Genomic DNA, 57,671 nt, shown 5'->3' on the forward strand with positions numbered 1-57,671 from the left:
GATATGTCCTCATTGTGAAAATTATTATGAATATAAGGGTGAAGTATGCCTTGAAGATGGTATACTAGTAATAAAATTTGCAATAGATCAAATGACAAAGAAATATTTGGAGGGAGAGATTCGTTATATCACCAGTTTCCAAACATCGGCGAAAAGGGAAAAAACGAAAGAAAGTAAACAATTTGACTCAAATAAAAAAGCAGCAAATGGTCATTTACCATTGCTTGCAGTGTGAATTAGTAGAAGAAATACCTTTAAGAGTTGTGCAAGATTTTGACGCAATGGATGATGGAGACCTTTCGGTTCCACCTATGTTTACTTGTGAAGAGTGTGGGGGAGAAATGTACCCTGAATATTATAAAGGGTTACAAGGTAAAGAATATCGACTAAGTGATATTAAATCACCAAAATAAAAAGGACCGGGCTATGCCCGGTTTTTCTTACTTTATCAAAAATCTTTCAAGTTGATAATCTATTAAGTCCATTTTTCGAACCGGAAAAAATAGTAATTTATATAGGTTCTAAAAAAGTAAAAGAATTATTGGAAAAATTGTTTTTAGAAGATGTTCCATTTCCAACTCTATTTCCTACAAAATATTATACCGAACCGGAAAATGGAATGAATTTGATTAATGATATATTTCAAAGAGAACCTATTTTAAAACTCACACCTTACTTGGAAAACGTTCTTACAATGAAAAAGCAAAACAAAATTCATACATTAATAATTGATCAGATTAAAACTATTGAAGGCCAACAATCCTTATTTGAGCGACTTTTATCTGATGAAAAAGTGGGAAATATTCTTTTTCTAGATTGGTTAGAGAACCAGGAAAAAGTTAATTTATTGAAAAATTATGATTTTAAAGTAAAAAAATTTTATCCAGATATAATAAATATTAGAAATAGACAATCAAGTAGTACAACATCATATTCGTCACAAAATGAATACTCCTATCATAAGATTTACATATCTAATCTTCAAAATCTAAAACACTTTATCTTAACGCCATCAATCAATGAAATAACTTTTTTAAAAGAATACATTTATTATGAAGAAAAAATTAAGTTGAACTTAGAATATTTAGGTAAAAGTATTTATGAAAATAAGTTTTTATCAGATCTTAACAACCTAACTTATTCTATTCTTTTTCATCTAAGATCTGCACCTGATTTTTATGATGAAGAATTTATAGATTCTTATTTTGATTCTTTATTTTTAAGCATTAAGGCTACATATGAAAAATTAAAAGACTACTGTAATAAAAAGCAACAAGTAAGTTTAGAAAAGATTCTGGAACTTATTGTGAAACTCATTTATTCAGAGGCCTTTAGAGAATTATCTTTAATAAAAAGAATGAAAATTTTGGATATTTGTAATCTTTATGTAAATAAAGATAAAAGAATAGCTATAGTTACAAAGAGAAAAAAAGAAGTTTTAATAATTCAAAATTTATGTTCAAGGACTAAACATAGAATTTCTTTTTTTACATTTAAAGAATATGTACGTGATAATAATAATATTTTTGATGCCATACTTTTAACTTTTTATCCTAGAAAATCGATTGAAGATTTATGGGTTAATGGCAAAACAGATACAATTTATTATTTTCTTTATCCTGATGAGATAAAATTATTTAAAAATGTATACTTAAGTGAATTAAATAAACATAGTTATATAGAAAAACAAGAATTTAAATTTCCTGAGTTAATTGAAGATTTTAAAACACCAATAGATTATGATTATGAACAAACAAAGGATTACTCTAAAGAATCGTCAGTTAATTCAATTTTAAATGAACAAATTAAGAAAAATTACAATGAAGAAGAAGCAAAGAGACATAAAGCATTATATGTTGAGTTTATAGAAGGCTATTATGCTTTCTTAACTGAAAAATATCATTGTCATTTAATCAATAGAAATGAAGAAAAAATTGAAAATAGAACAATAGAATTATTAGAAATCGGTGACGAGATCGGTTTCTTAAATGATCCCGATGATCATTTACTTGAAAAATATTTATCATTGAAATTTGAATCAGATAATTCATGGGCAGAAAATTATAAAAAGATAAGTAATAGAGCTGATTATTGGAGAAAAAAACTATTAATATATCAGAAAAAGAATGGGATTTCTTTAGAAAATCTTAGAAAAGAATTGAAAGCATTCGGATGTAAAAGAACAATACATACGATAAAACGTTGGTTTAATGATAAAAAAATGTATGCTCCTAGACAGGATGCCATTATTGCAATTGGAAAATTGCTTCAGGACGAAAAAATATTAAATAATGTAGATAAAATTATTGCAAGTGCAGAGAAAAAGAAAAAATTACACCAAAAAATTAGATCCCGAATTGAGGATTTTGCAGTCAACTCAGTATTTAATTCTAATTATGTTGGGAATACAATAATACGAAAAATGACTGATGATATTAAAAAAAGGTTCTTTCAAGTTGAAATATCTTATATTTCAAGTGACTATAGAGATGTTCCTAGTTATTTAATAAATAAATTAATTTCAAATTGAATTGATATCGTAAATCAAAGTCTTTAAGGCATGAGCAAAAATTTCAAGATTTAAGGGTGATTTTTCTATGGAGTTATATATTGATTTTCGAAATAGATTATTAGAAGAGATAGAAAAAGAACTGGTTGGACCTGGTTCTGAAGAAATATCAGGTGAAATAAATAATGAGATTTTAACAGAAGATCCGTTAAAAAGGTATACCGTGGGGATACTGTATCCAAAAGAATCAAAACTAGATGTAAAAGAAGAAATCAATTATACCGGTGAAGCATATATTTCCGAAAGTGATGAAGATGAGTTACTAGATTCTCATATTACCGCGGCAAACCTATATAGTCCTTCCGCATTAGGATTTAGTTTCTACATTTCACTTGATAACCCAGTATTAAAAATAAAGACATCCACTGCCAAATACCGAAAAGTAGAAGTGAATGAATGCAAAATTAATTTCAAAGATAACTTTATATCCATTGAAAATAACAAAATAAGCAATTTTGTTACTCTCGAAGATAATTATTTAAAATTTAGAAATGATAGATTGATTGATTTGGATAAATTTAGAAATTTGATCAATGAAATAAATGATAATGATCTGGTTAAAAAATATTTATATACACTTTTTTATCAGGGGAAAAATGGATATCTAAGGATACCTGTTGAACCAGATCAGATGACAATAGATTTAAGAGATTTAAATAAAAATATCGATACAATACCTATCGAAGATGGATTAAATCTAGTGATTAGAAGAAAAGAAGAAAAAGAATTAAATCGTAGTTTAGTAACTGTCGTCTTGATAAATAACAATGAAGGGTCTTCTAACCAAACATTAAAGTGTTATTTTCAAAGTAAAATTGAAGTTAGATCAAAGGGAATCATACCATATCATGAAAAAGAATTAGACCTAAAAGATGATGAAGAAGAAAGTTTAGAAATGCTTTACAAAGATAAGAAAAGTTATGCTATTGGCCATGGATGCTCGGTTATTTGGGATAACTCTGATTCAGAAATAATTTTAAATTCAACATATTTACCAATATATGAAGTTCCGCAAATGGACTTTGATCTTGATGATCGATTGGACGAAGATGATAAATCTATTTTATCCATGAAAAATTTATCCGATTTAAGCGAATTTGATAAAAAGCAAATCATTGAAAAATTAATTGGATTTAAAAACAAATATGCTGCTTGGATTCATAGCCTTGATAAGGAAGTTGCTGAATTACCTGATCAATATTTAGAAGTATCACATCGACATATCAAACAAATAAAAGTAACTTTAGAAAGAATCGAATCTGGAATTGATTTATTAAAAAATAACGATGAAGTGTTTAAAGCTTTTCAACTTGCTAATAGAGCAATGTATATGCAAAGGATCCATACTGATCAAAAGATGTTTAGTTTAAGATATCCTGAAGAGGGTGAAATAACATTTCCTGATTATAAATGTATAGACTACAAAGCAAGTTGGAGACCTTTTCAATTAGGTTTTTTACTCTTAACATTAGAATCAATTGTAGATCCAAATTCAAAAGATAGAGAAGTAGTTGATTTAATATGGTTCCCTACTGGAGGGGGAAAAACAGAAGCTTATTTGGGAGTTACTGCTTTTACCATTTTTCATAGACGCCTTACAAAAACGAATAACAGTGGCGTTACGGTAATTATGAGATATACTCTTCGTCTTCTTACTGCACAACAATTTGAAAGAGCAAGCACGCTGATTTTAGCCTGTGAGTTGATTAGACAAGAAAATCCTAAATTATTAGGAAAGGATAAAATTAGTATTGGATTATGGATTGGTAGTGCTTCCACCCCTAATAGCTTAGTTGAAGCAGATAATAAACTAAAAGAATTGGAAAAAAATATATATGCTGAAAATCCTTTTCAAGTATTGTCTTGTCCTTGGTGTAAAACATCATTAATCAAAGAAAAAAATAAACCTACATCTCGCCTTGGATACAGGATAAGTAATTTAAGAAGGAAAAAGAGATTTGTGATTTTATGTACAGAACCTGCATGTCCTTTTCATGATGAGCTTCCAATTCGAGTTGTTGATGAAGATATATACAACGAGCCACCTACTTTATTGTTCAGTACTGTGGATAAATTTGCTAACTTGCCGTGGAATGAGAATGTCTCAAGTATATTTGCTGTTGATTCTAAAAATACTGCGCCTGAATTAATTATTCAAGACGAACTTCATTTGATTTCGGGGCCACTTGGCACATTAGTAGGATTATATGAAACAGCTATTGATATGCTATGTTCACATAAAGGCGTTAAACCTAAAATCATTTCTTCAACAGCAACAATAAGAAAAGCTAAAGAACAAATTAAAAATTTATATAATAGAGATGTTCAAATTTTTCCTCCTCAAGGGGTTGTTGCAGACGATTCTTTTTTTGCTAGAGTTTCCGAAACGAAACTAGGAAGATTATATGTTGGTATAATGTCTTCAGGAAAAACCCAAACAACAACTGAAATTAGACTTTTAGCAAGTTTATTGCAATCAGTTGAAAGATTGGACTTTGATAATGAGATCAAAGATAAGTTCTGGACATTATTAGCATATTTCAATAGTATTAGAGAACTTGGAAAAGCAAAAACATTAATACAAGATGACGTGAAGGATCATATTGGAAGAATATTTAGGAGAAAACAGGATCAAAAAATACGAAAGGTATCTAACAGTAAAGAATTAACGAGTCGAATACCCTCGGATAAGATTCCAAAAATATTAGAACAATTAAATATTACATTAAGTAATATTGAGAAGAAGACAATTGATGTTTTGCTAGCTAGTAATATGATCTCTGTTGGCATTGATGTAAGTCGCCTTGGTTTAATGGTAATCGTAGGACAACCAAAAACAACTTCAGAATATATACAAGCAAGTAGTAGGGTAGGTAGAACTTATCCTGGAATTATTTTTAGCCTTTATGATGGGGCTAGACCGAGAGATAGATCCCATTTTGAACATTTTGTATTTTACCATCAATCTTTTTATAAGTTTGTTGAACCTACTAGCGTAACCCCCTTTTCTGAACCATCAGTTCAAAGGGGAATACATGCGTTACTTATATCATTGGTAAGACACCTAACAGATTTAAAAGACAATAATGATGCGGCAAGGTTTGATAAAAATATGCCGGAATTGGAAAAAATTAAAGATTTTATATTAAAAAGGGTGGAAGAAATAGACAAACAAGAATATCAAACTGTAAAAGAATATTTAAAAGAAATTGTAAATGATTGGGATAAGATACGACAAGAAAATGATCTAGTTTATTACACCGATAAAACAAATAAGCAATCATTAATGTACACATATGGTGAAGAGAGACTTTTTAATCAACATTATGCAACATTAAGGTCATTAAGGAACGTTGACTCCGAAGCCCATATAGAGGTGATTGAAGATGAAAATAACTAGAAAAAAATTCTCTTCCTTAAGAAGAAACCAAATGGTAACAAATTTTGGGGTTGGGGCAATCGTAGATTTTCCTGATCAATCATTAATGGGTTGTAATATTGAGGAATGGGGGAATAAAGGGGAAAAAATTCATGATACAAGATTAGAAAAGATTTTAAAAGTTGATCATTTTAGGTTACCACCTTCCAATAACCCTATCCCTTATGTTCGTTTCCCAAAATGGCATTTTTGCATCAGTTGTAGGGAACTTAAAAAACTTGGTGAATGGAGAAAATCTTACGTTAAAAAATACAATAAAGATTGGGAAGTTCCTACCTGTCCGAGCTGTAATTTAACTTTAATACCATCTAGATTTATTGTAATTTGTGAACAAGGTCATATTGATGATTTTCCATAGGTTGAGTGGGTCCACAGAGAGAAAAAATGTGATAACCCTAGATTAGAAATTAAAACTGCAGGAAGTTCCTCAGGGTTAGAAGGTATCCAATTATCTTGTAAAACATGTGGAAAAAAAACGAATATGAAACATGCGTTTGATAAAGACATTTTAGGAAGAATTGGTATAAAATGTTCTGGTAATAGACCTTGGGATTTAGAACGAAAGAAAGATGAATGTGATGGCGAAAGTGTGAAGTTGATAATTGCACATCGTGGAGGTTCTAACGTATATTTTCCAAAAATCATTAGTTCAATTTATATACCCTCAAAAGAAAATGAATATATAAGGAAATTAGAACATCTCAATGACTGGAATTATATTACGAATCCAACTTTATCTGATGAACAATTCAACGAAGATTTTGAACTTTTTACTAAACGAATAGCAAAAAAAACCGAAATTGATGAAACGTTAATTAGAAATTTAATCCTACAACAACGACATTTACTAACGGCAGATGATGAAAAAATAGATTATTTTCAATTTCGTTATCAAGAATATGATGCTTTTTTAAATCAAGTAAGACAAGATCCTAATTTTAAAACGGAAAAAATGGACGTACACGATTATAAAATTCCTTGGTTAGAAAATATAGTTCTTGTTAAAAAATTAAGGGAAGTACGTACTCTTATAGGTTTTACTAGGGTTTCGCCACCTGAACAAAAGAATTTTTATGACGATTTTGCAGACGAGGAAGATAATAGTAAAAAAGCTAAATTGGTATATGTTAAAAAAACAACTACAAATTGGTATCCTGCTATGGAGGTAAAAGGAGAGGGGATATTCTTTACTATAAAAGAATCTTATTTAAAGAAATGGTCGGAATTTAAAAGTGTAAGAGAGAGAGTTAAATCTATAAATGAAAAATATCAAGACTTGGTTTCTAAACATGGCTTCGAAGAAAGAAATATTACAGCTGAATTTATTTTTCTTCATACACTTGCACATTTGTTGATTAGAGAGTTAAGTTTTTCAGCAGGATACGGAAGTGCTTCATTAAGGGAAAAAATTTATTGTAATGAAACAGATAATCAACCTAATATGAAAGGTGTACTAATTTATACGGCCAGTGGAGATTCGGAAGGAACATTAGGAGGGCTAGTAAGATTAGGAAAACCTGATATTTTTCCTTCGATTGTTCAAAGAGCTTTAGAAAAAGCAGAATGGTGCTCAAACGATCCTATTTGTTTTGATAGTAAAGGTCAGGGAATACATTCAATGAATCTAGCAGCATGTCATTTCTGTTCTTTATTGCCAGAAACTAGTTGCGAGGTGTTTAATTGGTTTTTGGACAGGGGGTTAGTAATAGGATTGCCTGAAGATCAAAAATTAGGATTTATCAATCAAGAATTTAAAGATTAATATTTCTTTATTGATAGGGGATTAATATGAATATTATAGATTTATTCGCTGGAGCAGGAGGTTTATCGGAGGGATTTATTCGGAAAGGATTTAAACCTATAGCTCATATAGAAATGGACAAATATGCTTCAATGACCCTAAAAACAAGAATGGGTTATCATTATCTTAGAGAAAAGAATAAATTGCAGATTTATTATGACTATATTACTGGAAAGATGAGTAGAGAAGAGTTCTATTCTTACATTCCTGAAGAAATCAATGATACCGTATTAAATATAGAGATTAGTGATTCTACCATTAATTCTATTTTTGAAATAATAGACCAAAAATTAAAAGAGTCAACTGGAGAAGAAGTTGATGTAATTATTGGAGGACCACCATGTCAAGCATATTCATTGGTTGGTAGAGCTAGAGATCCATATGGAAAAGAACATGATCCAAGAAATCATCTTTATAAACAATATGTTAAATTTCTAAAACGATTTAAACCTAAAATGTTTGTATTCGAAAATGTGCCTGGTATTTTATCCGCAGGTAGAGGCGAATTATTTAAAGACGTTCAAAAATATATGTCAGAAGCAAATTACGAAATCGAAGCAAAGACATTAAATTCATTTGATTTTGGGGTTTTACAACAAAGAAAAAGGGTAATTTTAATAGGATGGCGTAAAGAATTAAATTTAGAATATCCAGATTTCGAAAAAATTAACCATAATAATGTAATGGTTAAAGATATATTAATAGATCTACCACCTTTAAAACCAAGTGAGAAAATAGAATATGGAGAATATCTAAGTCCTCCAACAAAATATTTGGAAGTAAGTGGTATAAGGGGTAAGTCTGATGTATTAACCCAACATATAAGTAGAGCGCATAACGATAGAGATAGAGAAATCTATAGAATTGCTATTGAAATGTGGAATAAGGAAAAAAGAAGACTAAAATACACGGATTTACCTGATCATTTAATCACTCATAATAATTTAGAATCTTTTTTGGATAGATTTAAAGTGGTTGCTTCAAATTTACCTTATTCTCATACTGTTGTTGCACATATATCAAAAGATGGCCATTATTATATACATCCAGATATTTATCAATTGAGGTCATTAACTGTAAGGGAAGTTGCTAGAATACAGTCTTTTCCTGATAACTTCTACTTTGAAGGTCCTAGAACAGCTATATTTACTCAGATTGGAAATGCTGTCCCGCCATTGATGGCTGAAAAAATTGCACAAAAAATTAAAAAAATGCTTAGTTCACTTTGATGTTTCTCTAAGTAATATTTTTAAAATAGTAGATGATCCTAGCATAGTTTCATGGACACAAGCAGGGAAAAACAATCCAATAGCGAATAAAATGTAATAACAGAAGAATAAGGAGGGTGATTGTATGCAAACACGAGTGATTATTTTTTCAATTTTTATAGGAGCATTGCTAATGTATATACTATCTTCGATGAAATATCTCAAAATGACAAGAAAAGTAAAAATGTTATAAAAGGAAAACGACCGATTGCAACAAGAGCTACAGGAAACGAAAAAACAAATGGAGGTAGAAACGCCTTAAAACCAACCATCCTTAGATTAAATGAAAAATGTACAAACATCCCTCTAGAAAATAAGGGGTGTTTTTTTATTTTGGTTTGATATACTAAAACTATGAAAAATACCTGAAAATGAGAGGAAATCTATGAATATTTGCAACAAAGTCTCCATTTTCAAGAATATACAGAAGAACAGTTGCAAAATGATTTAAACCAATTGGTTCAATGGAAAAACCTCATTCCTCGGCAGGAATCAGGAACAGTATCAAGCATTGAAGATTTCAAGAAAAAAAGTTTCGTTATCAGGCAACTCCTTATACGATCGAAATTGAGAGACTCTTTTGGAGGTTCTTTAGAAAGAACCTTGTTTGATCGCTTACTTGAATTCTTATTTCAACTAACGGCTTATCACAAACATCCCTTTCATGAAAGTAGAAGAGATGTTAGAGCAAATCATCGAGCAAAAGCAAATTGTAATCAGCCAACTGAAGAGGGTTGATCCCTATGTAAGAAAAACAATTTTGAACTGAATCGGAAAAGCAATGGGAATAAAGAGCAGATTGGGAAAACGGAGACAGGCAGACGTTTTAAATTATTCCAATTGGATGATTCAATGATTCAGCTTTTTCTTGTGTGTTAGCATTCTTAGAAGGAAAAGCGATCGATGAACTATTTTTACTAACAGAGATTGTAGAAGATCTGCAAGGATTTATCCAGGAGAAGATGGTTTAGACTGGACCAATTACGAACATCGCAAATCTTTAGTTCGTTTGTTGCGCTTCGCTCAGGAAATTGGGATTGTAAATGTGGAAGTACCACTGGTCTCCCGATATTTTATGCGTTCTTATCCAAAGGATCTATTTCAATTTGAGTCGATAGATGAGATTTTAAAAGTAGAATGGATGAAGGAAGAAGAGAATACAGGAGCGACAAGAAGACATCGAATCTATCGAAAACTATTTTTATCCCCGGTGATGTATAGTGAAGGTGTACAGGATCCTGACTTTTTGTATCTGCGCAATTATCGAAATCGTTTGCGAGAAGATATTGAAAAACATACTCCTTTTCAATTTAAATTGTACAAAAATACAGCGATGATAACCTTGCCTGAAAGAAGGGCACGCTTTACTCTCTTCCCAGATAATAAGGGAATTATGGATATTGCTTTACAATTTGCAAGTATTGTTAGAGAACAGCAAAGAATGGAAGATATCCCATATCAGTGGAATGGGACATTACTTTTAACTTTGCTCGATTTTGAAAGGTGGGTAGGACTTTGTAAAGAACAGTTTGGCTACGGATGGAGCAAGGAACATCGCGAAGCTACTGTTAAAGATACGGCATCTGAATTGTTTCGACTACTCAAAGATTGGAAACTAGCTAGAAAAGAACAAGACACTGGAGCAGTTATTCTTTATCCTGCATTAAGAGAGTGCGCCGATCATTTGTACTCATGGCCAATTCAAACTAGCTACTTTAATCTTACTTGATCACTTAGTACAAAATAGAACGAAAATTTATTATTCAGGTGATTATGATCCAGAAGGTTTACAAATGGCACAAAGGCTTAAGGTACGTTACCCTGAATATGTACAACTATGGCGATTTGAAATAGAAGAATATCTTGAAGCAATATTTAATATCGAATTATCGGATGCACGGCTAAAGAAATTGGATACGATTACTTTGGATGAATTACTGACATTGAAAAAACAGATTGCCATGAAACGGAAAGCCGGTTATCAGGAAAAATTGATACCAAAATTAATGGAAGATATTCAAAAGATCATGTGTAATGAATATGCAATTTGAACAAATGAAAAACCTGTTCAAAAGGGGAAAAGAATAATGAGTCAAACCATTCGAGATTATCAACAAAAAGTAGATAAAACGGTACGAGAATTAGGTGGTTATTGGCGACCACTTTCAGGGTTGGCTAGAGTTATTGAAGAATTAGGTGAGTTAAGTGAGCTCATAATGACATCGGAGAGTGATAGAGAAGAATTAGGTGGTGAGCTTGCGGATTTATTTATCATTACCGTTTCAGTAGGGAATCAGTATTGTACGGATCTGAATGAAGAATTATCATTAATGGGATACCCAATTCATATCGATGAACTGTATCATGGTATTTCATCAATAAATAATAAAAAAGAAGGTCTAATGAAACTAATGATAAGGGCTGGACAGATCGCTAGAATTCTCAATCATTATGAGGGAGATAAGAAAAAGAAACCGACAGAGAAGAAACGAAGATTGGGTGAAGAGATTGCTAAATTCAACATTGATCTGATTGCGCTGGCAAATCTCAATAATATCCCGCTTTTCACCTATGTAAATCAAATATTAGACCGTGATGTTGTGCGAGATAAGAATCGGTTTGACATCACTCACGATCCAACGACTGAACCTTCCCTCGATCATTTTCGTGAACTGACGAAAGGAACACCTTATGAATCGTTGAAGAAAGTTTGGGGTTCCTATGAATGGGATGAATCACTCTCATTAGAAAAGAACTTACAAAATACGCTTCCTACCTTTCAGCGTTTTGGGAAAGTAGGAGAAAATGAAGGACTTGAGGCGCTAGTTCTAGAAATTGTAGGAGAGGAATTTATCTCTGATGAAGAAAATCGCAATAAAACGATTCAAAGGACATTACAGTTCTTCCATCAATTTGATCCATACATTGGACAAGATCCATACGTAAATGATCTCGGTCTTCATGAGTTAACCTTTCGTTACCATTTTTATGGAGTAGAGTTTGACTGGGTTCCTATGGTTCATAGGCAATCATTGTTCCTCTTATTTATACGGTCAATGAGCTGACATCGAAGATTATTGCCATGGAAGCGTGGATAAGAAGAATGGAAAAAGGTTAAGAAGTATATAGTGCCAGTCCTCTTGGTTATCCTAAAGAGGAAAGGAGTGGAGTGAATGATAGTACAATTAACCATTATCCAACAAAATGATAGCCATAGTCATATTGAACCACATTGGGAAGGTTTTTATGGCCGTGAAATCCGTTATGATATGACAGGTGGTTTTGCACGGATTGCCCAATATGTGAAACAACAAAGAGAAAAAAACCCCAATCTTCTCTTTATCGATAATGGAGATCTGTTTCATGGAACAGGCCCAGCATTGTTATCGAAAGGTGAGACTTTGATTCCTGTAGTATCCAATCTTGGTCTTGATGCATGGGTTCCCGGGAACTGGGATTATGCCTATGGTCCTAAACAATTGCAAAATTTAGCGAACCGTCTCCCATTTTCCACGATCGCTTGTAATGTATTTGATTCGGTACATGGAATCCCTCTTTTTCTACCATATATTGTGAAAGAGATGCAAGGATTAAAGGTAGGAATGATTGGTCTCACCTTTCCATATGAAGATCAGACGATGCCCCCGTCTTTTTCGGAAGGTCTCTCATTCACTTTAGGATTAGAGGTGTTGCCTAAATATATCGAGCATCTACGTACAAAAGAGAAAGTAGACTTGGTTATTTTAATCGAGCATATTGGCCTACCATTATCTCAAAAATTAGCGACACTAGTAACTGGTATTGATGTGATCTTAAGTGGTCATAGCCATGACCGGATTAAACGGCCAATGAAAATTAACAATACATTAATTATCCAATCTGGTTCTCATGCATCTTTCCTAGGGCAATTGGATTTGAAAATTTCAAATGGGAAAATCATCGACTATACTCATCAACTTATTCCCTTGCTTACAGATCAATTTGAGGAAGATCCTCTTATAAAAGAGCTGGTTGATCAAGCTATCATTCCTTATCAAAACCTGCAAGAGAATGTCGTTGGCAAGACAACCATACCACTTCATCGAATGTTCTTATTAGAGACTCCGATGGACCACTTCATTACAGATGCCTATATGCATCACATTAATGCAGATATTTCTTTTTCTCATGGATGGCGTTATGGTGTTCCAGTTCTTCCAGGATCGATTACTATGAAAGACATCTGGCAAATTATTCCTTCTAATCCCGAACTATTTACAGTAGAAGTTGAGGGAAGAGAACTCATACAAATCTTAGAAAAAAATCTAACTTCCGTCTATGCTAGTGATCCATTTCAACAGATGGGCGGTTATATTTTGCGATCAACAGGACTCTATATAGCATTCAAACCATATAACGGGGAAGGTAATCGGATCGAATATGTGGAAGTAAATGGAGAACCCCTTAAACTTGATAAGTCCTATAAAATTATTGGAGCAGGCCAGCAGGACTTTAGGGAACTTGGAAGTCGAAGAAAGTTCTTAGGGATTAAATCCCATGATGCGATTGTTCAATATCTAAAGGAAATTAAAGAGTATAAGGGGAGAAACAGCAATTATGTAACTAGTATTTAAGTTCCGTTGAAAAACTCTTCTGTAGTGGAAGGGTTTTTTTTCGGAATAAGTCACTCTTTTATGCGTATCTTAAAAGGTATCTAAATCCTGTAGGTCTGTCCTTCTTTAAAATAAGGAATTATGAAATTGTTTTAAATAAAAAATTGACTTACTCTACTACATTAAAGCATAATAATATCAATATTCTTTTTTTAGTTTATTAGGAAAGGGTATCATTAAAATTTTAGATTGAGGTGAAATAAATGAATGAGAAAAAAGCCGTAGTAAGTGTCATTGGAAAAGATCAAATAGGTATTATTGCTCAAGTAACAAGTATTTTAGCAGAATATCGAATTAATATTTTGGATATTAGTCAAACGATTCTCCAAGATTTTTTTACAATGATGATGATTGTCGATTTGTCTAATGTAGAGGGAAAAGTGGATCAAGTGAGGGAAGATCTAAATAAACTTGGAGAAGCCCTTGGCCTAAAAATTAATGTACAGTTAGACGAAATCTTTAAAGCGATGCATCGCATATAAGATAGGAGGGACAAGAGTGACTTTAGCATTAACTGAAATGATGGAAACCATCAGGATGGTTCAAATGGAAAACCTCGATATTCGTACTGTAACTCTAGGAATCAACCTTCGTGATTGTTATGATACGGATTTTGAAAAAATGAAAGAGAAAATTTATAAAAAAATAACTACCTTTGCAACAGATTTAACCAAAGTGGCACAAGAAGTTGAAAAGGAATTTGGCATACCTATTATAAATAAACGAATTTCAGTCACCCCTATAGCAGAAATATTAGGAAGTTGTACAAAAGAACAGGCAGTTGAAATAGCAAAGACTCTTGATAAAGTAGCAATCGATTTAGATGTTGATTTTATTGGTGGTTTTTCAGCCTTGGTACATAAAGGTATGACTAAAAGCGACCAAACCTTAATAGAATCTATACCTGTCGCTTTGTCAACTACACAAAGGGTTTGTGGCTCAGTATCAGTTGCAACGACAAAAACCGGAATAAATATGGATGCTGTGAAGTTGATGGGACACGTAATAAAGCAGGCTGCTGAACTTACTGCAGACCAGGATGGGATTGCTTGTGCGAAATTAGTTGTTTTCTGTAACCCAGTTGAAGATAACCCTTTTATGGCCGGAGCTTTTCATGGTTCGGGAGAAGGCGAAGCGGTACTCAATGTTGGCGTTAGTGGGCCTGGGGTGGTTTTAAATGCTTTAAAACGTTATCCAAATGCTGATCTTGGAGAGATAGCAGAAGTGATTAAAAAAACAGCATTCAAAATTACAAGAGCAGGAGAACTAATTGGAAGGGTCGTAGCAAAAAAATTAAATGTTCCTTTTGGAATTATGGATTTATCTTTAGCTCCAACGAATGCTATTAATGATAGCGTAGCTGAGATTTTGGAAGAAATCGGACTTGAACGTACTGGAACCCATGGTACGATTGCTGCCTTAGCTTTAATGAATGATGCGGTAAAAAAAGGTGGTGCAATGGCTAGTTCTTATGTAGGGGGACTAAGTGGTGCATTTATTCCTGTAAGTGAAGATAACGGAATGATTCGAGCAGTAGAAGAAGGTGCATTAAGTTTAGAAAAATTAGAAGCGATGACAAGTGTTTGTTCGGTAGGATTAGATATGATCGCTTTACCAGGCGATGTCACTGCTTCAACACTATCAGCTATTATTGCTGATGAAGCTGCTATAGGGGTAATTAACAAAAAAACAACTGCTGTACGCGTTATCCCTGTTCCAGGAAAATCTGAAGGTGAACTTGTGGAATTTGGAGGTTTATTAGGTCGTGCCCCAATTATGAAAATCAATCATTTTTCTTCTGAAAAACTTATTTACCGTGGTGGACGAATCCCAGCACCTCTTCAAGCATTAAGTAATTAAAAATATTCTTTTACAAGGAACATATATATTTTTAAAAAGTAAGATTTGAAAAGGAGGATATTTATGAGTAATGGTCCATTACTGCCAAACACATCTACGGGTTCAAAAAAAAATATTAGTGTAATATTAGGAGCCATTTTTATTATGGCTACATCAGCAATCGGCCCCGGGTTTTTAACTCAGACTGCTGTTTTCACTGAAAAATTTATGGCTAATTTTGCCTTTGCAATTTTAGCCTCGATTATCATTGATATCGGGGCTCAAGTAAATATTTGGAGAATCATCGCAGTATCTAGAAAGCGTGGGCAAGATGTTGCTAATATGGTCTTGCCAGGACTAGGAAGTTTAATCGCCATCTTAATCGTTATAGGCGGTTTAGCATTTAATATAGGAAACGTTGCTGGGGCAGGTTTAGGATTAAATGTTATCTTTGGTGTTAGTCCAACTACTGGAGCGATAATTTCAGCCATCTTTGCTATCATTGTTTTTAGCTTAAAAGAAGCAGGCAAAGCAATGGATATTATTGCTCAAATTCTTGGCGGAATTATGATTTTAATGGTAGGATATGTGATGTTCATCTCCAACCCACCTGTAGGAGATGCACTTGTTAAGAGTATTTTTCCTGATGATTATAGTATATTATTTCTGCCAATGATCACCTTAATTGGTGGTACAGTAGGGGGATATATTACTTTTGCTGGAGGACACCGTTTGCTAGATGCTGGGATTACTGGGGAAAAAAATCTGCCATATATAAACAGGGCTTCGATATATGGAATCTTAGTAACTGGATTAATGAGAATTTTGCTGTTTTTAGCTGTTTTAGGAGTGGTATATGCTGGGAATAAGTTGGATCCTTCCAACCCGCCTGCATCAGTCTTTCAAATCGCTTTAGGTGACTATGGCTATAAGTTTTTTGGTATTGTTCTTTGGTCTGCAGCGATTACTTCCGTAATTGGTGCAGCTTACACAAGCGTATCATTTTTACGTTCTTTCCACGCACTTTTTGATAAATATACTAATTTTATCATCATGGGATTTATCATTTTCTCAACGTTAGTTTTTGTGTTAGTTGGTAAGCCAGTAACAATATTGGTAATCGTTGGTTCTTTAAATGGATTAATTTTACCTTTAACATTAGGATCTATATTAGTAGCTTCTAGAAATAAAAAAATTGTTGGAGAAACCTATCGCCATCCAACTTGGATGATCATTTTTGGAGCAATTGCCGTATTGATTACATCCTATATCGGGTGGGTATCTCTTCAAGGAATCGCTGAATTGTGGAAATAGTAACTCTTTTACACAGGGAATAATAAAAATGTTATCTCCTGTGTAATTTATTTAATACTTTCATTAAATTATATGAAGCAAATTATTCAATGTCTTCTTATCAATGTTTTGCTTTTTTATGATCTTTATGTTAATTTTGTAAAATAAAAATATGTAGACTTTTTTTGGAGGAAGGAGTATATGAACCTAGATTTTCAGCCACTAGGGGATACAGCAATTCGAGTATCTTTTGGAAATGAAATTTCTAAAGAAATTAATCAGGCGATTCGTTTATTCACAAATGGTTTAAGTCAAAACCCAATCTATGGGGTTATTGAATGGATTCCAACTTATGCTTCCCTAACTATTTTTTATAATCCTGCATTAATTGCATATAAAGAAATGTTGAATAAGTTAATAGAGATTAAAGACCATATTAAAGAAACTAATTTACCTTCAGCAAAGATATATGAAATCCCGACCTATTATGGCGGAGAAACAGGACCAGATTTAGCTTATGTTGCAAAATATAATAATCTTACTGAAGATGAAGTGATTTCCATCCATACGGGTACTGATTATTTAATTTATATGATCGGGTTTGTACCTGGTTTTCCATATTTGGGTGGTATGTCAAATAAGATTGCTACTCCGCGTCAAGAGAAGCCAAGAACCCGTATTCCAGCGGGATCCGTTGGTATTGCTGGTGAACAGACTGGTATTTATCCGTTAGAGACACCTGGAGGCTGGCAAATCATCGGAATCACTCCACTTAAGCTATATGATCAAACAAAGGAACGTCCCATTCTCCTATCAGTAGGACATTACTTAAGATTTGTAAGCGTTTCATATCATGAATATTTAGAAATAAAGAAAGCAGTTGAAAACGGGAACTATCAAGTAAAAACTTACAAAAAGGAAGAGGGGATGGATTATGTATTCAATTGATTTAAATAGTGACTTAGGAGAAAGTTATGGAAATTATCGTATTGGTAATGATGACGAGGTGCTAAAATATATTACTTCTGCTAATATTGCGTGTGGATATCATGCTGGGGATCATAATGTTATGATGAAAACAGTAAAAAAAGCGAAAGAATTAGGAGTAGGGGTAGGAGCACACCCAGGGTTCCCTGATTTAAGTGGTTTTGGACGAAGAGAAATAAGAATGTCCCCTGAAGAAATTTACAATATGATGATTTATCAGATAGGCGCATTATTGGGTGTAGCTAATTCACAAAAAGTAAGTGTTCAACATGTAAAACCACATGGTGCATTATATAATATGGCATCAAAAAATAAAGAAATGGCTATGGCGATTGCTAAAGCAGTGAAGGATTTAGATAAAGAGTTGGTTTTATTTGCTTTAGCTGGTAGTGAACTTTATAAAGCAGGGGTAGAACATGGACTGAAAGTAGCCCAAGAAGTTTTTGCCGATCGTACCTATCAGCCAGATGGCACATTAACTTCTCGTTTACAACCAAATGCGATAATTCATGATCTTGATTTTGCTGTTGAACGTGTGATTCGAATGGTTAAAGAGGGAAAAGTAAGAGCAGTAAATGGAGAAGATATTGATATTCAAGCAGACACCATTTGTGTACATGGGGATGAACCACAAGCTCTTTCATTTGTTAAGACACTAAGAGAAAAATTGAAACAAGAAAAGATCATGATTAAAAATTTTGGAGTGTCCTCGAATGTCTAAACCTTTATTAAAGGTAATCAAACCTGGGTTACTCACCACTGTTCAAGATTTAGGGCGGTTAGGCTATCAACAGTATGGAATTGTCGCTGCAGGTGTAATGGATGCTTTTTCAATGCAAATAGGCAATTTACTGGTTGGCAATCCAAGAAATGAAGCAGTCTTAGAAATTTCAATAATTGGACCCACTTTGCAGGCGTTAGATGATATGTTGCTTGCTATCTGTGGTGGTAATCTTTTTCCTACAGTTGATGGGAAAAAAATAGACATGTGGAAGAGTTTTATATTAAAGAAAGGACAAATTCTTTCTTTTGGTGCCCCAGTTGAAGGTGCAAGAGCCTATTTGAGTATTGCAGGCGGGTTTGATATTCCTATCGTAATGGGAAGCAAATCAACTTATATAAAAGCCGGAATTGGTGGATATAAAGGTCGTGCTTTACAAAAAGATGATATTCTATTTGGTAAAGGAATTCTAGAAAAAAGATATGTTGGACGGTTACTTCATTATGATGAAATTCCGACATATAAAAGTGAGATTCATGCTAGGGTTATTTTAGGGCCACACCTTAATTATTTTACTGAAGAAGGAATTCAGATCTTTTTAACCCAAACTTTTGAAATTTCATCTCAATCGGATCGAATGGGATACCGTTTAAATGGTCCCCAAATTACACATCTTTCTACTGCTGATATTATTTCAGATGCTATCCCCTTTGGCGGAATTCAGGTTCCATCAAACGGTCATCCAATCGTTTTAATGGCAGACCGACAAACAACAGGTGGATATACTAGAATTGCTACCGTTATTTCAGTTGATTTACCTTTATTAGCGCAAGCATTACCAGGCCATACCATTCGTTTTTCAAGTATTTCTGTAGAAGAAGCCCAGGTTTTATATAAAAAAAGAGAGAATTTGTTTTATACTCTATCATTACTAGCTTAAATTTTAAAAAAAACACTAACCGTAAAAACAATACCTATAAAAAAAGCTCTTCACCATAGAAAAGCAAGAATGGAGCAATTTCAAAAAAATAATCGCAAAAAGGTTTTTATAATAGGTAAAAAGTGAAATTAGTAAAAACATCCCTCTTGGAATAATGGGGATGTTTTTTTATGTTTGTTTGATATACTGTAACTGAGAAAATTTTTAAAAATGTGAGGAAATCTATGAATGATCAAATGTTAAGAGCGATATCAGAGGTTACCTATTTAACGACAGATAATGCATGGCGATACCGTTCAATCCTACGTTATTTTTATCAACAGCATGAACGATTACGTCATTATCTATTCCCAGAGGAAATCTATGAATATTTGAAACAAAACTTTCACTTTCAAGAATATACAGAAGAACAATTACAAAATGACTTGAACCAATTAGTTCAGTGGAAAAATATCATTCCCCGTCAAGAGACAGGAAGAGTTAATTCAATTGAGGATTTTAAGAAAAAGAAGTTTCGCTATCAGGCGACTCCCTACACCATTGAAATTGAACGGATGGTTCAAGGGTTAGAGAAATTAGGGGATTCTTTCGGTGGATCATTGGAAAAGACCTTATTTGATCGATTGCTTGAATCCTTATATCAACTCACTGCTTATCACGAAAATCCCTTTCATAAAGGCAAACGTGAATATGATGTGGACAAGCTAGATAATGAGGCATTATATCGTTTGTGGGAAGATATGTTTGATCAATTTCGGAAAATGGCGGAAAACGCTACAGATTATATTGCCTATCTTAAAAGTGAGAAGGTTGAAGAGGTCATGATGACTGAAACATTTCTCGCCTTTAAGGATGCTTTAACCGAATATCTACGGAATTTTATGTCTGCGTTACAACGGTCTTCCTTTAAAATCGAATCCGTTTTGCATGATACTAAGACTGATTTTATTGAGCATGTGGCTAATCGTATTGCAACCTATCAACTATCGATTCCTCGTTTAATAAATCTACCAAATGAACAGGATCTAATTCAGCAATCAATTGATCAATGGCAAAGCTTACAAAAGTGGTTTCTTGGTGAAAATGGTCGTGAAAGTGAACTTTCCTTTTTGCAAAATGAGACGAACGAGACTATTCGACGGATGACTCGATTTGCACAGCGAATCGGAGAAAGAAGTCAAAATTTCCGTAGTCGCCGAAAGGATTATCTTCATTTAGCGAAATGGTTCGCTGAGATGCAGGATATACAAGAAGCGCATAAACTATCGTCTGTTGTCTTTGGTGCTTTTCATACGAGGCATTTTCAAACAGATGGCATAGAGACAGAAGATATCTATTCCGAGGTTTGGGACCAACCCCCTACGATCTTTACTTTAAAACCAAGGATTAAACAATACAAGGAAAAAACCAGACCTGGAATCATTGTGAACAAAGAACGAGAGAAAAAAGAGACACTTCAACAATATTTGCTAGAAAAAGAGGCAGAACAGAAAATGATGGAACAAATAATGAATCAAGATCGAATTGTACTTAGTCAATTAACGATAGTAGATCCATACGTACGTAAAACCCTTTTGAATTGGATTGCAAAAGCGATGGGAAATAAAGAACAAATCGGTAAAACAGAAACGGGTAGACGATTTAAATTATTACAATTGAATGATTCTATGATTCAGCTTGAGTCAGAAGATGGATGGTTAAGAATGCCCAATTATGTTTTCTATTTCATAGATTAGGTGGAAAAAATGGAGAAACAAAATTTGATATTTGATGAAGTGGCACAAGAGGTTTTAGAGGATTTATTTGAACAATTTTGGATTCTACGTGAGAAGGATCCAGAGAAATACCAGATGATTCGGGAGAGAGAACATGCATTAAGGGATTATTTTCAGGAAAAATTTGGTTACCGTTTCATTGTGCATCGCCATTTTGCGAAATTAGAAAAAATTCCAGTTGATCCAGAACCATGGATGGGAATTCAAATGTTTATACATCCACGTGATTATGCCTTGTTTGCATGTGTATTAGCCTTTTTAGAGGGGAAAGCCGTTGATGAGCAATTTCTATTAATGGAAATTGTCGAAGACCTGTTAAGTATTTATCCAAGAGAGGAAGGAATCGATTGGACCAATTATGAACATCGTAAGTCTCTTGTTCGTGTACTCAAGTTTTCTGAAGAGATAGGAATTGTAAAGGCTGTAGATGGAGATATTGAAGGTTTCTCGCAAACAGAAAACCATGAAGTACTTTATGAAGTTCCGCTCATCTCTCGTTATTTTATGCGATCCTATCCAAAGGACCTATTTCAGTTTGAGTCTATGGAAGAGATTTTGAAAGTAGAGTGGATGGGAGAAGAAGCGAATACAGGAGCGATGAGGAGATATCGAATCTATCGAAAGCTATTCTTGTCACCTGTACTCTACAGTGAAGGAGTACAAGATCCTGACTTTCAATATCTACGGAATTATCGGAATCGATTACGGGAAGATATTGAGTCTCATACACCCTTTCAATTGGAATTATATAAAAATACAGCAATGCTCACATTACCTGAACGAAAAGCACGCTTTCATTTATATCCAGATAATAAGGGAATTATGGACGTTGCTTTGCAATTTTCGAGTATTGTACGGGAACAACAAGTTGAAGATGAGATCCCAATTCAATGGGATGGTTCTTTATTATTGACTTGGTTAGATTTTGAACGATGGGTAGGATTTTGCAAAGAAAAATATGGGATAGGTTGGAGCAAGGAACACCGTGAAGCCTCTATTCAAGAAACCACAATAAAATTATTTCAGCTTTTAGAGGATTGGAAATTGGCTAGAAGAGAATTGGATACAGGGGCAGTCATACTTTTACCAGCATTAGTGCGAATGATTGGGCGTTATCCAGATGATTTTAACGGAAATGAGGAGGTAGGAGAAAGTGAAGGGGAATAAATGGCAACTTCATCGTGCAGGTTTACTTAATTTTTGGTATTACGACGAGGAAGAGTTTCAATTTTCGGGAGGTAGATTACTTTTAAGAGGAAGTAATGGATCTGGGAAATCCGTCACCATGCAAAGTTTACTCCCTGTATTATTAGACGGAAAGAAAAGTCCCGACCGTTTAGACCCATTTGGCTCGAAAGCAAGAAAGATGGAGGATTACCTTCTTGGTGAAAAAGGGATCGTTGATCGCGATGAGAGAACAGGATACTTATATCTTGAATATAAGCGTCAGGATACGGAGCAATACTTGACAACTGGAATTGGCTTACGGGCTAAAAGACAAAGTAACATGGAATTCTGGGGATTTGTGATCTATGATAACCGCCGAATCGGACAGGATATACTCCTGTATAAGCTAGAAGCTGGAGAGAAGATTCCACTGACAAGAAGAGAATTAGAAAATAGATTAGAGAACGGTGGTAAGGTGGTTCGTACACAAAGAGAATATATGGAGTTGGTAAATAAATATATATTTGGTTTTGAAACATTAGATGCGTATGATGAATTGATTAAGTTACTCATTCAATTGCGTAGTCCCAAATTATCCAAAGAATTTAAGCCAACTGTCATTTATGATATCTTGAATGAATCTTTACCAGCCCTATCTGATGAAGAATTACGTCCATTATCTGATACAATCGAAAATATGGATCAAACCAAGCAACAATTAGATCAACTAATTCGAGACCAAAGATCCTTGAAACGCTTATGTAAAGAATATGATCAATATAACCAATTTGTTCTAGTAGAAAAAGCAAATGGCGTATTGGTGGCTCATCGAGAGCAGGAAAATGTACGCAAAAAGAAAGCAGAATTGCAGCGTAGAATGAGTGAGTTAAAAGCTGAATTGGATTTGCAGAGTAGGAATTTGGAACAACTTGAGCGAGAAGAAGAAGTTCTAAAGGATGAAGAAAAGCAATTACGAGATCATGATGTATTTAAAGCTGAAGAGAAAAAACAAGAATTACTAATAGCAGAAAAACAGATAGAATTCAAAAGAAAGCAAAAGGAACAAACCCTAGAAGAAAAAAAGCGTAAAGAAAGAGAGTTAAAAGATAAAATACGGATAGAAGCAGAAAAAGAGGAAAAAGCAGATCGCCTGATCCAGGAATCGCTTGAGGAATTGGAGTTTCTGGCGGAAGAGGCAGCCTTTTTCAATCATCAGATTGCCGCTCCAGAATTTAAACGAAATTACCAAGGGGTTTATCAATTTGATTTATGGAAGAAAGAAGTTCATGATTATCAAGGAAAACTAGATGAAATTCTTAAAATTCTTAGGGAGCATTCGATCATCAAAAAACGTTATCAAGAATTAGAAAAAGAGTTAGGAGAGGTTAATAAAGATCTTGATGATCAGCGGAGTAATGAACGGAAATGGGAGCAATATTTTGAAGAGGAGAGAGAGCGTTATTTAGAAGCTTTCCATATATGGCAACAGCAAAATAAACAGCTGGATTTGTCAGATAAGGATGTGCAAATGGTGGCCTCTCGAATTGGCCAAATCTATGACGAATATCCTTTAGAAGAAATTAAGGCTCCTATTGAAAAACGATATCGTGAAGTCTATCAAGTTCTCCAAAAAGAGAGCATTCAATTACAACAAAGAATCGAAACAAAGCAAAAAGAAATAGAACAGAAGAAAATAGAATTAAAAGAATGGAAGGAAAAGAAAGATCCAGAACCAGAAAGACATTACGAAACAGTAGAAGCTAGACAACAACTTATGAAACAAAATATCCCTCACCTTCCTTTTTACTCGGCGGTAGAGTTTCATGACGAGGTGTCAATAACGCAACGAGAACGAATTGAAGCAGCGATTACAGAGATGGGTCTATTGGATGCATTGATTATTCCTGAATCTTATTCAGTAGAACTCGTTCATGATCGAATCATTCGGCCAAACCCACAATTTTTTGGCTATACGTTAGCAGATCTTCTTTATCCAACACCGGTTGAGGGAATTGAGGTAACAGGAAAGGATATTGATCATGTATTAAGAAGTATTGTTATCGATGAAAAGGCTGATTCTCTCATTTCGATTAATGAAGAGGGTCGTTATCAGATTGGACTGATTGAAGGACATGCCCCTGATCAGTCACAGGCAATCTATATTGGCAAAGAAGCTCGAAAACAATATCGGTTACAAGTGATTCAACGAATTGAAGAGAAAATCAGTGCACTAGAAGAAGAGAAAATTCGAATGATACAGGAATCCCAACGATGGGAAATGAAACTTGCAACCTTAGAACGAGAATTTCTAGATTTTCCAGAAGATAAGGATGTAAAACATGTTTATGAAGAATTAGTAGAAACTAGACAAAAGATCAAATTACTTGCAGAGGAAGCAAAACGTAAGAATGATCGTGTAAAACAAGAGCTTGAACAATTACAGAGGATCAAAAATCAATTACGAGAATTAACAGAGGAAATCAGCTTGCCTATTCAGGAAGAAGCATATGAAACGGCAAGAACATCAATACTGAATTATCAACAGGAACTACGAGATTTAGAAAGTAATTATAAGGACTATCAACATAGTAAACAAAGCATCTTGCTATATCAACAAAACTTGGAAGAAATTCAGTTTGATATTGATGAATTAAAAGGAGAATTGAATCAAATTGAAGGAGAGATAAAGAAATATCATCTTCAGTTACAACAAATTGAAGAACGTTTAGCAGAGTTAGGAGCCGAAGAAATACGGCAACTGATTGAAAATATTGTTCAACGATTAAAGCAAATTCCAATTCAGATCAAAGAATTGATCGCAAACATACAAGATATACGCAATCAAATCAATCATACTGAAGCAGAGATCAACAAAAAGGAATCAGAGGTTTTATTTGCAGAACAGCTCTTTCAAAAATGGTTAACCATTTTCACAGAGGATGATCGATTACAACTGGTGAATGTGATCGAGGATTCGTCTATTCGGTTAGAAGAAGAGCATATTGTGAGTCGTGCTAAACAAGTCTTAAATCAATATGGTACACTACTCCAAAACCTAGATCGCGAAAAAGTGAATCAACGATTAACAAACGTTTATTATCAAGAACAGAGTGTGCTCGTAGAATATCGTCTTACCCAAGATACGATCTTTGAGATCAATGAAGAGATAAGTATTGATGATGAAAACATCATCATGAAATGGGATCAATTAAAACAGAAGGCAAGACGAATTCAACTGCTTATGGAGTATAATGGTAATCGTGTCAGTCCTTATTATGTTTTAACTCAAATCGATAAAGATATTGAATTGCAAAAAGTAATATTAAGTGAAAAAGATCGCGAATTATACGAAGAAATTATTTTAAATAGTGTAGGGAGAATCATTCGCGCTAGAATTAATCGGGCAGAACAATGGGTGGAGAAAATTAACCGTTTAATGTCTGAAAGGGATACATCAAGTGGGTTGACCTTTTCCATTCGATGGAAACCTAAGACTGCGGATATAGAAGAAGAATTGGATACTAAAGATTTAGTTGATCTTCTTCGTCTTGATTCTAGACTATTAAAAGCAGAAGATATGAATCGTATCACCACCCATTTTCAATCTAAGATCACTCGTGCCAAAGAAGTACTTGAAGAAAAAGGTTATGGAGAAACCTTGCACCAAATGATTAAGGAGATGTTGGATTACCGCAAATGGTTTTCATTCACTCTTTATTACAAAAGGGAAGGAGAACCAAAAAGAGAACTTACAAACAATGTCTTTTATACGTTTAGTGGAGGCGAAAAAGCTATGGCGATGTATATTCCGCTATTTTCTGCAGCTTATTCTAGGTATCTGGAAGCCCGTGATGACGCACCATATATCATCTCTTTAGATGAAGCCTTTGCAGGTGTGGATGAGAATAATATTCGTGATATGTTTGATCTAGTAGAGAAACTAGGGTTTAATTATATCTTTAATTCACAAGCCTTATGGGGAGATTATGACACAGTATCTCAATTATCGATCTGTGAATTAGTTAGACCGAAGAATGCATCTTATGTTACAGTTGTTCGCTACCACTGGGATGGTAGAAGATTGCAACTATTGAAAAGCGAAGGGATTGAAGAAAATCGTCTGGATCAAGAAAAGATAAAGTATATGGTGTAAAAAGAAGTTTAAAGGGGAAGTAATGCATGGATAAGCTAAACCATTTAACCAGTGAAGCGGTAAAATACTTCAAACAGGAGAAAGGTTTTCAAACACTTTTTCAACTATTGATCAACAAATATAAGAGCCTAGGAAGAATTGGGGGAAAAGTTACCATCGTCAATGTGAATGAACAGGAAAAAGAGGTACTTTCCTCTTTTTTTCGTAAGGACTTTTCCAAAGAGAAATCAATCTCCATCTCATTTTCACAGTTTGAAAAGGCACTTGAAAGGACAAAGTTTGCAGGAATTGATGTTAAGGATTTATTAGATGGTTACATTGGACATCCAATCATTTCGCAGGCAGAAGAAAAAGAACGCTATGAACGACTTAAAGCTAATTTTTTTGAGGAATTTAAACAACGATACAACGACCCACTTGCTCAAGGCTTTCTTCAACATATTCAAGAAAAGGGGAATGGAGTAAGAGGATTTCATCTTGCTTATGATAAAGATCGGGATTTATTTAAGAGTCAGTTGGAACAAGTGATAAAAGCCATTTCTATTTTAACGTTTCGTTTAGAGACAGATACTAGAACAAAAGACTATATTCGATTGCCTATCTTTGCCTACCAAGTGACACAAGATCCTCATGGTTTTGACCTGGATACAGATCAAGGTCGGTTTCTTATTGTGGCTTTACAATGGATTCGACAGTTGGAAGACCAAGATTATGAGATGGTAAGTTCGTTGACGGCTGAAGATGTTAGTGAATTGATGCAATATTTTAGAATCATTCGCGATGATATATTGAATTTTGTCACTTGCACTGGTATTTTAGGTTTTTGCGATGATGGGACGCCAGAATCGTTATGGTGGGAGGCATTTAAGGGGAATCATGTTATGAATGTTGCATTAAGGGAATTGATTAAACTCCATTTCTTTATACCCGGTGTTACGTATCATTCAAGAAAAGCCAATGTTGTTTTTGTTGTTGAAAATTCTGGTGTTTTTTCGGCAATCATCGACCAATTACAATTACAAGAGTCTCCACCAATCATATGCACTCATGGGCAATTTAAACTCGCTACCTTGATTTTACTAGATTACCTTGTTCAGAATGATGCTATTATTTATTACTCTGGAGATTATGACCCTGAGGGCCTTCAAATGGCTGAGAGATTAAAAAACCGGTACCCCGAACATGTCCAACTTTGGCATTATGAAGTTGATGAATATATGAAAGCAAAGTCAACCGTTGAATTATCTGATACGCGGCTTAAAAAATTAGAGACAATAACACTAAGTGAATTACTACCATTAAAAGAACAAATAAAGATAGAACGTAAAGCAGGGTATCAGGAAAAGTTAATTCCTAAACTAATAGAAGATATAGAAAAGATGATGGAAGAGTGTTAATACTAGGGGAAATTTTGTGTGTAGGAAATATTTAAGGAGATACTCAATCGCTTTGATCACATTGAGAACCAACTGAATGGTTTTGACGTGGAACTAACGTTTTAAGAGGATATTATGAATTTCCTCTCCAAAAATAGTTAACTATTTAGACACAATATTGACATAGACATGACTAAATTAGAAAGATTATAATTTATAATATACTACACGGGGGTATGGGTATAATTTGTGATGGATTTTTGTTTAGAGAAAATATTGATTTGGACAAATTAAAAAAGAATTAAAATTGAATTAGGATTTATGGGTTTGAGGGGGTGATATGGATGGAAAATATTACATTAGAACTATTTACAAGGCCAACATGAATAGATTGTCAAGCGGCGAAAGAGTTTCTTTCCCAACACAATATTGACTATGTAGAACATGATCTTAGTATTCATCCTGAAAGGGAGGATCTACTAAAAGAGGTTTCTGGTACAAGAATTGTTCCTACCTTTGTTTTTCAAAAACCCGGTTTATTTGGCCTTTTTAAAAAGAAAAAAATACTTATTGGTTTTGAAGTGAACGAAAAAGAAATAAAGAAATTACTTTTAGGATAGATTTTCCATTTGAGTTAACTTTACACCCTTCAATAGATACGGTATAATTTAATACATAAAGGGGGTAGGGGTATGGAAAACTTAAATGAGCATATGCACCCAAATGAGATGAATCAAAAAATTCTTCAACGTTTAAAACGAATCGAGGGACAAGTGCGTGGTATTCACAAGATGGTAGAAGAGGATCGTTATTGTGTAGATGTCTTAATTCAAATTGCAGCTGTACGTGCTGCTTTAGACAAAGTTGGATTATCCTTATTAGAGAGACATACACACGGATGCGTCCAAAAGGCAATTAAATCTGGTAATGGTGATCCTGCGATTGATGAATTGATGGATGTTATTAAATTGTTTATTAAATAGATAGATAGTCATCAAAGGAGTGAGTAAAATGGTGACGGAAGCAAAGGATCTTGGCTATGGTGTAGCAAAGGAAAAAGTAGAATTAGATCTAATTGGAATGACTTGTGCTGCATGTTCCTCACGAATCGAAAAGGGATTAAATAAAATACCAGGTGTTTACTCTGCTACAGTCAACCTGGCGCTGGAAAGAGCAGTTGTCGAATACAATGCTGAAGAAGTAGATGTGGATGATTTTATAAAGAAAGTTAGGGACTTAGGATATGATGGAAAAGTTCATGAGGATGAAGTGGATCAACAATCTGCTAAGGATAAAGAATTAAGTAAAAAGAGAACCAAGTTGATCATTTCTTCTCTCTTATCCCTTCCCCTATTATGGAGTATGTTGGGTCATTTTGGGGTTATGTATTTGGTGCCAGAAATCATCATGAACCCATGGTTTCAACTTCTTTTAGCAACACCAGTTCAATTCTATATTGGTTATCAATTCTATCATGGTGCTTATTCTGCTTTGAAAAATGGTAGTGCTAATATGGATGTCCTTGTTGCATTAGGAACATCTGCTGCTTACTTTTATAGTATTTATGGAATAATTATAGGCACTCATCAACTTTATTTTGAAACGAGTGCAGTCCTGATTACGCTCGTTTTATTTGGTAAATATTTAGAAGCCTTAGCGAAAGGTCGAACATCTGATGCGATTAAAAAATTGATGAGCTTACAAGCAAAGACTGCGATGGTTGAAAGAAACGGAGAACCGATTGAAGTTCCAATTAAAGAAGTGGTAAAAGGAGATATCATCATTGTTCGCCCTGGGGAAAAAATCCCTGTTGATGGTGAAATTATCGAGGGCTATTCGTCTGTTGATGAATCCATGATTACAGGGGAAAGTATTCCAGTCGATAAGAAAGTTGGCGATATTGTCATTGGGGCTACAATCAATAAGCATGGTTCTTTTAAGTTTAAAGCGACAAAGGTTGGGAAAGATACAGCCTTAGCACAAATTATTAAAGCGGTAGAACAAGCCAATAGTACGAAAGCACCCATTCAACGGATGGCTGATGTGATTTCGGGGATATTCGTGCCGATTGTTGTGGCCATCGCTATTTTAACCTTCTTAGGTTATTACTTCTGGCTAGATCCTAACAATTTTGAACATGCCTTAGTGAATGCGATAGCCGTTCTCGTTATTGCTTGTCCATGTGCATTAGGTTTAGCAACACCAACTTCTATTATGGTTGGGACCGGTAAAGCAGCTGAACATGGGATTCTTTTCAAAGGTGGAGAACACTTAGAAAACACTAAAAAAATCAATGCGATTGTATTAGATAAAACAGGCACCATTACCAAAGGGGAGCCTGAATTAACAGATTATATTCCGATTGATGCAAGTGAACAGGAATTATTACAATATGCTGGTTCCATTGAAAAAACGTCTGAACATCCGATTGGTAAGGCAATTGCTAAAGGCGTAGAAGAAAAAGGAATCGACTTGCTTCAAGTCAAAGATTTTGAGATTCTTCCTGGCAAAGGTTTAAAAGCAAAAGTGAACGATACGATGGTTTATGTGGGAACACGTAAATTAGTAAGAGAAATTGGACTTGATCCAGCAGCTATTGAAGAAAAAATGGCTCAATTAGAAGCACAAGGGAAAACAGTTGTTTTAGTTGCTACTCCTGATAAATTATTAGGAATCCTTGCAGTGGCTGATACGGTAAAAGCTGACTCAAAAGAAGCCATTGCCAAATTAAAAGAAATGGGTATCAAAGTCGTGATGATTACCGGGGATAATCAACGTACCGCAAAAAGTATAGCTCAAGAAGTGGGTGTTGATGAAGTTCGTGCAGAAGTAATGCCTGAAGATAAGGCAAAAGAAGTTGAATCCTTAAAAACTCAAGGATATACAGTTGCCATGGTTGGCGATGGCATCAATGATGCTCCAGCATTAGCTACTGCAGATGTAGGGATGGCAATTGGAACTGGAACAGATATAGCGATTGAAGCAGCCGATGTTACCTTAATTGGTGGGAGCTTAAAAGGGGTTGCAGATGCAATCTATATTAGTAAACAGACCTTAAAAAATATTAAGCAGAATCTATTTGCTTCTTTATTCTACAATTCAATTAGTATTCCAGTAGCAATGGCAGGTCTATTAGCACCTTGGATTGCAGGAGCTGCGATGGCAATGAGTTCTGTCTCAGTCGTTCTTAACTCCTTACGATTAAAAAATATTAAATTTTAAAAAAACAAGGTTATTGACTATTGTTTGTTACCCTAACAAGGGTTTCATATAATCATTCATCTATAATGGAGGGATTTTAAATGGAAAAAGTAATTAAAGTAGAAGGTATGACATGTAATCATTGCAAAATGGCGGTAGAAGGGGCACTAAAAAAATTAGCAGGGGTCTCCAATGCGGTTGTTAGTCTTGAGAACAAAAATGTAACGGTTTCTTTCGATGAGGGAAAAGTAACTTTTGAACAAATGAAAGAAGCGATCGAAGACCAAGGCTATGATGTTGTTGCATAATTAGAATAATCATGAAAAAACTTTTTGATTGTAGCACATTAATGGATTGACGATTTTCTATGAATCACAGTATGATCAATTACATATTATCACGTTCTTATCCAGAGTGGTGGAGGGACTGGCCCAATGAAACCCGGCAACCGATTTGTATGATACGGTGCTAATTCCAGCAGAACAATTTGTTCTGAAAGATAAGAAGAGTTATCTTAACACCTCTTCTTATGAGGTGTTTTTTCTTGCAATATGCAAGGACAATCCTGACTAAATTAGTCAAGTTTATACGTTAAAGGGGGAAATGGAATTGGTAAAAATTTTAGGGGCACGCCGATTACGGTGGGTAGGGATGTTTGTAATGATCATTTCTTTATTTTTAACCGCCTGTGGAGCAAACAAGGAGCAGCAAGCAAATACAAATCCACAAACAAAAGAAAAGCTACGTATTGGTTATTTAAACGTGATGGATGATGCTCAAGTGATGCTTGCTTATGATGCAGGTTTTTATGAAAAGAATGGGTTAGAAGTGGAAGTTCAAATCTTTAATAGTGGGCCTGAAATGATTAAAGCGATTGTTGGAGGACAATTAGACGCAGGGGTGCTTGGATTTACAAATGCTGTTACATGGGCTGATAAAGGTGCTGATTTAAAAGTAATCAGCGGTGCGCAAATGGGTTATCACAGTCTATTAGTGCGAAGTGATCGTAATATTAAGACGATACCAGATTTGAAAGGAAAGCAACTAGCTACACAGAAACAAGGGAGCACAGCAGACATCGTGCTAAATGGTGTTGTACTGAAAGAGGGTAATCTTACACGTAATGATGTGAATATGGTTTATGTTTCACCAAGTGTGGCGATCCAATCCTTAACAGCTGGGAAAGTAGATGCTGCTTTTCTCTTTGAACCATATGATCGAATTGCTCGTAAAACCATTCCTGTAACGCCACTTTATGATGTTGGAGAAGAATGGCCTTTCCCATGTATGGTGGCAATAACCTCAGGAAAAATTCTTCAAGAAAAACAGATTGCGATAAATAAGATGTTAGATGCTCAAAAAGAAGCGATTGAGATGTTAGAAAATCAACCAAAAGAAGCAGCAAAAATATTGGCAAAACGTTTTATTGAAACAGAAACCATCGATACAACAAATGGGAGAATCAATTCAGTAGACTTAATCGCTGAAGCAATTGAAGCTCAAACCTTTAATTGGGAAATTACTCAAGAGAATATTCAACAAATGAAAGATATTGTACAAATGATGGTAGATCAACAAATGCTATCAAAACCTCTAAATGTAGAGGATATTCTTGATTTATCTTGGCAAAACAAAAAACAATCTTAAGATGGTGACTTCAAGTGAAAAAAGAATCACAAATCATCAAGTCTATTGCTAATCAAACCATATTAAAACCGAATAAAAAGGTCAAGCGTCTAAGTATAAAATCGACACTTCCATATGTTTATGCGATTGTTACACTACTCGCTATATGGCAAATTACCGCATGGTTTTTACCAAACTTTTTATTACCAGATGTAGTTAATGTCTTTCAGCGATTTCTTAGTGAAGTAAAAGATCCAGCATTTTTAGACAGCATTCAAAGTAGTCTAATTCGATTAATCATTGGGTATCCTTTAGCTTGTCTTCTAGGTTCTTTATTTGGCTTATTGTCTGGTTTATCGAAGGGATTTAAAATCTATCTAAAAAATGTAATTTCAATATTGCAATCAATCCCTCCAATAACGTGGATTCCATTTTTAGTTATTTTATTTGGGTTTGGCGATCTTCCTATTATCATCGTGATCACGATTGCCAGTTTCTTTCCTATGGCTTTAGCGATGATTAATGCGACAGAAAATATAAATCGCACTCATCTCGAACTAGCAAAGGTATTAGGTGCGAATAAAAAACAATTAGTAACAAAAGTTTTTCTGCCTGAAACCTTTCCATCTTTTTTAACAGGTGCTCAAGTTGCTTTTGGCAATGCTTGGAGATCGCTTGTGGCTAGTGAAATGGTTGGAGGAGCAGCAGTTGGTCTTGGTTGGTCGATTAGTTATGCAGGGGAAATTGCCGATATGGAAGGAGTTCTTCTTAATATTGTAGTGATTGGTGGGATCGCCCTCATTCTAGATCATCTTGTTCTTGAGCAGTTAAAAAGGAAATTTCTTCGGTGGCGTGATCTGACAGGAGGAGGGGGTTCAGTATAATGCAAACAATCAAGTTGGAGAATGTTAGTAAATCTTTTGGCGATTTAAAGGTATTATCTAATGTGAACTTTTCTGTTGAAAGTGGTGAATTTGTTGCCATCGTCGGTCCTTCAGGTTGTGGAAAGAGCACAGCATTAAGAATGATTGCTGGTTTAGAAAAACCAACCACAGGGAAGGTAATGGCTAATGAACAGATCATTGATCAGCCTGATCCAGAGCGGACTTTAATTTTCCAAGAGCACGCTCTATTTCCTTGGCGTACAGTTGGTGAAAATGTAGAGTTTGGTTTAGAGCTAGCAAATGTTGCTAAAGAAGAAAGGGAAGCACGTATTCAAGCGATTCTTATCAAAGTTGGATTAACAGATTTTAAAGATTACTATCCAGGACAGTTATCTGGAGGAATGCGTCAACGTGCTTCCATAGCCCGTGCATTGGTTATGGATCCAGATGTGTTATTGCTTGATGAACCTTACGGTGCCTTAGATGCCATAACTAAATTAAAAATGCAAAATGAACTGATGAATTTATGGTTGGGTTCTCAGAAAACGATGATTCTGATTACCCATGATATTGATGAAGCGATTTACTTGGCCGATAAAATTTTTGTGATGAGTCCAAGGCCTGGTTATATCAAAGATATGATTATTGTTGATCTTCCAAGACCTCGTAATCGAAATGGAACTGAATTTATCAAGATAAGAGAAAGAATCATGAATGAACTTGATCTAACTACTAACTAAGAGGTGATTTGAATGCAAACAAACGTAACCGTTGCTAATCCTGCCCCTTCACGGGTAGGATATAATCGTTCTATTATAATTGCTACGATATTTGTGGCTTTCATCGGTGTTGTTTACTTATATCAAGCCGTTTCTTTACGCCAGGCTTCACTATATTTTGTAGGAATCATTGCAGGAATTGCTTTATATCATGCTCATTTTGGTTTTACCTCTGCATGGAGACACTTTATTTTAAATCGCCGTGGTGAAGGGATTCGCGTGCAAATGCTTTTAATGATGCTGGGGAGCTTTCTTTTCTTACCCTTATTAATTCAAGGTTCCTTTTTTGGCCAAACGGTTAATGGGTATATAAGTTCTGTTGGGATCTCTCTTTTATTCGGAGCATTCATTTTTGGGATTGGCATGCAATTAGGAGATGGATGTGCATCAGGAACACTATACCACTTAGGTGGTGGTGATCTTCGTGCTCTGAACACATTAATTTTCTTTATCATTGGTTCTGTACTTGGAGCAAAAGATTTTCAATGGTGGATGGATACACCAAATATTGGCCCAGTTTCTTTTCTGAATAATTTCGGAATTTGGCAAGGGATTGTTATACAAATGATTCTAGCGGTCATCGTTGTTGCCATTTCCATGTATTTGGAACGTAAACGACATGGTAAGTTGTTGAAAAGTAATCAACGGCCAAACAAGGATTGGAAAGTCATCTACCAAGGTCCTTGGTCATTAGTCACTGGAGTTATTATTTTAGCATTGGTTCAATTTGCTATTTTCGTTCTCTCTGGAAAACCATGGGGAATTACCTCTGCTTTTGCTTTATGGGGTTCAAAAATAGTGAGGGCACTCGGCGTACCAGTGGAAAGTTGGGGATATTGGCAAACACCAGCAAGGGTTAATGAATTGAATGGGAGTATTTTTGCTGATGTTACCTCTGTACTTGATATAGGAATCATATTGGGCGCATTACTCGCTGCTGCACTTGCTATACGTTTTACCAAACCCGTTCAATGGAAATTTTCGACTCGTTCAATCATAGGAACTGCAATCGGTGGAATGTTAATGGGATATGGTGCTCGAATTGCCTTTGGGTGCAACATCGGTGCTTTCTTTAGTGGAATTGTTTCTTTTAGCTTACATGGCTGGTTATGGTTTGTAGCAGCCTTTATCGGTTCAATCATTGGGGTTAAACTTAGACCATTATTTGATCTTCAAAATCATGTAAAGTAAAGAAGACTTTTTTTAAAAAACGCTCCTGTATTTAAACAAGGGGCGTTTCTTATTGAAAAAGCCCCCAAATAACTCCATAAGCTTGTATAATAAAAGTAATGATTTTTACAAAATAAACGAATGGACAGAGTTAACAAGTAGGGGGAGAAGCTTGTGAGCAAAACAAATAAAGAAAAAATACTGATTGTCGATGATGATTATAACTTATGCCAATTGATCAAATCATACCTTGTTCAAGAAAATTTTGAAGTAGCGATTGCTGATAATGGACAAGCTGCTCTAGAGAAATTTAAAGAGTTCGCCCCTCATCTTGTATTACTTGATATCATGTTACCTCAATTGGATGGTTGGAATGTATGTAAGGAAATTCGTCGGGTGAGCAATATCCCAATTGTAATGCTGACTGCTAGAGGGGAACAGTTTGATAAGGTTCTTGGTTTAGAATTAGGGGCTGATGATTATATCGTAAAGCCATTCGATTTCCGAGAATTGATTGCTAGAATAAGGGCTGTCCTTCGCCGTTATGCTCCAAAAGGGGTAGAAGTCAAACAAATTGTGTACCCAAACCTAATGATAGATATCAACGAATACCATGTTCGCTTAAATGGTGAGCATTTAAAATTAAAACCGAAAGAATTAGAATTACTTTACTTTTTAGCTAGTCATCCTAATCAAGTATTTACAAGGCAACAACTGCTTGAAGAAGTTTGGGGATTTGATTTTTCCGGAAGTACACGAACGATTGATGTACATGTTGATCGCTTACGTAAAAAAGTACATGATGATAAAGAATTATGGCAAATTAAAACTTTTTGGGGTGTAGGGTATAAATTTGAGGTGAAAAAACAGTATGTTTAAAAAACTGGCTAGGCGTTTAATGTTTAGTTACTTAACCGTTATCTTTATTGCACTCGTTGTTTTGGGAGGGTTATTATCTTATTTATTTGAAAACTATTATTTTATAGAAAAAGAACGGCGATTGAAAACTCATGGGGAAGAGGTTAGTAGAGTCGTTGAATCCTATTTTGAAGGAAAGCTAGATATATACGGAATGAATAAGGCATTAGAAAATTATGAACATCATTTAAATGCACAATTAGTCTTGTTTGATCGGAATGGAGAGAAATTTGAAAAACTTCGTTTATATGAACATGCCCAGAAGGAAGATCCTTTTACAAAAGAGGAGTGGAATCAAGTCCTTGATGATAAAACAGTGGCTAGAAAAGATATAGGTTATCTTAATTTTTATAAAGATACCGTTTTATCTGTTGCTGTACCAATTAAGAATAATGGTCAAGTAACAGGTGCCGTATCTCTTCATTCAACGATTTATGATATACGTGAAACGATGTTGCAAGTTCGAAAGTTTATTATTCTTGCAGGGCTGATTGCAATGGCAATTGCTACTTTGTTAACCTATTGGCTTTCTAAGCGAATTAGTCAACCATTAAAACAGATGAGTAAAGCTGCCAGTGAGCTTGCTGTTGGTAAGTCAACGGATCCCATACATGTTGATGGAAATGATGAAATTGCTCAGTTAGCACATACCTTTAATACAATGGCCAAAGAATTAGCGACCACTGAACAAGTACGTCGTGATTTTATTGCTAATGTTTCCCATGAATTACGCTCACCACTTACTTATATTTGCGGAGTTTTACAAGGAATTAATGATAGGAAATTTACTGAGGATCCAATCGCTATGGAGAATTATGTATCTGCGGCACTAACCAAAACAAAAGGAATGTCTCGACTCATACAAGATCTATTAGATCTTTCTAGAATGGAAGCCAAAACATTTCAACTGTTTAAAACGAAAATGGATTTAAATGAAACGATAAGAAGGTTATTAGCCCAACTAGATCCAATATTAGATAAAAAATCACTTTCTCTCAAAGTTCAGTTAAAGGATCGTCCTATTTGGATTAATGCGGATATAGATCGAATCGAGCAAGTCCTTACGAATCTATTAGACAATGCGATAAAATTTACTCCGGTAGCAGGAATAATTAAAGTAAAAACAACAATAGAGAAGAATTATGCTAGAGTTGAGATTACAGATTCTGGTCCTGGAATCCCAAAAGAAGAGCTACCTTTTATTTGGGAAAGATTTTATAAAGTGGATAAAGTGCGTACACCTGGCAGTGAAGGAACAGGACTCGGTTTAGCCATTGTGAAAAGGTTAATTCTTGCACATGAAGGTCAAATTGAGGTTCAAAGTGAAGTGAATAAAGGAACTACATTTATATTTACGCTACCAGTCATAGATTGATAACTCAAAAAAGAAGATCATCACAGAAGTTTTTTATTCCCATCTGATCAAATCATTTATGCCTTTCCTAAATGAAAGGTTATTTTTTTTCATATTTCTTGAGAAAAAGTTCACAAATTGTTCACAAGGTTGTTTACAATTTGGTGATATTTCAGTGATAACCCTCTGTTACTTTATTGAATGTAAACGATTTTACATTCTAAAGGGGGTTATTCTGTTGCACAAAAAGTTTACTGTTTTTATTGTTGTATTATTGTTAATATTTGTAAGTGCTCTACCTGTATTTGCTCATGGGGGAGAGGAAGAGGGCGCTGTAGATGTACCAACTCTAGTCCGACAATCTATTGCTTTTATTGAAGGGATTAATGACATGGAAATGGCAAAAGATAAATTAAATGAAGCCATTGAAGTGAATCAGGAGACCCAATTAGCTGATGGACAAAAACTTGAACAAGCTAAACTAGCAATGGATGAAATGAAAATGGAAGAAGCAAAAACATTGATGGTTGAAGCAATCGGTGGTAATCCAGAAAATGATTTGGAATATGAACCAAAGGTATCCTTTGGAGCAGGAAGTATTTTCTTTATGATTCTTGCTATTATCTCTGTCATATTAGGGGCATTCATACTTAAAAAACAACATGCTAATAAAGGTTGGTCTTTACTATACAGGTACGATCTTAAAGTGGGACCAAGAGGCATTTGAAGCATTAGAACATGCTCAAGCAGGCGGAGAACTGCTAGGCGGACCATTGGCTGCATACTTTGCAGAAAATCCAACTGTATCTATGTTAAGTAAATTCTTTAGCTTACACACAAGTATATTACCATTAGTCTTACTAGGATTAATTCCTTTACATTTATTATTGATTAAAGCCTTAAAAATTTCTCCACTACCATTTAAGTCAAAAGCAGAAAAAGAAGCAAACGCAGCAAAAAAATCTGCACATGCTAATCATCAAGATGATTTAGAGGGACAAAGCACATTCTTGGTTCATATCAAACATCTAACAGGTTATGGATTGATCATTTTTGGGGTATTGATCTTTTTAGCGTTAGTGTTCCCACCTGCACTTGGGGCATCACCTGTAGAGGGAATCGAAGCTACAAAGCCACCATGGATCTTTATGAGTATCTTTACCATTGAAAACTGGTTTGGCTTACAAGGGTTAATTGTTACATCCATCTTATTAGTGATTGGATTAGTTTTAGTTCCTTTTATTGATCGGAAACCAACACCTCATTTTGAGAATCGAAAAGCCTTGGTCAGTGTTGGAACTCTTGTAGTTTTACTATTTATTGGGTTCACAGTCAATGCTTATTTTACAAAGCCAGAACAACATATTGGTATGGGTGGTTCTGAACCTGCTGCTGCACAAGAAGAAACAAAAGCAGAAACAGATTCAACTATTCCAACAGAGGAACCTGTACAACAAGAACAAAGCAAAGAACTACAAGCACTTGATCAAGCAATCGCAGTAGCAGGTGAATTGAAAGAAGCCGTGGCAGTAAAAGATTTCAAGCTAGCCGCTACAAAAGCTGGAGAATTAGATGAAACAGTGGATGATATTGGTGATCAAATTAAGGTAAAAGACGCCCAATTGCGCGAAGCGATTGGTGAACCGATTCATGAACTAGGTAAATTAACAAAAGAAACTAACCCTAATGTAGAAGAAATCAATAAATTAGTAGATACAGCAGTCCAGAATATTACTAAAGCAAAATCCTTATTTAACTAATAGAAATAGCCAAAGGTTTTCCCCTCCTTTGGCTATCATTCTTTTATCAATAATCATTCTAAATCTCTTCATCCTTTCTCCATATTTTAAGGGTAGGTTTAAAGTAACTTGTCTTAATCTATGTCAAAAAAAGGGAGGCTGTCATGAAGAAGTTCAATCTGTTTGAATTTACCACCTTTAAAGGTAAATTCCAAGAGGGATTCACCCAGTTCAAATTATGGGGAAATCAACAACTTCAAAAAACTAAGCAGTACATATGGGAAAATAAAAGAAAATCTATCATAATCGGTTCTATTTCAGGAATAGTTATTGCTGTGGCAACCTTTGGTTTATTCTATTATCAGGCAAATATGGAAAAATTATACCATGTATATGTAGACGAAAAACAAATAGGTGTTGTTAATGATATTGCAGTTGTAGAAGATTGGAAGAATCAACAGCTAAAGAAAGCCCAAATCACGTATGGGTTAGAAATGGTTCCAGGTAATGATATCACCTATCATGAACAAAAGATCTTTAAAGGCAAATACGATAACGCGCTTGCATTGGATGCCCTTCAATCTAAATTTGTCATTCAGGGCAAAGGGGTAGAAGTAGTTATAAATGGCAAAGGCGTAGGCTATGTAAAAGATCATGCAACTGCTGAACGAGTATTGAATCAAATAAAAAATACCTATTTACCAATTAAGAATAAAACAAAGGTTACTGCTGCCTCTATGGATTATAACCCACAACCAAGCATTCAAGTTCAAAGTATTGATTTAAAAGAAGAAATATCAATGAAAGAAGTAAAGGTTTCACCGAATCAAGTTCTTACTGAAAATGAAATGATTACTTTACTACAAAAAGGAACGCTAGAGGAACAAAAATACATTGTAAAATCCGGCGATACAATTTCAGAGATTGCTGAGAAGTATGGGTTAACAACAAAACAGGTTTACGATCTAAATCCAAAACTGCAAGGGGAATATATCAATATTGGTGATGAACTTAAAGTGACGAATGTAAAGCCATTGGTAACCGTTCAAGTAAAGGAAATAGTGATTGAAGAACAAAGAATACCCTATCAAGTGGTTTATGAAAAGGATAATACTCTTTACCAAAACCAAACAAAAGTTGTAAAACAAGGTGAAGAAGGAAAGAAAAAGGTGGAATATGCGGTTGTAAAGGAAAATGGAACAACGATTCAGAAAAGTATTTTGAATGAAGAAGTGATAAAAAAACCAATAAATAAGATTGTAAAAAAAGGAACAAAAATCTCTACATCAAGTATTTCTTCAAGAGGTTCTGGGAACTTTAAGTGGCCGGTAATGGGGGGAATCATCACAAGTCCATTTGGCCAAAGATGGGGTAGAGCTCATACAGGAATTGATATTTCAGGAACGAATGGTCTTACAGTAAAGGCTGCAGATGGTGGGAAGGTCACTTTTGTAGGCTGGAAAAGTGGATATGGCAAAACGATCATCGTTAGTCATGGTAATAATGTAGAAACGTGGTACAATCACCTTAGTGAGTATTATGTTTCTGAGGGAGACAATGTTGTTCAAGGTCAAAAGATAGGGAAAATGGGGAATACAGGAAATGCGACAGGGACCGTTCTTCATTTTGAAGTAAGGATAAACGGAGTACCCAAGAATCCAATTAACTACGTTAAATAATAAAAGGAGCTTACCCTCAATCATTTTTATGACTTATGGGAAAGCTCCACTTTTGTGGGTTATAATTGAAACAAGTCACTAGATAAATACCGTTCTCCTGTGTCAGGTGCAATGCAAACGACTACTTCTTCAGGTGAGAAGCGTTTTGCTACCTGTATTGCAGCAAAACATGAAGCACCTGAGGACGGGCCAACAAGAATTCCTTCTTCTCTTGCTAGGCGTCGAGTGATTTCATACGCTTGTTCATCTGTGACTTGGATAATTTCATCATAGACGTTTTGATTGAGAATCGGTGGGATAAACCCTGGGCTTGTACCTACGAGTTTGTGTTTTCCTGGTTGTCCACCAGATAGTACTGGAGAACCAGCTGGTTCTACCACATGCACAGTTAAATGAGGACAATATTTTTTTAATTCTTCCCCTGTTCCCGTAATCGTTCCCCCTGTTCCTGCTGTTGCAACAAAGGCTGCAAACGTTTTTCCGGTTTGCTCAACAGCCTCAATTATTTCAACTGCAGTGGTTGTTCGATGGGCATCAGGATTTGCCATGTTTTCAAATTGCATGGGAATAAAGCTATCAGGAATTTGTTTTGCTAGTTCCTGTGCCTTACGTATCGCTCCAGGCATTCTTTCTTCCCCAGGGGTTAATACAACCTCTGCCCCATATGCTTTTAATAAATTGATTCGTTCGACAGTCATTGTATCAGGCATTACAAGAATCGCTCGATATCCACGGGCTGCTGCATTCATTGCTAAACCAATCCCTGTATTTCCACTAGTCGGTTCAATAATCGTGGATCCTTTTTTAAGTAATCCTTCTTTTTCTGCTTGGATGATCATATTGTAGGCTGCCCGATCTTTCACACTACGACTTGGATTAAACATTTCTAACTTTATGTAAACGTCCGCCCCTTCAGGATCTGCCAAACGGTTAATTTTTACAAGGGGAGTTTGGCCAATCAGTTCAGACATATTGTTCACTACTCGCATATAGATCACTCCTAGTAACTTTTAATTTTAATCTAATATACCACTTTTACCCTCATTTGTATTCAGTTCAATATGCTCTGGAAGCAAGTTTTTGTTTTTTTCTTCATTATTTCTTCATTGATTGTTGATAAACTATATTTTCAAATGATATAAACAATAGATTCAGATATACCCTTTTAGGTATAATAAAGAATAGCAAAATTTTCTTTTCAAATCAGATGAAAACGTCAATAATGAATGTGATAGGAGATGAATAAGATGTCTGCAAAAATTTTGATCGTCGATGATGAAGCACCAATGCGACAATTATTACAACTTTATTTAAAGTATTATTCATATCAACTAGATGAAGCTAGTGACGGAAAAGAAGCTTATGAAAAGGTGTTTAAAAACGATGATTATGATCTAGTCATTTTAGATGTCATGATGCCTGTGATGGATGGTTGGGAAGCATTAGAGAAAATTCGCAAAATCTCTGATGTTCCTATTCTAATGCTTACGGCGAAAGGAAATACAGAGGATAAAGTCGTTGGGTTAACAACTGGTGCTGACGATTATTTAGTTAAACCATTTGAAGAAGCTGAACTAGCTGCACGAGTTCAGGCTTTACTTAGAAGAACTCAGAAAAATAAGGAAGAGGATGAGGTCTTAAAGTATAAAGGAATCATTCTTAATTTATCTTCTAGAGATGCATTTTTTGAAGAGAAACTTATTCCTTTGACACAAACTGAATTTGACCTACTCCGCGTTTTAATTGATCATAAAGGAAAAGTACTTTCTCGTGAACAGTTAGTTGAATTGGTTTGGGGCATCGATTTTATGGGAGAAGATCGAACCGTGGACTCTCATATTAAAAACCTCCGAGAAAAGTTAAAAGAAGCTAATATTGAAGAACAAATCATTCAAACGGTGTGGGGAATTGGGTATAAGGCTCCATGATGAAGATGATTTTGAAACGTTTTAATGGAATTTCTTTTAAGTTAGGGTTATTATTTAGCAGTATTTTTTTAGTTTTATTACTATTACTTGGTTTCACACTATTTGAGCTATTCTCTCACTTGTTTGTTGATTATATTACTCAAGACTTGCTAAAACGTGGAGAAAATCATGCTAAAGTTTTGGAGGAAAACTTTAATGAGACAACGTTAACCCATGTTGCATTAATGGAACAAAACGTCATTACAAATGTTGTTGTCACGAATCAAGAAGGACAAATCTTGGTTGAGTCTGATCCAACCGATAAAGAAATGAAAGAGTATATAAATTTAGGAAATGCAATCAAAATAAGCCGAGTGCTAAACCAAAACTGGGATCAATTAAATTATATTGCTACAGTCTCACCCATTCGTAACGGAAATTTGGGATATGTTTATATGTACTATCCAACGAGCATTTTAAAAGAGATGGTTTTTGTATTAAAATTATTTATTAGTTTAGCGAGTATTGGGATTGTTTTGATCGCTGTAGGTATGATTGTCATCCTCTCTAAAAAGATGACGAAGCCGTTACTAGAAATGAAAGAAGCAACAAATGAAATGGCTAAAGGGGATTACAAACAACACTTAGATGTGAAGGGAAACGATGAATTAGCACAACTTGCTGATTCGATTCAATCGTTAGGTGAACAACTACAATATTATGAAGATACAAGGAATGAATTTTTAGCTAGTGTTTCCCATGAGTTGCGCACACCATTAACTTATTTAACAGGGTATAGTGATATTTTAATTAAAGGTCGAATAGTGGATAAACAGGAACAGCAAACCTACTTAAAAATTATCAATGAAGAAGCAAAACGTGTAACACATCTTGTTAATGATTTATTCGATATGAGTAAAATACAAACAGGACAATTTCAACTAAAAAAGGAATATGTTAATCTCATTAAACTAGTTGAGAAAGTTATCCAGAACCTTAAACCTGTTGCTGAGGGAAAAGGACTTTCTATTCTATTTAATCCGATGATTGATCTTCCTGTGCTTTATCTTGATCCTAATCGAATGGAACAGGTGATTTATAATTTGATTGAAAATGCGATTAAGTATTCGGATCAAGGAGAGATAAGAGTATCTTTAGAGGGAGATAAAGAATTTATCTTCATTAAAATTGAGGATCAGGGAATAGGAGTCCCAGAAAAGGAATTGTCCAGAATTTGGGAACGTTTCTACCGTGTAGAAAAATCAAGAGCAAGGAAGACAGGTGGGACAGGTTTAGGGCTTTACGTTGTTAAGGAAATTGTGCAATTACATGGTGGCCAGATTGAAGCAAAAAGTGTGGAAGGAAAAGGAACAACGATGATCATCAAATTTAAAAGAAAAGATGTGGTTTTATGAATAAATTCCTCGAGACTATTCTTATCATCTTTTTGATGATTATTGGTATATCATTTATCTTATTTGTATTTAGAATGATCTGGCTACCTCCTAGCTCGATGGGAATGATGATGGGAAGAACGATGATGGTTTACCATATGAACTTATGGCTGAGAGGAACATTTTTTATTTTTCTCATTTTTGTTATCTTATTTGTAATTGCTTGGTTTATTGAAAAAAATAAAAGAGATAAATAGATGAGCATAAATATGAAAAGGTAAGGTGTTAAATGTGAAAAAAGGATGGATCAGTATTGCTATTGCGGTCTTAGTTGTTGGAGTGATTATTTTCATGAATCAATCGAATACAGGTAATCGAGATACAAGGCCTGAAGCTGGATTTACGGCTCCAGATTTTACGTTATTGAATGAAGAAGGGAAAGAGGTTACATTAAGTCAGTTAAAAGGAAAACCTGTTTTTATCAATTTCTGGGCCTCTTGGTGTCCACCATGTAAAGAAGAGATGCCATTGATCCAGGAAGCCTATGAAAAATATGGGGATCAGGTGGTTTTCTTAGGTGTGAATCTCACATTTCAGGATTCAAGAGAAGAAGCGATTTCTTTCATGAAATCGAATGGATATGAAATGCCTATTTTATTTGATGATAATCCCGATGTAAAAAAGACAGTGGCCAAGCTTTATCGAGCTGAAAGTATTCCAACTAGCTTCTTTATCGACAAGAATGGCGTGATTCAGGTCAAAAAAATTGGGGCGATGAATTACGATGAAATTGAATCAAATATCAATAAAATAATAGGAGAATAATGATGGATGCAAATCAAATTTTAAGTTTGGGACCTTTACAAATCCCCGTCAATTGGCTGATTTTGTTTGCGGGGTTACTTATTGCAGTTTTTATCACCGAAAAAATAGCTCGAAAAAGAAATTGGGAGAAGGAAAAATGGTCTGACTTACTATTGATTCTTTTTCTTTCCTTTTTGATCGTCTACAAATTCGGGTGGATTTTATTTGATTTAAAAAGAGTGATTCAAAACCCAGGGATCATTATCTGGACATCTGGTTCAACCGCTAGTCTATGGCTGGCATTTATTTTATCAGCACTCGTTTTAATTTATAAAATAAAAAAGGAACGTTATCCCATTTATGATTTTTTTGAACTAAGTTGGCTTACATTAACGATTACATTGTTTCTTTATTACCTTTTCATTATGGATTATGGAAAAGTGACTAGCTTTATTTTTGGAGTTTCATTGGAAGGTGAATCAAGCTACCTATACCATCCTGTAAACTGGTATAAGGCCTTTTGGCTTGGACTTTTATTAATCATTCGTTTTGGAATTTGGTCTAAATTAGATGAAAACCATTTAATGCTACTATACGTTGCTTTTGGTATGGGGCTTCTAATTATTTCTATCTTTGATGTCTCTATGCAACTATATTTTGGCTTAACAGTGGAACAATGGTTTTTCTTAATCATCGCCTTAATTGGCGGAATAGGTTTGCTAAGAAAAAAACGTAATGAGTGAAAGAAAAAAACATAATGGTAAATAAGATAAAGCCCGCTGTATAAAACGGGCTTTATCTCATTAAGCATTCCCCTATGGGGTTTTCTTTACTGTTGTTTATATTGTGGCTCTTCAGTTGATACATAATTTAGACGAGCTTGTAGTGCAGAGATTGTATTATCCATATTCTGAGCCAACTGGTTAAACATTTGTTTTGCTTGTTGATCTTGTGTTTCTAGTGCAAATGTTTTTAGACTTGCGGAAACACTTTGAGCACTTGCAATGGCTTGTTGTAATTGAGTTCCAATGGTCATTCTAATCACCTCACTTTCCCACAGTGAATAGAATGTCCCAAATTCTTATTTCATATGATGTAAATTTTTGTAATTTAGTCTCGATCTTTGCCAGTAAATTTGGCCTTGATAGGAACAAACAAATCGATAATTCCAATGACTAGTGCTGCGATTAAAGCACCCAGAATCGTAACTCGAACGCCTGGAATAAAGAACTGGGTAAGATAAATGACTAAAGCACTAACCAGAAATCCAACGACTCCTCGACTATAAGGTGAAACATCTTTACCGAAGAATGCTTCAATCACCCAACCTAATACTGCGATCACTAAAGCAGCTAATAAGGCATTCCAAAACCCATTAACAGCAAAGTTAGGGACAAGGAAGCCAACAAACATCAAAACAAATGCAGCAACAACAAAACGGACAATGTGTCTTAAAATTGTCATGATTCATTACCTCCATATTCCATATAGAAAAAATTTTATCTCTTATTATCATTTCCATTTCACATGATTTTATAACCTACAATGGTATAATAACTTGTATATGATATTATAAATTTTTTAAATTGCTGAAGGAGGACATATTTGTGGATATCCGGGGATTAAGAACATTAGAATTCCCTAAAGTGATAGAGATGTTAATAAAAAAAGCTTCAACGACCATGGGAAAGGAATGGGCCGAAGGACTAACACCTAATAACGATTTTCAGATGGTTGAAGTTGCTCAACAAGAGACAAAGGAAGCAATGGATGCCATTCGGCTAAAGGGTGGAATTTCTTTTGGCGGTGTTAGAGATATTCGCGTTTCGATTAGAAGAGCAAAAATTGGTGGAGATCTAACAACTGAACAATTATTAGAAGTAGCTAGTACGGTTTATGCAGGGAGAAAAATAAAACGTTTCATCTCCAAATTAACAGAAGATACTTCTCTTCCGATTCTCCTCTCTCATTCAGAACAAATCACTGAATTAGGCTTTCTTGAAGATAAAATTAACGCTTGTATCAACGAGTATGGAGAAGTTGTAGATTCGGCTAGTCCTGAGTTAAGAACAATAAGGCAACAAATTCGAATGTTTGAGGGTAGGGTAAAGGAAAAATTAGAACAGATTTTACGTAATGCTAGTTATCAAAAAATGCTTCAAGAAAATATTGTAACGATTCGCAATTCCCGTTATGTCATTCCCGTAAAACAAGAATATCGCTCTGTTTTTGGTGGGATCGTACATGACCAGTCTGCTTCAGGAGCTACACTCTTTATTGAGCCTGAAGTTGTTGTCCAAATTAACAACCAATTAAAAGAACAGCTATTAAAAGAAGAAAAAGAGATCGAACGGATTCTAAAAATGTTAAGTGATGAAGTTCGCAATGTAGCAGATTCCTTGGAAATCAATATTCTGCATCTTGGTCAGCTTGACTTTATTCAGGCAAAAGCTGAGCTTGCAAAAGAAATGAAGGCCATCCAACCTAAATTAAACCAAAATGGTTTTCTCAACTTTAAAAAAGCAAGACATCCATTGATCCCAGCAGATCAAGTGGTCCCAATCGATGTACAGTTAGGTAAGGATTACCGAGCGATTGTCATTACCGGGCCGAATACGGGTGGAAAAACGGTTACATTAAAAACCATTGGCTTATTAACTTTAATGGCGATGTCTGGGCTACACATCCCTGCAGAAGAGGGAAGTGAAATTGCAGTATTTTCTTCTGTATTTGCTGATATTGGCGATGAGCAAAGTATTGAGCAAAGTTTGAGTACCTTTTCAGGGCATTTAACCAATATCATTAAAATTCTAAACCATATGGATAAAGGAAGCCTCATTTTACTTGATGAATTAGGTGCAGGAACAGATCCAACAGAAGGTGCCGCTTTAGCGATTGCTATTCTTGAAAAAATCCGTAGCATCAATGCTAGGGTGGTGGCAACAACCCATTATAGTGAATTAAAAGCATATGCATACAACTCTAAAGATGTGATGAATGCTAGCGTGGAATTTGATGTACAGACCTTAAGGCCAACCTATCGACTACTCATTGGTGTTCCTGGTCGAAGTAATGCTTTTGCGATTGCAAAACGACTAGGATTATCTGAAGAGATTATCGACTTTGCAAAAGGACAAATCAGTGAGGATAATCTCCAAGTTGAATCAATGATTGCATCGCTTGAGGTGAATAAAAAAACGGCTGAGCTTGAGCGATTGGAAGCTGAAAAATTAAGAATAGAAGTAGAAGAACTACGGCTTAAATTAGATAAACAGGTTGAAAGACTTGAGGAAGAAAGGATGAAGCTTTTACAAAAAGCTAAACATGATGCAGAAGAAATAGTGAAAAAGGCTAGAAGAGAAGCAGATGAAGTGATTTTTGAATTAAGGAAAATGGCTAAAGAAGAACAAGCAGGAATCAAAGAACATCGCCTGATTGATATGAAAAAACGCTTAGAAGAAACGATACCAGAAGTAAAAAAATCGAAAATGATTAAGACGAATAAAAATCAAATCATTGAACCAGGTGATGAAGTAAAAGTTCAAAGCTTTGGTCAAAAAGGAATCGTAGTAGAAAAAATAGATGAAAATGAATATCTGGTACAAATTGGAATCTTAAAAATGAAAATAAACAAATCAGACCTTGTTCTTATCACAGAAAAAAGTAAAGAAAGTAAAGAAGTGGTGATGACAGGGATTAAAAGAAATACTGATTTTGTTAAGCCGGAGCTGGATTTACGGGGAAGCACGGTAGAAGATGCCATCATGGAGATTGATCGTTATCTAGATGAGGCGTTTATCGCTGGATATGGCCAAGTATCCATTATTCATGGGAAAGGTACCGGTGCATTAAGAACAGGAATTCAAGATTTTTTGCGAAAGCATCCCCATGTAAAACAAACGAGAATGGGTCAATTTGGTGAAGGTGGATCAGGCGTAACCGTAGTGGAATTAAAGTAAATTTGAATGAAAGCATACTCTGTAGAAAAATAAAAAGGAAGAGGTGTTTGATTTGTCAGTTTGGGAGAATATGTACGTATTAACTGCTGCTTATTTTATTCTAGCAGTCGTCTCCATTATCATCTTTTTAGCCATCTTTGAAGTAGTTACCAAATATGATGATTGGCAAGAAATAAAAAATGGGAATCTATCTGTAGCGATGGCAATAGGAGGGAAAATTGTAGCTATTGCGATTATTCTTGCGTTTTCTATTTATCATAATGATTCCCTTTGGGGAGCCTGTTGATATTCGTTTAAAAAACATTGTTGGTACGTTTAACCAGCAATGTTTTTTTGTGCTTTTGGGAATAGTAATAGGAGGATTTTTATGGAGTGATGTCATTGTTAAATAAAGATGCAAAGTTACTACTTTTAGTCAGCACCTTATTTACCATTGCTGTGGCTTTATCCAATACTTTCGTGAATGTATATCTGTGGAAAATAGTAAAAAATTATTTTGTCATTGGCTGGTTTAACTTTTTTCATTTTACTGGGATGATGATTACCTTCATTCTTGCAGGGAAAATGGCAAAAACCATGGATCGAATTTTCTTGTTACGATTGGGTGTTGGCATGTTATCGGTCTTTTTTCTAGTGGTGCTTCTATTAGGAGATAAAGCGGCCAATCATTATATCCTTGTAGGACTCTTGATCGGAATCGGCCAAGGATTCTATTGGTTTTCTTTTAACCTTCTATATTTTGAAATTACTGATCCTGATAACAGGGATATTTTTAATGGAATGAATGGACTATTTACTTCTGTTGGTGGTATGATTGCCCCATTTCTTTCTGGTTGGTTTTTATCCCACCAAAAGGGTGTTACAGGCTATAAAACCATTTTTTTTATCTCTCTTTTAGTTTTTTTATTAGCGGTAATCGTTAGTTTCTTTTTTTATAAAAGAAAATCGATTGGTCAGTACCGATTAAAACAAGTCATCAAGCAAACCCTACATCAAAAAGCTTGGAGCCATGTCTTTTTGGCGATGATGGCACAGGGTGGTCGAGAAGGTGTAATTACCTTTCTGATTGGTTTATTGGTTTATATCTATACGAAAAATGAGTTTTCTTTAGGTACCTATTCAATGGTCATTTCAGGAGTATCACTGGTTACTTATTTTTTGGTTGGAAAATGGTTAAAAAAAACATGGAGGAATCATTCAATGCTGATTGGTTCAATCATGATGTCTGTGGCTGTGATACCTATGTTTTTAGATACAAATTATACCACGCTTTTAATTTATGGAATTGGTACAAGTATTTTTGCCCCTTTATATTTTATCCCGCTAACATCGGTTGTTTTTGATTTAATTGGAATAAATGAAGATTCGGCTAATCTAAGGGATGAGTATATCGTAATTAGAGAAATTGGGCTTAACCTAGGTAGAATGTTTAGTGTTTTGATATTTATTTTTTTAATAGCAACAGTGGGTGAAAAGAGTTTGCGTTTCCTTCTATTAGTAACGGGTAGCTTACCTATTTTAACATGGTTTTTTATGAAAACGTTGGCAGTGAAGGGGTATGAGCTTGAAGGAGAGTGAAAATACGTGGCAGTTAACCAATTGGAAGGGAAAAAATTAACGAAGCATCTAGATGAAAATGTAAAGTTAATCAATGAAATCCTTGGAGTTGGAAAAAGCTTCGATGTCATTCATCGAGAACTTCATTATGCTGGCTTAGATTTTGCTCTATACTTTGTCGATGGCTTTGCCAAGGATGACATTATGAACCGAATCATGCAATATTTAGGTAAACTTGAACACGAAAAACTCGTTCCTAATACCGTGAAAAAATTATTAGAACAACATATTGGTTATTTAGAAGTTGAATTAACAGATGATGTGAAAAAAATTGTAACTCAGGTTTTATCTGGGCCGTTAGCTTTACTAGTTGAAGGAGAAGAAAAAGCCATTTTAATAGATGCTAGAACATATCCTGCAAGAGGACCAGAAGAACCAGATATTGAACGAGTGGTAAGAGGATCGAGAGATGGTTTTGTGGAAACGTTAATTTTCAATACAGCATTGACCAGAAGGCGATTACGAGATCCCTCTTTAAGAATGGAATATATGCAAATAGGAGAACGTTCAAAAACGGATATGGCAATTGCTTACTTAGAAGATGTGGCCAATCCAGATTTAGTAGAACTGATTAAAGAAAAGCTTTCTAACATTGAGATCGACGGTCTTCCTATGGCAGAAAAAACCTTAGAAGAATATTTGTTTAAAAATCATTGGAATCCCTACCCTATGGTGAGATATACAGAAAGACCTGACGTAGCTACAGTTCATTTATTAGAAGGGCATGTCTTGATTTATGTCGATACATCGCCAAGTGTCATGATTACTCCAACTACTCTATTCCATCATGTGCAACATGCAGAAGAGTATCGACAAAAGCCGATTTTGGGTGCTTATTTAAGATGGGTTCGTTTTTTTGCAATGGTCGTTTCTGTGTTTTTGTTACCTTTATGGTACCTAGTGGTTAATAATCCTTCTCTTTTACCAAAAGAATTACAATTTATTGAACCAAATAAGGTTGGGGAAATTTCAATTTTCTGGCAGTTTATGATTGCCGAATTGGGACTAGATATTTTAAGAATGGCAGCCGTACATACCCCTTCAGCGTTGGCAACGGCGATGGGCTTAATTGCAGCAATCGTGATTGGGCAAATGGCTGTTGATGTAGGACTCTTTACAAAAGAAGTGATCCTTTATATATCAATTGCAGGAATCGGAACCTTTGCAACACCAAGTTATGAATTGAGTTTGGCGAACCGGGTCGTCCGAATTGGTTTGTTGATCATCATTTATTTATTTGGAACTGTTGGTTTCATTATTGGTATCGTACTATGGTTCCTTTTATTAGTTTTTTCCAAGTCTCTAGATACACCTTATCTTTGGCCACTTATTCCCTTTAATGGAAAGGCATTATTAGATGTGTTAGTTCGCTCACCCATGCCTTATAAAAATAAAAGGCCAAAGATATTGTCACCCGATGATCCTGATCGAAGCCCAGGAACTTAAGTATTAGTTTCTTCTTTGATTTTTTGGGTATTGGATATTTTGGTTCTGACATGATATACTGTATACTGTATCTCATTATTAGAAGATTTCTTTTTTGAGGAAGAAGGAGGATTTTTAAAATGGCAATTGTTCATGTAACTGATCAATCTTTTGCAACTGATGTAGAAAGCACAGGCATAGTGCTTGTAGATTTCTGGGCACCATGGTGTGGCCCATGTAAAATGATCGCACCTGTATTAGAAGAAATTGATCAGGAAATTGGAAATAAGCTTACCATTGCGAAATTAAATGTTGATGATAACCCATCCTCTGCTGCAAAATATGGCATTATGGGAATCCCAACATTATTGTTATTCCAAAATGGTAAACCAGTAGAAAAAATTGTAGGTTTTCAACCAAAAGAACAATTAATGGCAACCATTAGCAAACATTTATAATAGCTAAAATATGTAGAACCCCCTAAATTTTTAGGGGGTTTTTGATTATTTTGCTTTTTCTATAATCGTTTGGCGTAAACCCTGTATATTTTTTAAAAACCTTACTGAAATATTTTTCATCCTGGTAACCAACCAGACTGGCAATTTCACGGATAGGTAGATTGGAGTAGGTGAGTAATTCTTTTGCTTTGTCCATTCGAATCTTTACCATATAATCAGTGATATTCTCATTGTATTCTTGTTTAAATTTGCGGGAAATATATTCACGGCTAAGAAAAAAACGTTCTGAAATATGGTGAAGTTTAATATCTGTTTGGTAATTATTTTCTAGAAACTGTTTGATTTCATAGATGATATTACTTTCTTTTTTCACCTTTTCTTTATGATAAACAGAAAATAATGCAATAAACTGTTTGCGTTTTTCTTCCTTGAATTTTTCTATAGCTATACTTCCGCGCTCATCCCAAAAAATAATTCTTTCATCCCGAAAGTCACTTGACTTTATCTCGATTTCATCTAACCATTGGTTCTTAAGGATTTGATATTCTCTCTCCCAAATTTCTAATTGTTCCAAAGATAGATGTTGGTTGGTTTCTAATGTCGTAAATATTTCATTTAAAATATCTAACATGTGTTTTTCATTGCCGCTATACATTGCAAGACCGATTTCTTTAGAATAATCAAGAAGGTGTATGATTTTTCCGGCAGATACATCATTCTCATTGAAAATGGGCAGCATCCCGTTTATGCGGATTAGATTCACTTTGTTTAAAACATGTAATGCAGCTTTATAGGATCGGTGTAAATTGGAGAATTCAACACTGGTCCCCATAGCGAAGATACATGATAATTTTAAAGTATCCAATACGGCTCGATATATTTTTTTGATGACATCTTCAAAACGGTCTAAATTCTTCCATACCAGCAGAATAATTTCACTTTCTTTATTTAGATTGCGAAAGGCAATTCCTATATCATTTTTCCGTAAGTATTCATTAAAAATATTAAGCAGAGAAAAATAAAACAAATCCATATTTCCGTGATATTTTTCTTTAGCACGGGTATTCAGGTAAACAATCACTGCTTGGCATTCCGTTTGGCTGTCAAGTTTAAATTCCTCATTTACTTTTTTATACATATAAGAATGATTAGAAGAAGATTCTCCAAGCAGGTGAGTAAATAAATGATCCAAATAGATATGTTTTGCTTCATTTAAATCCATGCTGTTTTTAAGTTTAATCTTACGTTCATGTTCATCTTGATGCCAATCATTTACAGCATTCCCTAAGGTTTGATTTAATATTTTTTCGTCAATCGGCTTTAAAATATAATCATAACTGCTGTAGTGAATCGCGGTTCGCATCAATTGATAATCATCAAATCCGCTGATCACAATAATCTTGCTCTTAAAGCCTTGCTCTTGAATCCATTGCAAAAGAGCAACCCCATCTTTTTTTGGCATCATCATATCGGTAATAATAATCTCAGGACGATGCTTTATAATGAGCTCCATGGCTTCTTCTCCGTCACCGGCTTCAAATATACTGTCAATTCCAAGCTGCTTCCATCTGGCTAATAATTGAACTGCTTCGCGTACATGTGCTTCATCATCAATAATTATGGCTTTCAATGAATCACCCTCTCAAAAGCTATCGGTATTATCAATTCTATGCCAAAACCACTGTCTTGAAGATTGTAAATTTTTATACTCGCTTGATTTCCGTAGTATAGCTTAAGTCTTTGGTAAACATTTTTCAGGCCTATGCTTTCACCCTCGATTCTCTCAAATCCGTTATCTGTCTCTATCATGGATTGAAGCATATGAAGTTTCTCTACTAGAATTCCCTTACCGTTATCCTCAATCACAATCTGAAATTGTTGATCATTTAATACTTTACAAATAATATTTAACCTTCCAACTATTTTGCTGTAGTCAAATCCGTGCTTGAAGTAATTCTCCAATAAGGGTTGAAAGATCATTTTTGGAACTAGTGTCGTATAAAGTGCTTGATCAATATCGATGTAATAATCAAATTTTTCATCAAAGCGCTGCTTTTGGAGTACAAGATAGGACTCAGCATATCCGATTTCCCTATGAAGCGGAACCAAATTTTCCTCAATATTCATTCCATATCTCATGATTTGCGAGAGAGAAGTTATTAGGGAATATACCTGAGCACCTTGATTTTTTAAAGCTAAGGTTCCGATAGATTGTAGCGAGTTATATAAAAAATGCGGGTTGATTTGAGATTGCAAGGCTTTCAGCTGATTTATTTTATTTTCAATTTCTAATCGGTATTCTTGATCAATTAAATGATTAATTCTCTCAACCATCGATTTAAAATGTTTCCCCAGCAAACCAAACTCATCATTGCCCAATGAATCAAAATCGGTCTCCAATCTTCCGGATTCGATCTTTTTAATCGTATTGATTAAAATATTAATCGGAGAAGTAATTCTAAATGAGATAAACAAAGTGGCTAAGACAACGATACCTAGAAACAACAGACCGATGAGGATATTCATGACAGCGATTTCACGCGCCCTTTTATACAGGTGCTCATAAGGTATTCGCTTTACAATAAGCCAATTGTCGTAAGGTGCAGATAATTTATCATAAACAAGGACACCGGAAAACCGATCATCTGCCCATTCAAAGCTTTGCTGCTGTTTCTGTCCTGTTATGATTTGATCGTACCACTTTTCATGATTCATCTTACCGATTAAGGACTGATCGGAAGAGTAAACGATATGTCCTGTCTGATCCATTAAATAAAAATCTTCTGTTCCCAATGTGTAAAGACGATTTCCAATGGATTCTATTTTCTCTAAATCCACATCAATCGAAAGAAAACCAAGAAATTGTGAAGATGGTATCTGTTTTAAGCTATGGTGAAAGCTGACTACATTGATTGATGGGTTTTTAGGGATCAGCAAAAATCCATAATCGTTAATCTTATGTGTTGGTTCAATGGTAAAATATGATTGACTCTCCATTAATTTTCGATAAGGGTGTTCTTCTAATCCCTTTTCATTTTTTCGGCTAAGAATATTATCATTGAAAACGATTAAATCGTTTTTACTCTTATCGATATAAAGATAGATTTGTTTTATATCATCCCTGGTACTGTAAAGATTAAAGAGTGCTCTCTTAAGCTCCTGATACCGCTCTAAATCATCGTTTATTCCGAATTCAAGGATATTCATAAAATTACGGTTTAGATAAAGAGTTAAAGGAATCTGGTTAATACTCTGAAAATAATCGGATAAATCATATTTTGCCTGATGAATCAGCTTATAATTTTCAGTTATAAACTGATCTTTTAATGACTCCTTTGTATAATAATAAGTGATTGCAATAGAGGTGCCAAAAGGTATGACTGTGACCAGCATAAGAAACAGGATTAATTTATTTCTTATTTTATACAAAGGTAAACTCCTCCTCTTATGCATTGATGGGAATTGGTATATTGTATTCTGGCTCCGACGTCCGCTGTCTTTGAAGCACAGGATGTGCAAATGTCGACGTTGTCACAGGAGGTGACGTTTTTTAGTCAACCTTCCATCCGAAGGTAGCCATAGGCCACAAGTGACGCTATAGCACTACGTGCTAAGTCGTCCTATGTCGCTTTCATACAATATACCAAATTCCCTTTATGAGATCTATTTGATAAAACATAAAGTTAATATCTTTTCTCGTAAAAATATGATGTAAATGAATTCAACTTAAAATGATCGTTTTCCTTCCTCCTCTTAATTTTTGAGCCGATAAACACGAGCTTCATAGGGTTGCATAATAAAAGAATCAATTCTGCCTTCATTCTCTACCGGATAATTGCTGATTAATAAATCTACGGATTGATAGACCACCTTTTCCGGTAATACAAATGTTGTTGCTGCTTCGTAAAAATTCAGAACAATGAGCAGCTTTTCTCCGTTGTATGTACGGGTATAAGCGTAAATTTGTTCATGATCTTCCAATAACAGATCATAGGTTCCGTAAACGATAGTCGGATTTTCTTTCCGCAGACGAATCAATTCTTTGTAGTAATAAAAAATAGATTCTTTATCCTGTAATGCTTGATCCACATTGATTTCTTTATAATTAGGATTAACTGCTAACCATGGCGTACCATCGGAAAACCCGGCATTCTTGCAGTCATTCCACTGCATTGGGGTTCTGGCATTATCCCGTCCCTTTTTATAGATAAGGTTCATTAATGTTTCAACATCTTCAGTTCCTTTTTTTATTTTTTCACGGTACCAATTCAGGGTTTCAATATCCCGGTAATCATCTATTTTTTCAAATTTAACATTGGTCATGCCAATTTCTTCACCCTGATAAATATAAGGGGTTCCTTTCATCATATGGAGGCAGGTTGCAAGCATCTTGGCGGATTCCACCCGATATTTCGTATCATTTCCGAAGCGTGATACCATACGGGGCTGATCGTGATTATTTAAATAGAGGCTATTCCAGCCTTTTCCTTCCAATCCTTTTTGCCACTTCGTCATCACTTGCTTAAACCGGATTAAATTCAACTCCCGAACATCCCATTTTCCGCTAGGTCCCGAATCAAGGTCCATATGTTCAAATTGAAAAACCATATTTAATTCATTCCGGTCTTCACCGGTATAAAGTGCAGCGTCATCAGGAGTAACTTCAGGTGTTTCGCCGACGGTCATAATATTGTAATTGGAAAGCACCCTATTGTGCATCTCTTGTAAATAACGGTGTACACTGGGTCCGTTTGCATAATATTTTGTCCCGGGAAGC

At 34.8% G+C, this 57,671-nt stretch carries 49 protein-coding genes, 3 pseudogenes and 1 riboswitch (1 of these 53 only partly in view); of the genes and pseudogenes, 46 read left to right on the plus strand and 6 right to left on the minus strand.

The window, feature by feature from the left end; genetic code table 11:
- The 36 genes and pseudogenes from TEPIDINF_RS00910 to TEPIDINF_RS01085 form a co-directional block, all read left to right on the plus strand.
- Positions 1-235: pseudogene (locus TEPIDINF_RS00910) on the plus strand (IS91 family transposase); the annotation flags it as partial.
- 28 nt (positions 236-263) lie between these two features.
- Positions 264-413, plus strand: a complete 150-nt coding sequence (locus tag TEPIDINF_RS00915; protein WP_421691172.1) for a hypothetical protein — start codon at positions 264-266, stop codon at positions 411-413.
- A gap of 89 nt (positions 414-502) precedes the next feature.
- Positions 503-2,530 (plus strand): DrmE family protein, encoded by a 2,028-nt coding sequence (locus TEPIDINF_RS00920; protein WP_421692121.1) that lies wholly within the window; start codon positions 503-505, stop codon positions 2,528-2,530.
- A 67-nt stretch (positions 2,531-2,597) separates the two neighbouring features.
- Positions 2,598-5,969 carry a helicase-related protein gene (locus tag TEPIDINF_RS00925; protein ID WP_421691173.1) on the plus strand — a complete coding sequence of 1,124 codons (3,372 nt, stop codon included), beginning with the start codon at positions 2,598-2,600 and terminating at the stop codon, positions 5,967-5,969.
- On the plus strand, positions 5,956-6,366 hold the full coding sequence (locus tag TEPIDINF_RS00930; protein WP_421691174.1) for a hypothetical protein: 411 nt from the start codon (positions 5,956-5,958) through the stop codon (positions 6,364-6,366). The genes TEPIDINF_RS00925 and TEPIDINF_RS00930 overlap by 14 nt, the downstream gene beginning before the upstream one ends.
- Before the next feature lie 15 nt (positions 6,367-6,381).
- Positions 6,382-7,770 (plus strand): annotated as a pseudogene (gene drmB, locus TEPIDINF_RS00935) (DrmB family protein); the annotation flags it as partial.
- 26 nt (positions 7,771-7,796) lie between these two features.
- Entirely contained in the window at positions 7,797-9,038 is a 1,242-nt protein-coding gene (locus TEPIDINF_RS00940; protein ID WP_421691175.1) for a DNA cytosine methyltransferase, read from the plus strand.
- Positions 9,039-9,158: 120 nt separating this feature from the next.
- A complete protein-coding gene (locus TEPIDINF_RS00945) occupies positions 9,159-9,419 on the plus strand; it encodes a hypothetical protein (protein ID WP_421691176.1) in 261 nt (86 codons plus the stop codon).
- 39 nt (positions 9,420-9,458) lie between these two features.
- Positions 9,459-9,815: a DUF2397 family protein gene (locus TEPIDINF_RS00950; protein WP_421692122.1), complete on the plus strand. Its 357-nt coding sequence runs from the start codon at positions 9,459-9,461 to the stop codon at positions 9,813-9,815.
- Between the two features lie 307 nt (positions 9,816-10,122).
- Complete coding sequence (locus tag TEPIDINF_RS00955) at positions 10,123-10,806, plus strand: DUF2398 family protein (RefSeq protein ID WP_421691177.1); 684 nt, start codon at positions 10,123-10,125, stop codon at positions 10,804-10,806.
- The gene (locus TEPIDINF_RS00960) at positions 10,796-11,128 is read left to right on the plus strand and encodes a DUF2399 domain-containing protein (RefSeq protein ID WP_421692123.1); all 333 of its coding nucleotides are present in this window, start codon (positions 10,796-10,798) and stop codon (positions 11,126-11,128) included. The genes TEPIDINF_RS00955 and TEPIDINF_RS00960 overlap by 11 nt, the downstream gene beginning before the upstream one ends.
- 36 nt (positions 11,129-11,164) lie before the next feature.
- Positions 11,165-12,142 (plus strand): nucleoside triphosphate pyrophosphohydrolase family protein, encoded by a 978-nt coding sequence (locus TEPIDINF_RS00965; RefSeq protein ID WP_421691178.1) that lies wholly within the window; start codon positions 11,165-11,167, stop codon positions 12,140-12,142.
- Between the two features lie 108 nt (positions 12,143-12,250).
- A complete protein-coding gene (locus TEPIDINF_RS00970) occupies positions 12,251-13,690 on the plus strand; it encodes a bifunctional metallophosphatase/5'-nucleotidase (RefSeq protein ID WP_421691179.1) in 1,440 nt (479 codons plus the stop codon).
- Positions 13,691-13,932: 242 nt separating this feature from the next.
- Entirely contained in the window at positions 13,933-14,211 is a 279-nt protein-coding gene (locus TEPIDINF_RS00975; RefSeq protein ID WP_068722865.1) for an ACT domain-containing protein, read from the plus strand.
- Between the two features lie 16 nt (positions 14,212-14,227).
- Entirely contained in the window at positions 14,228-15,589 is a 1,362-nt protein-coding gene (locus TEPIDINF_RS00980; protein ID WP_421691180.1) for a PFL family protein, read from the plus strand.
- Positions 15,590-15,652: 63 nt separating this feature from the next.
- A complete protein-coding gene (locus TEPIDINF_RS00985) occupies positions 15,653-16,882 on the plus strand; it encodes an NRAMP family divalent metal transporter (protein WP_421691181.1) in 1,230 nt (409 codons plus the stop codon).
- Positions 16,883-17,062: 180 nt separating this feature from the next.
- Positions 17,063-17,809, plus strand: coding sequence for a 5-oxoprolinase subunit PxpB (pxpB, locus tag TEPIDINF_RS00990; RefSeq protein ID WP_068722869.1), 747 nt, complete (start codon positions 17,063-17,065; stop codon positions 17,807-17,809).
- Entirely contained in the window at positions 17,796-18,569 is a 774-nt protein-coding gene (locus tag TEPIDINF_RS00995; protein WP_068722872.1) for a LamB/YcsF family protein, read from the plus strand. The genes pxpB and TEPIDINF_RS00995 overlap by 14 nt, the downstream gene beginning before the upstream one ends.
- Positions 18,562-19,509 carry a 5-oxoprolinase subunit C family protein gene (locus TEPIDINF_RS01000; RefSeq protein WP_068722874.1) on the plus strand — a complete coding sequence of 316 codons (948 nt, stop codon included), beginning with the start codon at positions 18,562-18,564 and terminating at the stop codon, positions 19,507-19,509. Before TEPIDINF_RS00995 ends, TEPIDINF_RS01000 begins: the two co-directional genes overlap by 8 nt.
- A gap of 224 nt (positions 19,510-19,733) precedes the next feature.
- Positions 19,734-21,245, plus strand: coding sequence for a TIGR02677 family protein (locus tag TEPIDINF_RS01005; protein ID WP_421691182.1), 1,512 nt, complete (start codon positions 19,734-19,736; stop codon positions 21,243-21,245).
- A 9-nt stretch (positions 21,246-21,254) separates the two neighbouring features.
- Positions 21,255-22,451: a TIGR02678 family protein gene (locus TEPIDINF_RS01010; RefSeq protein ID WP_068722878.1), complete on the plus strand. Its 1,197-nt coding sequence runs from the start codon at positions 21,255-21,257 to the stop codon at positions 22,449-22,451.
- Positions 22,438-26,604 (plus strand): TIGR02680 family protein, encoded by a 4,167-nt coding sequence (locus TEPIDINF_RS01015; protein ID WP_068722880.1) that lies wholly within the window; start codon positions 22,438-22,440, stop codon positions 26,602-26,604. Before TEPIDINF_RS01010 ends, TEPIDINF_RS01015 begins: the two co-directional genes overlap by 14 nt.
- Positions 26,605-26,630: 26 nt before the next feature.
- Positions 26,631-28,001 carry a TIGR02679 family protein gene (locus TEPIDINF_RS01020; protein WP_421691183.1) on the plus strand — a complete coding sequence of 457 codons (1,371 nt, stop codon included), beginning with the start codon at positions 26,631-26,633 and terminating at the stop codon, positions 27,999-28,001.
- 365 nt (positions 28,002-28,366) lie between these two features.
- On the plus strand, positions 28,367-28,600 hold the full coding sequence (locus tag TEPIDINF_RS01025) for a glutaredoxin family protein (RefSeq protein WP_421692124.1): 234 nt from the start codon (positions 28,367-28,369) through the stop codon (positions 28,598-28,600).
- Positions 28,601-28,672: 72 nt separating this feature from the next.
- Positions 28,673-28,963, plus strand: a complete 291-nt coding sequence (locus TEPIDINF_RS01030; RefSeq protein ID WP_421691184.1) for a metal-sensitive transcriptional regulator — start codon at positions 28,673-28,675, stop codon at positions 28,961-28,963.
- 28 nt (positions 28,964-28,991) lie between these two features.
- On the plus strand, positions 28,992-31,202 hold the full coding sequence (locus TEPIDINF_RS01035) for a heavy metal translocating P-type ATPase (RefSeq protein WP_421691185.1): 2,211 nt from the start codon (positions 28,992-28,994) through the stop codon (positions 31,200-31,202).
- An 80-nt stretch (positions 31,203-31,282) separates the two neighbouring features.
- Positions 31,283-31,489, plus strand: coding sequence for a copper chaperone CopZ (copZ, locus tag TEPIDINF_RS01040; protein WP_068722888.1), 207 nt, complete (start codon positions 31,283-31,285; stop codon positions 31,487-31,489).
- A 94-nt stretch (positions 31,490-31,583) separates the two neighbouring features.
- A riboswitch (SAM riboswitch) is annotated at positions 31,584-31,687 on the plus strand.
- A 97-nt stretch (positions 31,688-31,784) separates the two neighbouring features.
- Positions 31,785-32,828 carry an ABC transporter substrate-binding protein gene (locus tag TEPIDINF_RS01045; RefSeq protein ID WP_421691186.1) on the plus strand — a complete coding sequence of 348 codons (1,044 nt, stop codon included), beginning with the start codon at positions 31,785-31,787 and terminating at the stop codon, positions 32,826-32,828.
- 14 nt (positions 32,829-32,842) lie between these two features.
- Positions 32,843-33,691 carry an ABC transporter permease gene (locus TEPIDINF_RS01050; RefSeq protein WP_082732319.1) on the plus strand — a complete coding sequence of 283 codons (849 nt, stop codon included), beginning with the start codon at positions 32,843-32,845 and terminating at the stop codon, positions 33,689-33,691.
- Positions 33,691-34,431, plus strand: a complete 741-nt coding sequence (locus tag TEPIDINF_RS01055; protein ID WP_068722890.1) for an ABC transporter ATP-binding protein — start codon at positions 33,691-33,693, stop codon at positions 34,429-34,431. The genes TEPIDINF_RS01050 and TEPIDINF_RS01055 overlap by 1 nt, the downstream gene beginning before the upstream one ends.
- Before the next feature lie 12 nt (positions 34,432-34,443).
- A complete protein-coding gene (locus tag TEPIDINF_RS01060) occupies positions 34,444-35,661 on the plus strand; it encodes a YeeE/YedE family protein (protein ID WP_068722892.1) in 1,218 nt (405 codons plus the stop codon).
- 153 nt (positions 35,662-35,814) lie between these two features.
- Positions 35,815-36,519: a response regulator gene (locus TEPIDINF_RS01065; protein ID WP_421691187.1), complete on the plus strand. Its 705-nt coding sequence runs from the start codon at positions 35,815-35,817 to the stop codon at positions 36,517-36,519.
- Positions 36,512-37,933, plus strand: coding sequence for an ATP-binding protein (locus TEPIDINF_RS01070; protein WP_068722895.1), 1,422 nt, complete (start codon positions 36,512-36,514; stop codon positions 37,931-37,933). Before TEPIDINF_RS01065 ends, TEPIDINF_RS01070 begins: the two co-directional genes overlap by 8 nt.
- Positions 37,934-38,150: 217 nt before the next feature.
- Positions 38,151-38,639, plus strand: coding sequence for a hypothetical protein (locus tag TEPIDINF_RS01075; protein WP_421691188.1), 489 nt, complete (start codon positions 38,151-38,153; stop codon positions 38,637-38,639).
- Positions 38,575-39,672 (plus strand): cytochrome b N-terminal domain-containing protein, encoded by a 1,098-nt coding sequence (locus TEPIDINF_RS01080; RefSeq protein ID WP_421691189.1) that lies wholly within the window; start codon positions 38,575-38,577, stop codon positions 39,670-39,672. The genes TEPIDINF_RS01075 and TEPIDINF_RS01080 overlap by 65 nt, the downstream gene beginning before the upstream one ends.
- A gap of 143 nt (positions 39,673-39,815) precedes the next feature.
- Positions 39,816-41,330 carry a peptidoglycan DD-metalloendopeptidase family protein gene (locus TEPIDINF_RS01085; protein WP_421691190.1) on the plus strand — a complete coding sequence of 505 codons (1,515 nt, stop codon included), beginning with the start codon at positions 39,816-39,818 and terminating at the stop codon, positions 41,328-41,330.
- A gap of 59 nt (positions 41,331-41,389) precedes the next feature.
- Here TEPIDINF_RS01085 and cysK read toward each other — a convergent pair whose 3' ends face one another.
- Entirely contained in the window at positions 41,390-42,319 is a 930-nt protein-coding gene (gene cysK, locus TEPIDINF_RS01090; protein WP_068722905.1) for a cysteine synthase A, read from the minus strand.
- A 258-nt stretch (positions 42,320-42,577) separates the two neighbouring features.
- Here cysK and TEPIDINF_RS01095 point away from each other — a divergent pair, with 258 nt between their 5' ends.
- From TEPIDINF_RS01095 to TEPIDINF_RS01115, 5 genes are read left to right on the plus strand one after another with little or no spacing between them, the layout of a single operon-like run.
- Positions 42,578-43,258: a response regulator transcription factor gene (locus TEPIDINF_RS01095; protein ID WP_421691191.1), complete on the plus strand. Its 681-nt coding sequence runs from the start codon at positions 42,578-42,580 to the stop codon at positions 43,256-43,258.
- Positions 43,255-44,652 carry a HAMP domain-containing sensor histidine kinase gene (locus TEPIDINF_RS01100; RefSeq protein WP_421691192.1) on the plus strand — a complete coding sequence of 466 codons (1,398 nt, stop codon included), beginning with the start codon at positions 43,255-43,257 and terminating at the stop codon, positions 44,650-44,652. The genes TEPIDINF_RS01095 and TEPIDINF_RS01100 overlap by 4 nt, the downstream gene beginning before the upstream one ends.
- Positions 44,649-44,888: a hypothetical protein gene (locus tag TEPIDINF_RS01105; protein ID WP_421691193.1), complete on the plus strand. Its 240-nt coding sequence runs from the start codon at positions 44,649-44,651 to the stop codon at positions 44,886-44,888. The genes TEPIDINF_RS01100 and TEPIDINF_RS01105 overlap by 4 nt, the downstream gene beginning before the upstream one ends.
- Positions 44,889-44,922: 34 nt before the next feature.
- Positions 44,923-45,456, plus strand: a complete 534-nt coding sequence (locus TEPIDINF_RS01110) for a TlpA family protein disulfide reductase (protein WP_421691194.1) — start codon at positions 44,923-44,925, stop codon at positions 45,454-45,456.
- A 2-nt stretch (positions 45,457-45,458) separates the two neighbouring features.
- On the plus strand, positions 45,459-46,178 hold the full coding sequence (locus TEPIDINF_RS01115; protein ID WP_068722916.1) for a prolipoprotein diacylglyceryl transferase: 720 nt from the start codon (positions 45,459-45,461) through the stop codon (positions 46,176-46,178).
- 86 nt (positions 46,179-46,264) lie between these two features.
- Here the strand turns inward: TEPIDINF_RS01115 and TEPIDINF_RS01120 are convergent, their stop codons facing one another.
- Both TEPIDINF_RS01120 and TEPIDINF_RS01125 read right to left on the minus strand, forming a co-directional pair.
- On the minus strand, positions 46,265-46,471 hold the full coding sequence (locus TEPIDINF_RS01120) for a DUF1657 domain-containing protein (protein ID WP_068722918.1): 207 nt from the start codon (positions 46,469-46,471) through the stop codon (positions 46,265-46,267).
- A gap of 74 nt (positions 46,472-46,545) precedes the next feature.
- Entirely contained in the window at positions 46,546-46,899 is a 354-nt protein-coding gene (locus TEPIDINF_RS01125; protein WP_068722921.1) for a phage holin family protein, read from the minus strand.
- A gap of 143 nt (positions 46,900-47,042) precedes the next feature.
- Here TEPIDINF_RS01125 and TEPIDINF_RS01130 point away from each other — a divergent pair, with 143 nt between their 5' ends.
- From TEPIDINF_RS01130 to trxA, 5 genes are all read left to right on the plus strand, one after another.
- On the plus strand, positions 47,043-49,394 hold the full coding sequence (locus TEPIDINF_RS01130; protein ID WP_421691195.1) for an endonuclease MutS2: 2,352 nt from the start codon (positions 47,043-47,045) through the stop codon (positions 49,392-49,394).
- Between the two features lie 52 nt (positions 49,395-49,446).
- A complete protein-coding gene (locus tag TEPIDINF_RS01135) occupies positions 49,447-49,680 on the plus strand; it encodes a DUF350 domain-containing protein (protein ID WP_421691196.1) in 234 nt (77 codons plus the stop codon).
- 89 nt (positions 49,681-49,769) lie between these two features.
- Entirely contained in the window at positions 49,770-50,972 is a 1,203-nt protein-coding gene (locus tag TEPIDINF_RS01140) for an MFS transporter (protein WP_421691197.1), read from the plus strand.
- A gap of 6 nt (positions 50,973-50,978) precedes the next feature.
- The gene (locus TEPIDINF_RS01145; protein ID WP_068722927.1) at positions 50,979-52,457 is read left to right on the plus strand and encodes a spore germination protein; all 1,479 of its coding nucleotides are present in this window, start codon (positions 50,979-50,981) and stop codon (positions 52,455-52,457) included.
- 119 nt (positions 52,458-52,576) lie between these two features.
- Positions 52,577-52,894: a thioredoxin gene (trxA, locus tag TEPIDINF_RS01150; protein WP_421691198.1), complete on the plus strand. Its 318-nt coding sequence runs from the start codon at positions 52,577-52,579 to the stop codon at positions 52,892-52,894.
- Positions 52,895-52,916: 22 nt separating this feature from the next.
- Here trxA and TEPIDINF_RS01155 read toward each other — a convergent pair whose 3' ends face one another.
- The 3 genes and pseudogenes from TEPIDINF_RS01155 to TEPIDINF_RS01165 all read right to left on the minus strand — a co-directional run.
- A complete protein-coding gene (locus tag TEPIDINF_RS01155) occupies positions 52,917-54,524 on the minus strand; it encodes a response regulator transcription factor (protein ID WP_421691199.1) in 1,608 nt (535 codons plus the stop codon).
- Positions 54,521-56,323 carry a cache domain-containing sensor histidine kinase gene (locus tag TEPIDINF_RS01160; RefSeq protein ID WP_421691200.1) on the minus strand — a complete coding sequence of 601 codons (1,803 nt, stop codon included), beginning with the start codon at positions 56,321-56,323 and terminating at the stop codon, positions 54,521-54,523. The genes TEPIDINF_RS01155 and TEPIDINF_RS01160 overlap by 4 nt, the downstream gene beginning before the upstream one ends.
- A gap of 324 nt (positions 56,324-56,647) precedes the next feature.
- Positions 56,648-57,671: pseudogene (locus TEPIDINF_RS01165) on the minus strand (glycoside hydrolase family 13 protein); it runs 663 nt beyond the window's last position.

The sequence above is a fragment of the Tepidibacillus infernus genome, from assembly GCF_048898065.1.
GTDB classification, from domain to species: Bacteria; Bacillota; Bacilli; order Tepidibacillales; family Tepidibacillaceae; genus Tepidibacillus_B; species Tepidibacillus_B infernus.

Bases quoted from the DNA above. Each gene is read 5' to 3' on its own strand.
- TEPIDINF_RS00925 (WP_421691173.1), top strand. From the start codon at position 2,598: ATGGAGTTATATATTGATTTTCGAAATAGATTATTAGAAGAGATAGAA.
- TEPIDINF_RS00930 (WP_421691174.1), top strand. From the start codon at position 5,956: ATGAAAATAACTAGAAAAAAATTCTCTTCCTTAAGAAGAAACCAAATG.
- TEPIDINF_RS00940 (WP_421691175.1), top strand. From the start codon at position 7,797: ATGAATATTATAGATTTATTCGCTGGAGCAGGAGGTTTATCGGAGGGA.
- TEPIDINF_RS00965 (WP_421691178.1), top strand. From the start codon at position 11,165: ATGAGTCAAACCATTCGAGATTATCAACAAAAAGTAGATAAAACGGTA.
- TEPIDINF_RS00970 (WP_421691179.1), top strand. From the start codon at position 12,251: ATGATAGTACAATTAACCATTATCCAACAAAATGATAGCCATAGTCAT.
- TEPIDINF_RS00975 (WP_068722865.1), top strand. From the start codon at position 13,933: ATGAATGAGAAAAAAGCCGTAGTAAGTGTCATTGGAAAAGATCAAATA.
- TEPIDINF_RS00985 (WP_421691181.1), top strand. From the start codon at position 15,653: ATGAGTAATGGTCCATTACTGCCAAACACATCTACGGGTTCAAAAAAA.
- pxpB (WP_068722869.1), top strand. From the start codon at position 17,063: ATGAACCTAGATTTTCAGCCACTAGGGGATACAGCAATTCGAGTATCT.
- TEPIDINF_RS00995 (WP_068722872.1), top strand. From the start codon at position 17,796: ATGTATTCAATTGATTTAAATAGTGACTTAGGAGAAAGTTATGGAAAT.
- TEPIDINF_RS01000 (WP_068722874.1), top strand. From the start codon at position 18,562: ATGTCTAAACCTTTATTAAAGGTAATCAAACCTGGGTTACTCACCACT.
- TEPIDINF_RS01005 (WP_421691182.1), top strand. From the start codon at position 19,734: ATGAATGATCAAATGTTAAGAGCGATATCAGAGGTTACCTATTTAACG.
- TEPIDINF_RS01010 (WP_068722878.1), top strand. From the start codon at position 21,255: ATGGAGAAACAAAATTTGATATTTGATGAAGTGGCACAAGAGGTTTTA.
- TEPIDINF_RS01020 (WP_421691183.1), top strand. From the start codon at position 26,631: ATGGATAAGCTAAACCATTTAACCAGTGAAGCGGTAAAATACTTCAAA.
- TEPIDINF_RS01030 (WP_421691184.1), top strand. From the start codon at position 28,673: ATGGAAAACTTAAATGAGCATATGCACCCAAATGAGATGAATCAAAAA.
- TEPIDINF_RS01035 (WP_421691185.1), top strand. From the start codon at position 28,992: ATGGTGACGGAAGCAAAGGATCTTGGCTATGGTGTAGCAAAGGAAAAA.
- copZ (WP_068722888.1), top strand. From the start codon at position 31,283: ATGGAAAAAGTAATTAAAGTAGAAGGTATGACATGTAATCATTGCAAA.
- TEPIDINF_RS01045 (WP_421691186.1), top strand. From the start codon at position 31,785: ATGGAATTGGTAAAAATTTTAGGGGCACGCCGATTACGGTGGGTAGGG.
- TEPIDINF_RS01055 (WP_068722890.1), top strand. From the start codon at position 33,691: ATGCAAACAATCAAGTTGGAGAATGTTAGTAAATCTTTTGGCGATTTA.
- TEPIDINF_RS01060 (WP_068722892.1), top strand. From the start codon at position 34,444: ATGCAAACAAACGTAACCGTTGCTAATCCTGCCCCTTCACGGGTAGGA.
- TEPIDINF_RS01070 (WP_068722895.1), top strand. From the start codon at position 36,512: ATGTTTAAAAAACTGGCTAGGCGTTTAATGTTTAGTTACTTAACCGTT.
- TEPIDINF_RS01080 (WP_421691189.1), top strand. From the start codon at position 38,575: ATGCTAATAAAGGTTGGTCTTTACTATACAGGTACGATCTTAAAGTGG.
- TEPIDINF_RS01085 (WP_421691190.1), top strand. From the start codon at position 39,816: ATGAAGAAGTTCAATCTGTTTGAATTTACCACCTTTAAAGGTAAATTC.
- cysK (WP_068722905.1), bottom strand. From the start codon at position 42,319: ATGCGAGTAGTGAACAATATGTCTGAACTGATTGGCCAAACTCCCCTT.
- TEPIDINF_RS01095 (WP_421691191.1), top strand. From the start codon at position 42,578: ATGTCTGCAAAAATTTTGATCGTCGATGATGAAGCACCAATGCGACAA.
- TEPIDINF_RS01100 (WP_421691192.1), top strand. From the start codon at position 43,255: ATGATGAAGATGATTTTGAAACGTTTTAATGGAATTTCTTTTAAGTTA.
- TEPIDINF_RS01105 (WP_421691193.1), top strand. From the start codon at position 44,649: ATGAATAAATTCCTCGAGACTATTCTTATCATCTTTTTGATGATTATT.
- TEPIDINF_RS01115 (WP_068722916.1), top strand. From the start codon at position 45,459: ATGGATGCAAATCAAATTTTAAGTTTGGGACCTTTACAAATCCCCGTC.
- TEPIDINF_RS01120 (WP_068722918.1), bottom strand. From the start codon at position 46,471: ATGACCATTGGAACTCAATTACAACAAGCCATTGCAAGTGCTCAAAGT.
- TEPIDINF_RS01125 (WP_068722921.1), bottom strand. From the start codon at position 46,899: ATGACAATTTTAAGACACATTGTCCGTTTTGTTGTTGCTGCATTTGTT.
- TEPIDINF_RS01140 (WP_421691197.1), top strand. From the start codon at position 49,770: ATGTCATTGTTAAATAAAGATGCAAAGTTACTACTTTTAGTCAGCACC.
- trxA (WP_421691198.1), top strand. From the start codon at position 52,577: ATGGCAATTGTTCATGTAACTGATCAATCTTTTGCAACTGATGTAGAA.